At 61.8% G+C, this 57,464-nt stretch carries 54 protein-coding genes (1 of these 54 running past the window's edge); 21 read left to right on the forward strand and 33 right to left on the reverse strand.

Annotation, left to right across the window (positions count from 1 at the left end; all coding sequences use genetic code 11):
- Positions 1-53: 53 nt before the first annotated feature.
- Positions 54-341 (reverse strand): co-chaperone GroES, encoded by a 288-nt coding sequence (gene groES / locus L2D14_00005; GenBank protein WNJ99825.1) that lies wholly within the window; start codon positions 339-341, stop codon positions 54-56.
- A gap of 909 nt (positions 342-1,250) precedes the next feature.
- Positions 1,251-1,688 (reverse strand): hypothetical protein, encoded by a 438-nt coding sequence (locus tag L2D14_00010; GenBank protein WNJ99826.1) that lies wholly within the window; start codon positions 1,686-1,688, stop codon positions 1,251-1,253.
- Between the two features lie 441 nt (positions 1,689-2,129).
- On the opposite strand from L2D14_00010, the gene L2D14_00015 reads away from it, so the two are divergent.
- Together L2D14_00015 and L2D14_00020 are read left to right on the forward strand one after the other, a co-directional pair.
- Positions 2,130-3,481, forward strand: a protein-coding gene (locus tag L2D14_00015; GenBank protein WNJ99827.1) for an IS3 family transposase whose coding sequence is annotated in 2 segments (ribosomal slippage) — positions 2,130-2,466 and positions 2,466-3,481 — 1,353 coding nt in all. Because the reading frame shifts where the segments join, the coding sequence is not laid out codon by codon here.
- A gap of 72 nt (positions 3,482-3,553) precedes the next feature.
- Positions 3,554-4,792 carry a PLP-dependent aminotransferase family protein gene (locus L2D14_00020; GenBank protein ID WNJ99828.1) on the forward strand — a complete coding sequence of 413 codons (1,239 nt, stop codon included), beginning with the start codon at positions 3,554-3,556 and terminating at the stop codon, positions 4,790-4,792.
- A 153-nt stretch (positions 4,793-4,945) separates the two neighbouring features.
- On the opposite strand, the gene L2D14_00025 is transcribed toward L2D14_00020, so the two are convergent.
- The 5 genes from L2D14_00025 to L2D14_00045 form a co-directional block, all read right to left on the reverse strand.
- Positions 4,946-6,598, reverse strand: coding sequence for a glycosyltransferase family 39 protein (locus L2D14_00025; GenBank protein ID WNJ99829.1), 1,653 nt, complete (start codon positions 6,596-6,598; stop codon positions 4,946-4,948).
- On the reverse strand, positions 6,595-7,305 hold the full coding sequence (locus L2D14_00030; protein ID WNJ99830.1) for a VTT domain-containing protein: 711 nt from the start codon (positions 7,303-7,305) through the stop codon (positions 6,595-6,597). The genes L2D14_00025 and L2D14_00030 overlap by 4 nt, the downstream gene beginning before the upstream one ends.
- Complete coding sequence (locus L2D14_00035) at positions 7,302-8,072, reverse strand: glycosyltransferase family 2 protein (GenBank protein WNJ99831.1); 771 nt, start codon at positions 8,070-8,072, stop codon at positions 7,302-7,304. The genes L2D14_00030 and L2D14_00035 overlap by 4 nt, the downstream gene beginning before the upstream one ends.
- 114 nt (positions 8,073-8,186) lie before the next feature.
- On the reverse strand, positions 8,187-8,984 hold the full coding sequence (gene fetB / locus L2D14_00040; protein ID WNJ99832.1) for an iron export ABC transporter permease subunit FetB: 798 nt from the start codon (positions 8,982-8,984) through the stop codon (positions 8,187-8,189).
- Positions 8,981-9,583 carry an ABC transporter ATP-binding protein gene (locus L2D14_00045; protein WNJ99833.1) on the reverse strand — a complete coding sequence of 201 codons (603 nt, stop codon included), beginning with the start codon at positions 9,581-9,583 and terminating at the stop codon, positions 8,981-8,983. The genes fetB and L2D14_00045 overlap by 4 nt, the downstream gene beginning before the upstream one ends.
- Before the next feature lie 83 nt (positions 9,584-9,666).
- Here L2D14_00045 and L2D14_00050 point away from each other — a divergent pair, with 83 nt between their 5' ends.
- From L2D14_00050 to L2D14_00105, 12 genes are all read left to right on the forward strand, one after another.
- Positions 9,667-10,161, forward strand: coding sequence for a thioesterase family protein (locus L2D14_00050; GenBank protein WNJ99834.1), 495 nt, complete (start codon positions 9,667-9,669; stop codon positions 10,159-10,161).
- A gap of 15 nt (positions 10,162-10,176) precedes the next feature.
- Positions 10,177-11,256 carry an ATP-binding protein gene (locus L2D14_00055; GenBank protein ID WNJ99835.1) on the forward strand — a complete coding sequence of 360 codons (1,080 nt, stop codon included), beginning with the start codon at positions 10,177-10,179 and terminating at the stop codon, positions 11,254-11,256.
- 175 nt (positions 11,257-11,431) lie between these two features.
- Positions 11,432-12,469, forward strand: coding sequence for a substrate-binding domain-containing protein (locus L2D14_00060; protein ID WNJ99836.1), 1,038 nt, complete (start codon positions 11,432-11,434; stop codon positions 12,467-12,469).
- Positions 12,470-12,574: 105 nt separating this feature from the next.
- The gene (gene pstC / locus L2D14_00065; protein ID WNJ99837.1) at positions 12,575-13,957 is read left to right on the forward strand and encodes a phosphate ABC transporter permease subunit PstC; all 1,383 of its coding nucleotides are present in this window, start codon (positions 12,575-12,577) and stop codon (positions 13,955-13,957) included.
- Positions 13,958-13,964: 7 nt separating this feature from the next.
- Entirely contained in the window at positions 13,965-15,296 is a 1,332-nt protein-coding gene (gene pstA / locus L2D14_00070; GenBank protein ID WNJ99838.1) for a phosphate ABC transporter permease PstA, read from the forward strand.
- A gap of 11 nt (positions 15,297-15,307) precedes the next feature.
- On the forward strand, positions 15,308-16,135 hold the full coding sequence (gene pstB, locus L2D14_00075) for a phosphate ABC transporter ATP-binding protein PstB (protein WNJ99839.1): 828 nt from the start codon (positions 15,308-15,310) through the stop codon (positions 16,133-16,135).
- Between the two features lie 16 nt (positions 16,136-16,151).
- Positions 16,152-16,871 carry a phosphate signaling complex protein PhoU gene (gene phoU / locus L2D14_00080; protein ID WNJ99840.1) on the forward strand — a complete coding sequence of 240 codons (720 nt, stop codon included), beginning with the start codon at positions 16,152-16,154 and terminating at the stop codon, positions 16,869-16,871.
- A gap of 14 nt (positions 16,872-16,885) precedes the next feature.
- Entirely contained in the window at positions 16,886-17,584 is a 699-nt protein-coding gene (phoB, locus tag L2D14_00085; protein ID WNJ99841.1) for a phosphate regulon transcriptional regulator PhoB, read from the forward strand.
- A gap of 100 nt (positions 17,585-17,684) precedes the next feature.
- Positions 17,685-19,472 (forward strand): chloride channel protein, encoded by a 1,788-nt coding sequence (locus tag L2D14_00090; protein ID WNJ99842.1) that lies wholly within the window; start codon positions 17,685-17,687, stop codon positions 19,470-19,472.
- 80 nt (positions 19,473-19,552) lie between these two features.
- Positions 19,553-21,808: a UvrD-helicase domain-containing protein gene (locus tag L2D14_00095; protein WNJ99843.1), complete on the forward strand. Its 2,256-nt coding sequence runs from the start codon at positions 19,553-19,555 to the stop codon at positions 21,806-21,808.
- Positions 21,805-22,713, forward strand: a complete 909-nt coding sequence (locus tag L2D14_00100) for a 50S ribosomal protein L11 methyltransferase (protein ID WNJ99844.1) — start codon at positions 21,805-21,807, stop codon at positions 22,711-22,713. Before L2D14_00095 ends, L2D14_00100 begins: the two co-directional genes overlap by 4 nt.
- The gene (locus tag L2D14_00105; protein ID WNJ99845.1) at positions 22,710-23,126 is read left to right on the forward strand and encodes a hypothetical protein; all 417 of its coding nucleotides are present in this window, start codon (positions 22,710-22,712) and stop codon (positions 23,124-23,126) included. The genes L2D14_00100 and L2D14_00105 overlap by 4 nt, the downstream gene beginning before the upstream one ends.
- 3 nt (positions 23,127-23,129) lie before the next feature.
- Here L2D14_00105 and L2D14_00110 read toward each other — a convergent pair whose 3' ends face one another.
- The 3 genes from L2D14_00110 to L2D14_00120 all read right to left on the reverse strand — a co-directional run bounded on the left by L2D14_00110 (position 23,130) and on the right by L2D14_00120 (position 25,334).
- Positions 23,130-24,590, reverse strand: a complete 1,461-nt coding sequence (locus tag L2D14_00110) for a deoxyribodipyrimidine photo-lyase (GenBank protein ID WNJ99846.1) — start codon at positions 24,588-24,590, stop codon at positions 23,130-23,132.
- A gap of 107 nt (positions 24,591-24,697) precedes the next feature.
- Positions 24,698-24,973, reverse strand: coding sequence for a hypothetical protein (locus L2D14_00115; protein ID WNJ99847.1), 276 nt, complete (start codon positions 24,971-24,973; stop codon positions 24,698-24,700).
- Between the two features lie 43 nt (positions 24,974-25,016).
- The gene (locus tag L2D14_00120; GenBank protein ID WNJ99848.1) at positions 25,017-25,334 is read right to left on the reverse strand and encodes an NIPSNAP family protein; all 318 of its coding nucleotides are present in this window, start codon (positions 25,332-25,334) and stop codon (positions 25,017-25,019) included.
- Positions 25,335-25,468: 134 nt separating this feature from the next.
- Between L2D14_00120 and L2D14_00125 the strand changes: the two genes are divergently transcribed.
- Positions 25,469-26,449, forward strand: a complete 981-nt coding sequence (locus tag L2D14_00125) for a D-2-hydroxyacid dehydrogenase (GenBank protein ID WNJ99849.1) — start codon at positions 25,469-25,471, stop codon at positions 26,447-26,449.
- A gap of 2 nt (positions 26,450-26,451) precedes the next feature.
- On the opposite strand, the gene L2D14_00130 is transcribed toward L2D14_00125, so the two are convergent.
- The 3 genes from L2D14_00130 to L2D14_00140 all read right to left on the reverse strand — a co-directional run bounded on the left by L2D14_00130 (position 26,452) and on the right by L2D14_00140 (position 30,704).
- Complete coding sequence (locus L2D14_00130; GenBank protein ID WNJ99850.1) at positions 26,452-28,008, reverse strand: GNAT family N-acetyltransferase; 1,557 nt, start codon at positions 28,006-28,008, stop codon at positions 26,452-26,454.
- A gap of 216 nt (positions 28,009-28,224) precedes the next feature.
- Complete coding sequence (locus tag L2D14_00135) at positions 28,225-28,926, reverse strand: FecR family protein (protein ID WNJ99851.1); 702 nt, start codon at positions 28,924-28,926, stop codon at positions 28,225-28,227.
- 119 nt (positions 28,927-29,045) lie between these two features.
- Positions 29,046-30,704, reverse strand: coding sequence for a putative 2OG-Fe(II) oxygenase (locus tag L2D14_00140; GenBank protein WNJ99852.1), 1,659 nt, complete (start codon positions 30,702-30,704; stop codon positions 29,046-29,048).
- A gap of 58 nt (positions 30,705-30,762) precedes the next feature.
- On the opposite strand from L2D14_00140, the gene L2D14_00145 reads away from it, so the two are divergent.
- Both L2D14_00145 and L2D14_00150 read left to right on the forward strand, forming a co-directional pair.
- Positions 30,763-32,190: a tetratricopeptide repeat protein gene (locus L2D14_00145; GenBank protein WNJ99853.1), complete on the forward strand. Its 1,428-nt coding sequence runs from the start codon at positions 30,763-30,765 to the stop codon at positions 32,188-32,190.
- 114 nt (positions 32,191-32,304) lie between these two features.
- Positions 32,305-33,081, forward strand: coding sequence for an EAL domain-containing protein (locus L2D14_00150; protein WNJ99854.1), 777 nt, complete (start codon positions 32,305-32,307; stop codon positions 33,079-33,081).
- 6 nt (positions 33,082-33,087) lie between these two features.
- Here L2D14_00150 and L2D14_00155 read toward each other — a convergent pair whose 3' ends face one another.
- Positions 33,088-33,507 (reverse strand): secondary thiamine-phosphate synthase enzyme YjbQ, encoded by a 420-nt coding sequence (locus tag L2D14_00155; GenBank protein ID WNJ99855.1) that lies wholly within the window; start codon positions 33,505-33,507, stop codon positions 33,088-33,090.
- Positions 33,508-33,557: 50 nt separating this feature from the next.
- Between L2D14_00155 and L2D14_00160 the strand changes: the two genes are divergently transcribed.
- A complete protein-coding gene (locus tag L2D14_00160) occupies positions 33,558-34,004 on the forward strand; it encodes an MmcB family DNA repair protein (protein WNJ99856.1) in 447 nt (148 codons plus the stop codon).
- 29 nt (positions 34,005-34,033) lie between these two features.
- On the opposite strand, the gene L2D14_00165 is transcribed toward L2D14_00160, so the two are convergent.
- The 6 genes from L2D14_00165 to L2D14_00190 form a co-directional block, all read right to left on the reverse strand.
- Positions 34,034-34,816 (reverse strand): phytanoyl-CoA dioxygenase family protein, encoded by a 783-nt coding sequence (locus L2D14_00165; GenBank protein ID WNJ99857.1) that lies wholly within the window; start codon positions 34,814-34,816, stop codon positions 34,034-34,036.
- Positions 34,817-34,933: 117 nt separating this feature from the next.
- A complete protein-coding gene (locus L2D14_00170) occupies positions 34,934-35,644 on the reverse strand; it encodes a SprT family zinc-dependent metalloprotease (GenBank protein WNJ99858.1) in 711 nt (236 codons plus the stop codon).
- Positions 35,645-35,653: 9 nt separating this feature from the next.
- Positions 35,654-36,580 (reverse strand): dihydrodipicolinate synthase family protein, encoded by a 927-nt coding sequence (locus L2D14_00175; GenBank protein WNJ99859.1) that lies wholly within the window; start codon positions 36,578-36,580, stop codon positions 35,654-35,656.
- A 69-nt stretch (positions 36,581-36,649) separates the two neighbouring features.
- Complete coding sequence (locus L2D14_00180) at positions 36,650-37,120, reverse strand: YcgN family cysteine cluster protein (GenBank protein ID WNJ99860.1); 471 nt, start codon at positions 37,118-37,120, stop codon at positions 36,650-36,652.
- Positions 37,117-38,484, reverse strand: a complete 1,368-nt coding sequence (locus L2D14_00185; protein ID WNJ99861.1) for a cobyrinate a,c-diamide synthase — start codon at positions 38,482-38,484, stop codon at positions 37,117-37,119. Before L2D14_00185 ends, L2D14_00180 begins: the two co-directional genes overlap by 4 nt.
- Positions 38,481-39,203, reverse strand: a complete 723-nt coding sequence (locus tag L2D14_00190) for an SCO family protein (protein WNJ99862.1) — start codon at positions 39,201-39,203, stop codon at positions 38,481-38,483. Before L2D14_00190 ends, L2D14_00185 begins: the two co-directional genes overlap by 4 nt.
- 118 nt (positions 39,204-39,321) lie before the next feature.
- On the opposite strand from L2D14_00190, the gene L2D14_00195 reads away from it, so the two are divergent.
- Both L2D14_00195 and L2D14_00200 read left to right on the forward strand, forming a co-directional pair.
- Positions 39,322-40,467: a cobalt-precorrin-5B (C(1))-methyltransferase gene (locus L2D14_00195; protein ID WNJ99863.1), complete on the forward strand. Its 1,146-nt coding sequence runs from the start codon at positions 39,322-39,324 to the stop codon at positions 40,465-40,467.
- Complete coding sequence (locus tag L2D14_00200) at positions 40,458-41,213, forward strand: cobalt-precorrin-6A reductase (GenBank protein ID WNJ99864.1); 756 nt, start codon at positions 40,458-40,460, stop codon at positions 41,211-41,213. The genes L2D14_00195 and L2D14_00200 overlap by 10 nt, the downstream gene beginning before the upstream one ends.
- Here L2D14_00200 and L2D14_00205 read toward each other — a convergent pair.
- The 9 genes from L2D14_00205 to L2D14_00245 form a co-directional block, all read right to left on the reverse strand.
- Positions 41,210-42,550, reverse strand: coding sequence for a (Fe-S)-binding protein (locus L2D14_00205; protein WNJ99865.1), 1,341 nt, complete (start codon positions 42,548-42,550; stop codon positions 41,210-41,212). The genes L2D14_00200 and L2D14_00205 overlap by 4 nt on opposite strands.
- A 75-nt stretch (positions 42,551-42,625) precedes the next feature.
- Positions 42,626-43,390, reverse strand: coding sequence for a precorrin-4 C(11)-methyltransferase (cobM, locus tag L2D14_00210; GenBank protein ID WNJ99866.1), 765 nt, complete (start codon positions 43,388-43,390; stop codon positions 42,626-42,628).
- On the reverse strand, positions 43,387-43,917 hold the full coding sequence (locus tag L2D14_00215; GenBank protein ID WNJ99867.1) for a hypothetical protein: 531 nt from the start codon (positions 43,915-43,917) through the stop codon (positions 43,387-43,389). Before L2D14_00215 ends, cobM begins: the two co-directional genes overlap by 4 nt.
- Positions 43,918-43,935: 18 nt before the next feature.
- Positions 43,936-45,744: a precorrin-3B C(17)-methyltransferase gene (gene cobJ, locus L2D14_00220; GenBank protein ID WNJ99868.1), complete on the reverse strand. Its 1,809-nt coding sequence runs from the start codon at positions 45,742-45,744 to the stop codon at positions 43,936-43,938.
- On the reverse strand, positions 45,741-46,448 hold the full coding sequence (cobI, locus tag L2D14_00225) for a precorrin-2 C(20)-methyltransferase (GenBank protein WNJ99869.1): 708 nt from the start codon (positions 46,446-46,448) through the stop codon (positions 45,741-45,743). Before cobI ends, cobJ begins: the two co-directional genes overlap by 4 nt.
- Positions 46,445-47,668, reverse strand: a complete 1,224-nt coding sequence (gene cbiE / locus L2D14_00230; protein ID WNJ99870.1) for a precorrin-6y C5,15-methyltransferase (decarboxylating) subunit CbiE — start codon at positions 47,666-47,668, stop codon at positions 46,445-46,447. Before cbiE ends, cobI begins: the two co-directional genes overlap by 4 nt.
- Entirely contained in the window at positions 47,665-48,288 is a 624-nt protein-coding gene (locus L2D14_00235; GenBank protein WNK01708.1) for a precorrin-8X methylmutase, read from the reverse strand. The genes cbiE and L2D14_00235 overlap by 4 nt, the downstream gene beginning before the upstream one ends.
- Before the next feature lie 21 nt (positions 48,289-48,309).
- Positions 48,310-49,347, reverse strand: coding sequence for a sirohydrochlorin chelatase (locus L2D14_00240; protein WNJ99871.1), 1,038 nt, complete (start codon positions 49,345-49,347; stop codon positions 48,310-48,312).
- A 130-nt stretch (positions 49,348-49,477) separates the two neighbouring features.
- Positions 49,478-50,557, reverse strand: a complete 1,080-nt coding sequence (locus tag L2D14_00245) for a tetratricopeptide repeat protein (GenBank protein WNJ99872.1) — start codon at positions 50,555-50,557, stop codon at positions 49,478-49,480.
- Positions 50,558-50,684: 127 nt separating this feature from the next.
- Between L2D14_00245 and cbiB the strand changes: the two genes are divergently transcribed.
- A complete protein-coding gene (gene cbiB / locus L2D14_00250) occupies positions 50,685-51,689 on the forward strand; it encodes an adenosylcobinamide-phosphate synthase CbiB (protein WNJ99873.1) in 1,005 nt (334 codons plus the stop codon).
- 87 nt (positions 51,690-51,776) lie between these two features.
- On the opposite strand, the gene L2D14_00255 is transcribed toward cbiB, so the two are convergent.
- The 4 genes in view from L2D14_00255 to cobN are tightly spaced (at most 33 nt apart) and all read right to left on the reverse strand, a layout consistent with a single transcriptional unit that may run on beyond the window.
- Entirely contained in the window at positions 51,777-53,225 is a 1,449-nt protein-coding gene (locus L2D14_00255; GenBank protein ID WNJ99874.1) for a cobyric acid synthase, read from the reverse strand.
- A gap of 32 nt (positions 53,226-53,257) precedes the next feature.
- On the reverse strand, positions 53,258-53,962 hold the full coding sequence (locus L2D14_00260) for a lipid-binding SYLF domain-containing protein (GenBank protein WNJ99875.1): 705 nt from the start codon (positions 53,960-53,962) through the stop codon (positions 53,258-53,260).
- 10 nt (positions 53,963-53,972) lie between these two features.
- Positions 53,973-54,599: a cob(I)yrinic acid a,c-diamide adenosyltransferase gene (cobO, locus tag L2D14_00265; GenBank protein WNJ99876.1), complete on the reverse strand. Its 627-nt coding sequence runs from the start codon at positions 54,597-54,599 to the stop codon at positions 53,973-53,975.
- 33 nt (positions 54,600-54,632) lie between these two features.
- A protein-coding gene (gene cobN / locus L2D14_00270) for a cobaltochelatase subunit CobN (protein ID WNJ99877.1) crosses the window boundary here: on the reverse strand, positions 54,633-57,464 show its 3' portion. 933 nt of this gene lie beyond the right edge of the window; only the last 2,832 of its 3,765 coding nucleotides appear in the window; its start codon lies beyond the right edge, outside the window; it ends in the stop codon at positions 54,633-54,635.

Genomic DNA, 57,464 nt, shown 5'->3' on the forward strand with positions numbered 1-57,464 from the left:
AATAATCCCCTTTTGGGTTTGTCTGTAACGTGTCGTCTATTCCGGGGATCGAATTATTCGATCACGCCAAGAATGTCGGACTCTTTCATGATGATGAGGTCTTCGCCGTCGACTTTGACTTCGGTGCCTGACCATTTGCCGAACAGGATCTTGTCGCCTTTTTTGACGTCAAGCTTGGTCACTTTGCCGTCGTCGGCTTTGTGGCCAGTGCCGACAGCGATGACCTTGCCTTCCATCGGTTTTTCCTGCGCGGTATCGGGAATGATGATGCCGCCGGCAGTCTTTTGTTCGCTTTCGACGCGGCGAACCAGAACGCGGTCATGTAAAGGCCGGAATTTCATAGAATTCGTCTCCGTAACGGTTTGAAAAATCTCAAATTTCACTGAAGTGTTAGCACTCATCGTGAATGAGTGCCAGATATGTAAAGAAGATGCCCGGTAGTGTCAAGCACGGCAACTTGCGTGGGATTCTGTTAAGAATTTCAATTACCAGCTTAAAATTTCAATTCACGAGCTAAGAGTTTTAGTGATCTTGCAAGAAATCATATTAATTCATGGGATTAGTGGAACTCGGCCTGTAAGGCCAACTCGCTGGCAACCGAACCCATTGTAACGTGTGGCAGATATCAGACCGGCGGGATCGGATCGAAAAGCCAGACAGGGTTTGGCGATTGAGTGGACGAATGCAACGTGGAACCCGGTTGCCGGGTGTAGCATCGTCTCGTCTGGTTGCAGTAACTGTTACGCGATGCGGATGGCATCGCGCCTACAGGCAATGGGAATGGAAAAGCATGAAGGCCTGACCCGCAAATCGGGACGTCGCCATGTATGGACCGGAAAGACGAGGTTCGATAGAAAAGCCTTGGAGGTCCCGCTGAAATGGAGGTCACCACGCCAAATCTTCGTAAACTCAATGTCTGAACTTTTTCATGAAAACTTGTCAGATAGCGAGATCGACCAGGTATTGGACGTGATGACTGTCTGACGTCTCATAGTCCGCTCCAATTGAACCGACCAGCGGAGTGTATCAATTCAACAAGCTTCGTATATCAGACAGCTTTGGTCACATATAAGCGTCCAAATTGGAGGCCTAGCGAGGCGACCGCCCGAATGGTTGGTATGTCTAGGTTCGATTTCCAACTAATGAATTGCTAACACCTCCAGCGGATATCCTGATCACCGAGCAATACGATCAAAAATATCGGAATGGGTGATTGATTCTCATTTGCCACCTTCCTGCTGTTGGCAATGCTAGTTGCGCGTCATTCTCCCATGCATGATATAACCGTTATATTCAATTTTTCCGTTGTAGACCCCGTCCTCCACGACTCCTTTCATCACAAGGGTTTTGGCGTCAGACGGGCGGGCGACTTTAAACAGTATGTCGTTACCATCCACGTCCACATAGTGCGCTTTCTTCGGCTCATGGAAATTCTTCCAATACGCCGGTGGACTGAATACGGCCATCCACTCTTCGTCCTCTTGCCATAACTTCAATGCGATGTCGTTCCGCTTCTCCGGCGGACGATTCTTAGTGCGGACAAAATCCTCTTCCGTACACGGATACGCACCTTTGCAGTACGCATAAATACCGTGATACTCTCCGGCAACGGTTTGGTCAGCCGTCGCCGAAGACAAGCTTGCCCAAAACACCAACGCTGAGCCGACTACGCCAAGGACGGTGTTCATACCTCTAACCTCGCTCTTTCAACTGTCTGCCGATCTTCCGGCCACACCCATCATTGAACCGAAACGGTTACTCGTATGTCACCATCCCCTTTAAGACGAGCGAGTCATTCATCCCCGCACCGGAGCATGGTTTCTCGACGATGCTTACGCTATTCTCCGCGCGAAGCTGAATAGGAATCGAAGTTTTCGTTAGCTTCCGATATCCGACGTCGCCTTCTGCATCGCGCAGATCAAAAGCTTCCCCATTGACGTGCAGCATTGTTGGACAGTCGTACTTGCTGCCCTTGTGGTTGAGGCTGAAAACTTCAAGGTATAAAGCGCCACTCGGAGGCGGGTTGCCGAGACTAAATGCTGTCTGACGTCAGGGCCCATGGGACAGATTGAGGTGTTTTCATAAGGGAGGGTTTTTGGTTCATCGTAGAGACCCGTAGGGGAACGAAGATGAGACAAAAACCGATGACGACGAAAGACCCCGCCGAGAAGGCGGTCCGCGATATCCGTCGCAAGACGCGCAAGCAGTATTCAGCCGAAGAGAAGATCCGTATCGTCCTTGAGGGCCTGCGAGGAGAGGAAAGCATTGCCGCACTGTGCCGTCGCGAGGGCATTGCCGAGAGCCTGTATTATTCATGGTCCAAGGAATTCCTTGAGGCGGGCAAGAAACGCCTGGCTGGAGACACGTCGCGCCAAGCGACCTCGGTCGAGGTTAAGGGGCTGCGCCGCGAGATGCGGGATATGAAGGAGCTTGTCGCTGACCTGACGCTGGAGAACCGTCTTCTCAAAAAAAGCATGCTCGGGGATGGGGGAGACGAAGAATGAGATATCCCGCCTCGGAGAAGTTGGAGATCATCCGGCTGGTCGAGCGCTCCCACCTGCCTGTTCGCCAGACGCTGGGCAAGCTGGGAATCGCCAAGACGACGTTCTATCGATGGTGCGACCGATATCAGGCGTTTGGTATCTCCGGGCTGGAAGACCGCAATCTCGGCCCGGGTCGGGTGTGGAACCGGATTCCGGACGACATTCGTAACCGAATTGTCGATCTGGCCCTGGAAGAGCCGGAGCTCAGCCCACGGGAACTGGCCGTCACATTCACGGACACCAAAGGCTACTTCGTCTCCGAAGCCTCTGTTTACAGGCTTCTCAAGGCCCAGGACCTGATCACCAGCCCCGCGTTCGTCGTCATCAAGGCGGCAAGCGAGTTCAAGGACAAGACGACGGCACCCAATCAGCTTTGGCAAACGGACTTCACCTACTTCAAGGTCACGGGCTGGGGCTGGTTCTATCTGTCGACCATCCTCGACGATTACTCCCGCTACGTCATCGCCTGGAAGCTATGCACGACGATGAAGGCGGCAGATGTCACGGAGACACTGGAACAGGCATTGAGATCATCCGGTTGTGACCGGGCCGAGGTCGTCCACAAGCCGCGCCTCCTCTCGGACAACGGCTCATCCTACATCGCAGGCGATCTCGCCGATTGGCTCGAGGGGCAAGGCATGGATCATGTCCGTGGCGCGCCGAATCATCCTCAGACACAGGGCAAGATCGAACGTTGGCATCAGACCCTGAAGAACAGGGTTCTGCTTGAGAACTATTACCTGCCCGGCGATCTCGAAAACCAGATCGGTCAGTTCATCGAGCATTACAACAATCACCGCTATCACGAGAGCCTTGGCAATCTGACACCGGCCGACGTTTACCTCGGTAGGGCAACATCGATCATCAAACGAAGGGAGAAGATAAAAAGAAAGACATTCGAACAACGACGGCTGGCGCATCGGCGCCATGCCGCTTAACATCAACCAGCGATGAGCCAGAGCCTCCGTTAATATAAACGCTCAAGTGGCCCAATTATCCTGACGACGGACATGAGCCACGCCGGCGCCATGAGCGATCTTGAGAGTACGGCACCCGCAACCGCTTTTCCGGGCGAACTCGCGCCGTTCGTGCCCAACACCTTACCTGCCGACATGAATGTCCAGCACCCGGTCGATTGGAACACCTACCCCTATCCGTTCATCTTCAATCAGGTCGACCCCCAGTTGTTTCCGCTCGACGCATGGCGTGAATGCTCACGCATCGCGCTCAGCCGCAAGACCATGCCCGAGTGGATGGCCGATGTAACCGAGATCGACAGCCCGCATCTCGTGAAACAGCTCCGCCAGCGATTGCTGTCCTACCGCGGCATCCTCGCCCTTGAAGACGAAATCCTGATTACGATGGGCGCACAGAACGCCTTGAGCATTCTCGGGCTCATGTTTGCGAAAGACCCTCGGAAAATCGGCATTGAAGACCCGGGCTTCCATGAAGCCCGAAATGCATTCCTGATGACGGGGAACGACCTGTCGCCCATCCCCGTCGACGAGGACGGACTTGATCCGTCGGGCATCGAAAAGAATTGCAAGCTGGTGTTCACGACGCCGAGCCACCACTTCCCGACGATGGTGACGCTGCCGATGCAGCGCCGCCACGACCTGTTGGCCAAAGCCCGCTCGGAAGGTTTTTATGTGATCGAAGATGATTATGAGATGGAACTCGCCGGCACCAACAATGCATTGCCGACATTGCAGTCCCTCGACCGGCAAGGGTGCGTGATTTACATCGGCAGCCTTGCCAAATCGATCACGCCCAGCCTTCGCCTCGGATTTATCGTCGCCAACCGGGACATCATCCAAAAGGCACGTGAAATCCGCCGCCTCCTCATTCGCCAACCGCCCAGCATGATGCAGGACACGGCAGCGCTGTTTCTTGCTCTTGGCCACCATGACGCCCACATCAAACGCCTGCGACGCCGCTACACGCGGCGCTGGCAGCACATGCACGACGCCATCGGCACGCACCTGCCGTTCTTCAAGCGGACCAAGGCGACCGGCGGCACAAGTATATGGCTAACCGGCGAGAAAGACTTTGATGCGTCGTCGTTCTGCGATGAGCTCAAGCGACGCGGCATCCTTGCCGACAAGGGGCGGACTTTCTTTCTGCGCGGCGACAATAATGAGAGCCTGAGGCTCGGCTTCTCCTGCATCCCCGTCGACAGGATCGATGCCGGTATCCAGGCGATCTCCGCCGCATATCAGGACCACTACCCACGCCATCATGGCCGCTGACTCATCCCTCCTACTTTCGGCATAACCCAAGAAACTTTCCCGTACTCACCGGAGCATGCAAGACGCCGGACCCGGCAATACGTGTCGTGTCGTGCTCGGGCGAAACGATACTGGTCTTGCGAGAACCGTCCAGGTGATTACGCGGCCGCCGTCTCAGGACCGGTTTGCGAGGTCCGGGTATTGAACAAGTAATCCGGCACGCCAAAGCACAACCTGATAACTGCGGAAGCGGTATGTCGCCAGGGGCGTGACGCCGACGGGAAATTCCGGCATTTCGTCGACATAGTAATACGCGACGATGACACCGTCCGGATGCGTGGCAGCGAAAGTTTCGGTGTCGCCGGTTACCAGGCCTATTTCCCAAACCGGTTTGTTTAGGCGGCCGAGAAACTGATATTGACCGTGATAGGTGCTGAAATTCCCGATCTCCAGGCCTTTGTCTTCGTAAGACTTGAGGTCGCGGGCAATCGGCCTGAGATCATAAGCGAAATCGAGCGCGTCACGCGCCGTCAGGTGCACCACGAAAACCAGCACCGTCATCGACAGCGCCAGGGCGCAAACGCCCCGGAAGACACCTGCTTTGGCAAAGTGCCAGCACAACAGGCCCGAAATGACGATCAGCACACCCCAGTGATTATCGAGTTTATGGAACCATTCCGGAGCCTCGAAAAACGTCGGGTCATCGGGCAGTAACATCGCCGCCAATCCGAGCACGATAAAGAACAGCGCCGTCATGATGCCGTCCAGCCGGCACCCGGCGCTGACCTGCGGACGCGCCAGCAGTCGCGCGAACAACAGCGCAAACGCCGGGAATTCCGGCAGCAGGTAGTGCAATTGCTTGCCCGAGATCAGCGAGAACGTAATGAACGCCGGTGCCACCCAGGCCATCAGCAAGCGCAGTCCGCCATCGGAGAAAGCCCCTTCGACCCGTGCCGCACGCCACAGTCTGGGCCATATCAGCCATGGCAAAAGCAGGGGCGCCAGCAACATCGCGTACCACCAGAACGGCCGCGCATGGTCGAAGCTTTCGACGATACGCCCGGCCGACTGACCCCAGAAAATCATGTTGCGGTATTCTTCGCCGCCGCGAATTCCGGCCGGGACCGCCCATGCCAGCGCAATTGCGGCGCCGATCAGAACGCTGAACAGAAACCGGAAATACCAGACCCGCCAAGACACCAGCGGGCGGTCCGGACCGCCCGGCAGGGTGCGCCCCCACCAAGGCGCAAGAAGGGCCACCGGCGCGATATGCAACAAGATCGCCGGCCCCTTCGCCAGCACGCCGACGCCGATCGCCAGCGCCGTCACCAGCCATCCGCCAAGCCCGCCGGATCGCCACGCACTGACAATCCCGCCGATCCCCGCCAGCGTGCACGCCGCCAGCATCATGTCGAACATGGTCAGGGTCTGAAACACGGCCCAGAAAGCGGCGCCGGCGAGGATCACCGGCGCCAGCCGGGCTGCCATGCCGTCGTCCGGCCAGATGCGCAGCGCCAGACGGCCGGTCCACAGCAACGCCACCAACGCGAACAACGGCGCCACCAGGCGCGGCCACCAGTCGTTGACTCCGAACACGGACCAGCCCGCCGTCATCAGCCAGAACAGCAGCGGCGGTTTGTGGTGATACGGCGCACCATTCAGATGCGGTACGAGAAAGTCGTCGCGCAGCCACATTTCCCAGGCAACCGCCAGATAGCGGGTTTCATCGACCGGCAGCGGCGGGCGTAGCAATACCGCGGAGACCACCACAATCAGCCAGCATACTGCCCACACCGGCATCTTGAAGGCGCTTAAATCCTGTTTCATTTTTCCGCCGCCTCGCTGGCGCCCACATCCTCGGCATCGACGACGCCGGCATTCAGAAGCCGGTGGCTGTCACGGTAGCGCCGATACAGCCAGACCCCGAGAACCCCCGACGCCGCGAACAGGATGATGCTGATGACAAGCCGGACCCCCGGCTCAACCGCGAAACCGGATCCGACCAAAGCGAAAATCAGCATCTGCGGAATATAACCGATCGCCGAACCGGCGACGAATGGCACCGCATGCGCGCGGGAAACCCCGGCCAGCATATTCGTCAGCACATTCGAGCCGACCGGCAGGAAACGGATCAGCAGCGTCGTTGTGAACGTGTTCTCGCTGAGGAACGCATCCATGCGCATCAGCTTGTCGGGAAATTTGTGCGCCACCAGATCGCGGGCCAGAAAGCGTGCCACGACAAACGTCAGAATGCAGCCGAGCGCGGCAGCGATGACGCTGATCAGCGTGCCCCAGGCAATCCCGAACGCATATCCGGCCATGAAGGCCACGGCCTGACGCGGCAGTCCGGCGGCGGTAAACAACGCCCCGGCGCCGAGGAATATCAGCTCGCCGCGAATGCCTTCGCCACGCACATAGGTATCGATCCAGCCTTCATCGAGAACGCTGCCGAGCGGCGTCAGCTTGATCGCCGCACCGACGCCGATCAGCAATGCGAATAAAAGTATGGAACGGAAAACGATACGCGGCGTCATTGCGGCTCGCTGTGATCTTCGCTGTGGACCCTGACGCGGTTGGCACGGCGTTTCAGCCACATCACCCCGAACAGGTCGACGATGCCGACCCATAGCCTGTTAAACAGCCCGTACTTGGACAGACCGCGCTCACGCGGGCGGTGATTGACCTCGACCGAGACGACACGTCCACCGGCGCGGATGGTCAGCGCCGGCATGAAGCGGTGCATGTGATTGAAACCGGGAAAAGCCAGGAACATGGTGCGCGGAAAAACCTTGAGCCCGCATCCCGTATCCGGCGTCGCGTCGCCGAGCAGGGAACTACGCACCGCATTGGCGATTTTAGAGGACATGCGCTTCAGCCACGTGTCCTTTCGCTTGGCGCGCCAGCCGGCGATCATCAGCAGGGCGTCGGCGCTGCCGCCTTCGTCGGCGAAGCGCTTCAGCAGCGCCGGAATATCCGCCGGGTCGTTCTGGCCATCACCGTCCAGGGTTGCGATCAACGGCGCGCGGGCATGCCTGACACCGGTCTGAATCGCCTGCGACTGGCCATAACAGCCGTCATGGCGGACAACGCGCAGGAACGGCAAGCCGGCCTTTGCTTCAAGCAGCGCCGCCGCCGTCCCATCCGTCGACCCGTCATCCACATAAACGATCTCGAACGATACGAGGCCATCCAGTGCCGCGGCAATTTCGCCAATCAGCGGGCGTACGTTCTCAAGCTCGTCCTTGACCGGAACGACTACGGAAACATCGACCATGGAAATATCCCGACCGGCATCACCCATCCGAGCGCGGTCTCCTTGAATTTCTCAACGTTAAGGTGCTGCGCTTTTACAACGCCGCCCCCGCATGGGCCAACAAAAACAGGGCTTTTGACGTGTTTTTCCATTAAACGGCGCTCATTCCACCCGAAGCCGGTCCAATCTCAGGCGCTGGCGCGGATCGGTCAGGCGCTTGAGGGCGATCATCGTCGCACAGAAAACACCAAGCGCCGTCCCGCCGGCCAGCAGGAACATAATCAGAAGTTGGTACTTGACCGCCTCGACCGGGTCGACGCCAGCCAGAATCTGACCGGTCATCATACCCGGCAGCGAGACCAGGCCCGCCGCTGCCATGCCGTTAACAGTCGGAATCAATCCGGCCCGCATGGCGCTTTTCAACGGCTGCTGCATGGCTTCGCGAAAACTGTGCCCGAGGGCAAGGCGGGCTTCGATCCGTGCCCGTCCGGAATCGGCTTCGGCCAACAACCGGTCCAACGACAGACTGACCCCGGTCATGGTATTGCCGAGAATCATGCCGAGGATCGGAATTGCATAACGCGGATCGTACCAGGGATCGGCATGCAGTTGCGTCGACAGCGTGAACAGCAAGACTATCCCAGCCGCGATCAGCATGGAGACGGTCCCGAGACCATAGCCCCAGAACCCGATAAAGGTGCGTTCCTGGCGGGCCATCGCTTCGCGCCCGGCAAACGCAACCATGACCAGCGCGGCCAGCAACGTCAGCCAGGGCGAAACCGTTGCGAACAAAGCCTTCAGGACCAGCGCCACCATGGTCAACTGCACGGTCATGCGCGCTGCCGCGATCAACAGGCGTTTTTCGGTGCCGAGCCGGTAATAGATAGACAGTCCGGCATTCACCGTCAGCAATGTCGCCGCCATGGCAATATCCCAATAGCTGAGCTGAATGTAGGTCATGACGCCTGCGCCTCGTCGCTCAGCGATCCGTCCTGCATCCGATAGCGATGTTGCGACATCCGTTCCGCCTGTGCCGGGTCGTGGGTCACAAGGATGACGATAATTCCGCTCGCCAACTTTTCGTGCAACAGGCTTTCGACCTTCGACGTCGCGTCCGGATCAAGCGCCGACGTCGGCTCATCCAGTAAAAGCACGCGCGGCCCCTGCACCATGGCACGCAGCAAGGCCAGACGCTGCCGCTCGCCGGTCGACAAGCGGCTGACGGGCCACGACATCACATCGCCATGAAATCCGAGTCGCGGCAGATAGCCGGCAGCGATGGCCTCGGCCTCGAAATGATCGCCGACCCGGTCCAGCCACCAGCCGCTGTCAGCGGCGACATAGGTAACCTTGCGGCGCCACATATGGGCTGGCATGGCGCTTCTGTCCTCACCGTCCAACTGCACCGTTCCCGTGCAGGGATCAAGATCGGCGATGGCGCGGAGCAGAAGGGATTTCCCGGAGCCGGAAGCACCACGGATGGCAATACATTCCCCGGCCGTCAATTCCAGGTCGACAGGCTGTAATATGGCGCGTGAAAGCTGTTTAACGACCAACATGCCTTATGGTGACCGAGTGGGCGCACGTCGACAAGCGTCCAGTGATCGGCTAACAGAGGGCATGGAAACGGAGGCGCTGAGCGATGCCCGATGAACAACCGGCCCGGCTGTGGGAAGAAACCGTGATCGCCGAGTGGGTCGATTACAATGGTCATATGAATGTTGCGTATTATGTGCTGATTTTCGATCACGCGACGGATGCATTTCAGATGGAAATCGGCCTGGACGAAGGCCTGCGCCGGGAAACCGGCAGTTCCGTCTTCGTCGCCGAAGCACATGTGACCTATGACAATGAAGTCCTCGAAGGCGAACGCGTGTATGTAACGACGCAACTCCTCGACCATGACGAAAAGAGGCTGCATTTGTTCCACCGCATGCATAACTGCAAGGACGACAGCCTGTGCGCGACGAACGAACTGATGATCTTGCATGTCAATCTCGAGACCCGGAAAGTCGGCCCGTTTCCGCTCCATGTGCACACGCGGATCGGCGACATACATAAAGTGCATGAAAATTTAATCGCCCCGACGCAGAAAGGACGCATAATCGGCATCCGCCGCAACAAGGCGCCCACCTGACAGGCAACACCGTTCATGACGCTGATCTCACAGGAAGTATTCGACCGCATCCCGACCGCTGTCATCATCGTTGATGACAGGCGCCGCATTCTGCACGCCAATCAGGCTGCGATCGATCTGGTCGGCGACAATGCCCTCGGGCGCGACCTGTCGTTGAGCCTGCGTCATCCGAATATACTCGATGCACTGGACCGGGTCCTCAAGGGTGCTGCCGATGCGGAGGGGGAAATCTCGTTACCGGTGCCGGTAGCGCGAAGCATGACGTTCCGCATTGAGCGTCTTGCCGATGCCCCGCTGGCCGATGCTTCGGTTGCAACACTGGTGCTCAACGATGTGACGTCGGCGAAGAAAGCCGAACAGATGCGCACCGACTTCGTCGCCAACGTCTCGCACGAGTTGCGCTCGCCGCTGACGGCGCTGATCGGCTTCATCGAGACGCTCCGCGGTCCCGCCAGCGACGATATCGAAGCCCGGACCCGGTTCCTCGACATCATGCACCGGGAATCGCAACGCATGGCGCGGCTGATCGACGACCTGCTGTCGCTGACCCGTGTCGAGATCAACGAACACGTGCCGCCACGCAAGGCCGTCGATGTTTCGCGCTCCATCAATAACGTGATCGAGGCGCTGGAACCGCAGGCCGCAGCGCTCAATATATCCTTCAAGGTCACGTGCCCGCCCGACTTACCGAAAGCCATCGCCGATTCCGATCAACTGCACCAAGTGTTTCGCAACCTGATCGAGAACGCCATCAAGTATGGCCGCGACAACACCTCCATCGATATCGTCCTGAAAGCCGTCGAGCGGATCCCCGATTCCGCACGGCCCGGCGTGTCGATTGCCATAACCGATCACGGCCAGGGGATTCCCAAGGAATTGATCCCGCGTCTGACCGAACGTTTCTTCAGGGTCGACGAGGCCCGCTCAAGCAATGCCGACAGCGGTATCGGCAGCACCGGGCTCGGTCTCGCCATCGTCAAACACATCATCAGCCGCCATCGTGGGCACCTCGCGGCACAAAGCACGCTGGGTGAAGGCAGTACGTTCACGGTGTTCATTCCGACGGATTTACACCCCAGAAATGAACGACTTTGACCCTTATCCACAGCGACACTGCTTCATGTCATAAAAGCGTAGCAATTCCGTCATATAATGTAAGCGCTCAAGGCATAGGTTCCGCCGTGATTGGGTGCTTTGGTCACGTTGGGACGTGAGAGTACCCGCTTTCACGGAGCACTGCTCCGAAACGCATTAAAGGCAGGAGTTAGCCATGTATCGTAAGTTTCTCGGGATCGCAGTCGTTGCCGGCATCGCGATCGCAGGTTCGGCCGCTGAGGCCCGCGACCAAATCCGCATTGTCGGTTCTTCCACAGTTTATCCGTTCGCAACCGTTGTCGCCGAGCAGTTCGGCAAGACCACGAGCTTCAAGACCCCGGTTATCGAAAGCACCGGTTCCGGCGGCGGTCTGAAGCTGTTCTGTGCCGGTGTCGGCGTCGAGCACCCGGACATCACCAATGCCTCGCGCCGCATCAAGAAATCCGAAGTCGAGAAATGCACCAAGAACGGCGTCACCGACGTTACCGAAATCAAGATCGGTTATGACGGCATTGTTTTCGCCAACGCGAAAACCGCGCCGCAGATGAAAGTGACCAAGCAGCAGATCTTCCTGGCGCTCGCCAAGAACATCCCCGACGGCAAGGGCGGCCTCAAAGAGAACGACAACATGAAGTGGTCCGACGTCGATCCGTCGCTCCCCGCCACCAAGATCGAAGTACTCGGCCCGCCGCCGACCTCCGGCACGCGCGATGCGTTCGCCGAACTGGCGCTTGAAGGCGGTTGCAAGACCTTCAAATTCATCAAGGCGATGAAGAAAACCGACAAGAAGAAATACAAAGCGGTTTGCCACGGTATTCGTGAAGACGGCGCCTATGTCGAAGCCGGTGAAAACGACGTTCTGATCGTTCGCAAACTGGAAGCCAATGCCGATGCCTTCGGCGTGTTCGGTTTCTCGTTCCTCGATCAGAACGCCGATAAGGTTCAGGGTTCGCTCATCGGTGGCGTTGCCCCGGAATTCGAAACCATCGCTGACGGTTCCTACCCTGTATCGCGTCCGCTGTTCTTCTACGTGAAGGGCGCGCACGTTGGTAAAGTGCCGGGCATCAAGGAATACGTTGCCGCCTTTACCGCCGAGAAAACCTTCGGTCCGGACGGCATCCTTTCCGACAAGGGTCTGATCCCGATGCCGGATGCGGAACGCAAGAAGTTCCAGAAAGACGGCGAGATGATGGCCAACAACATCTCGATGTAAGGACAATGGGTCCCCGGTCATTTCGCCGGGGGCCCCCTTCGTCGCTTTTATTCGTTTAGTGCATACTCTTTTGACTCTTATCGGGCGCAGCGGGAAATCACTTTAATGTCCTTCACTTTCATCCTCGGCGCACTGATCATCCTGACCGTCGCGGGCTATTATCTCGGCCGCTCCCGTTCTCTCGCCAGCGCCGGCGGATCACCGAACACGCTTCATTCTCGGCCGCATTATTACGGCTATTTCGTTGCGCTGTGGTGCGGCATCCCGACCCTGCTGATCCTCGGCGCCTGGACGATTTTCCAGACGCCGATCGTCGAAATGCTGGTACAGGGCAGCCTGCCCGCCGAGGTCATCGGCGACGACCCGTCGCAGATGTCGTTGATCATGAACGACATCCGCAATCTGGCGTCCGGCAACATTACCTCCGGCGAGATAACCCCGGCCATGCAGGCCGCTGCCGACCAGTACGTGAGCCTGAAACAGACAAGCGTGTTGGCGCAGTTCGTAGTCATCCTCGCTGTCGGCATCGCCGCCGTCGCCTTTGCGCGCAGCAAGGTTTCACCGTCGCTCAGGGCCCGCAATCAGGTCGAAAAAGCGATGATGACGATCCTTGTCGTCAGTTCTATCATCGCCATCCTGACGACCATCGGCATCGTCCTGTCGCTGGTCTTCGAATCCTGGCGTTTCTTCGAAAAGGTTTCACCGGCGGAATTCCTGTTCGGCCTGGAATGGAGCCCGCAGACTGCGCTCCGCTCCGACCAGGTGGGGGCCAGCGGCGCCTTCGGTGCGATCCCTCTGTTCGCCGGGACGATGCTGATTTCCCTCGTCGCCATGTGCGTCGCCGGGCCGATCGGCCTACTGTCGGCAATCTATATGGCGGAATACGCGCCGAACAAGGTGCGCGGTACCGTCAAACCGCTGCTGGAAATTCTCGCCGGCATCCCGACGGTCGTTTACGGCTTCTTCGCGGCGCTGACCGTGGCGCCGTTCCTGCGCGATCAGGGGTCGCTTTTCGGTCTCGACATCTCGTCCGAAAGCGCACTTGCCGCCGGGCTGGTGATGGGCATTATGATCATTCCCTTCGTCTCCTCGCTGTCGGATGACGTCATCAACGCTGTCCCGCAAAGCCTTCGCGAAGGCTCCTACGGCCTTGGCGCGACGAAATCGGAAACCATCAAGCGCGTGATCTTGCCGGCCGCCCTGCCGGGCATCGTCGGCTCGTTCATGCTGGCGGTCTCCAGGGCCATCGGCGAAACCATGATCGTGGTCATGGCCGCCGGTCTCGGCGCCAACCTGACCGCCAATCCGTTCGAAGCCGTGACCACGGTGACGGTGCAGATCGTGACCCTTCTCGTCGGCGACCAGGAATTCGACAGCGCCAAGACACTGGCGGCATTCGCCCTCGGCCTGGTGCTGTTCTGTGTCACCCTTTGCCTCAACATCATCGCCATGGCGGTGGTCAACAAGTACCGTGAGCAGTATGACTGATGCCGTCATGAATGAATTACAAAGCAACGATCAACTCAACAAACAGGCGGCACGCGATCGTGCCAATCATGCCTCCGATGCCGTCAAGCGCGGCCTGAAGAAGCGCTATGCCGCCGAAGCCCGGTTCCGCGCCTATGGTATCGGCGCCATCGCGATTGCGATATGCGCCGTCGTCGTCCTGTTCACGACGATTATCTCCAGCGGTCTGCCGGCGTTCACGGACACCACGATTGCCCTGAAGGTCAACCTGAACGAAGAGGTCATCGATCCCGAAGGCAAACGCGACCCAGCAATCCTGATCAACGCCAACTACCGCAAAGTCATTTTCGACGCGTTGCTCGAAGAATTTCCGGACATCACGGGGCGCCGCGACAAGCGCGCGCTGACAGCCATGCTCAGCCAGGGCGCCAGCTTCCAGGTTCAACAGCGGGTCATCGAAGACCCCTCGCTGATCGGCCAGTCGCTGACTTTCGAGCTGCCGGTGGCGGCCGATTTCGACCTCTACAAGAAGGGCGTGATCAACAAGGACACCGCCGAAGCCGATCGCCGCGTCAACGACAAGCAAATGGCCTGGTTCGATGAACTGGTAAAGCGCGGCATCATCAATTCCGGGTTCAACACCACATTCTTCACCCACGCCGATTCACGCGAGCCCGAGCTTGCCGGCATCTGGGGCGCCACCATGGGCACGCTGTTTACCATGCTGGTGACGCTTTTACTGTCCTTCCCGGTCGGCGTTTCGGCAGCCGTCTATCTTGAGGAATTCGCGCCGAAAAACCGGCTGACGCAGATCATCGAGGTCAACATCAACAACCTCGCCGCGGTACCCTCGATCGTGTTCGGCCTGTTGGGTCTTGCGGTCTTCATCAACTTCTTCGGCCTGCCCCGTTCGGCGCCGCTGGTCGGCGGCATGGTGCTGGCGCTGATGACCTTGCCGACGATCATCATCGCCGGCCGCGCCGCCCTGAAAGCGGTGCCGCCATCGATCCGAGAGGCCGCACTCGGTCTCGGTGCATCGCGTATGCAGGTCGTGACGCACCATGTGCTGCCGCTGGCAATGCCCGGCATCCTGACCGGCACCATCATCGGCATGGCCCAGGCGCTGGGCGAAACCGCGCCGCTTTTGATGATCGGCATGGTCGCCTTCATCGTCGACATTCCCGGCAGCGTCACCGACCCGGCGACGGTTCTGCCGGTTCAGGTCTTCCTCTGGGCGGACAGCCCTGAACGGGCTTTCGTCGCCCGCACCTCGGCGGCGATCATGGTGCTGCTGACCTTCCTTATTTTCATGAACGCTTTGGCCGTTGTGTTGCGTAAGAAATTCGAACGGCGCTGGTAGGAGACACCGACATGGGCGAAATAGATATGAGCAATTCCGTACAGGTCGGGACCCCGGTTGACGGTGCCATCAAGGCGGCACGCGAAACCAAATTCCACACCCGCGACGTGAAGGTTTTCTATGGCGAGAAGCAGGCGTTGTTCGACGTCGACCTCGACATCTATGAGAACGAAGTCACGTCACTGATCGGCCCGTCGGGCTGCGGCAAGTCGACGTACCTGCGCACCCTGAACCGCATGAACGACACGATCGACATCTGCAAGGTCAAGGGCACCATCGAGCTCGATGGCACCGATATCTACTCCAATGCCATCGATGTCGTGCACCTGCGTGCCCGGGTCGGCATGGTTTTCCAGAAACCCAACCCGTTTCCGAAATCGATCTACGAGAACATTGCCTACGGCCCGCGCATTCACGGCATCGCCACCGGCAAGGAAGAAATCGATCAGATCGTCGAAGAAAGCCTGAAGAAGGCCAGCCTGTGGGAAGAGGTCAAAGACCGCCTGGAAGAACCCGGCACCGGCCTTTCCGGCGGCCAGCAACAGCGTCTGTGCATTGCCCGCGCCATCGCCGTGCAGCCCGAAGTGATTCTGATGGACGAGCCCTGCTCGGCGCTCGATCCGATTGCCACGGCACGCATCGAGGAACTGATCGACGAACTCAGGAACAACTTCACCATCGTCATCGTGACCCACTCCATGCAGCAGGCGGCACGGGTTTCGCAGCGCACGGCATTTTTCCATATGGGCGATCTCGTCGAGGTCGGCGAAACCGGAAAGATCTTCACGACGCCCAAAGACCAACGCACCCAGGATTACATCACCGGCAGATTCGGCTGATCAAAAGGATACCGTTATGCCCGAAGAACATGACCACATCGTTTCCAGGTTCGACGAAGACCTGAACCAGCTCGATAATCTGCTCGCCGAAATGGGCGGGCTCGCCGAGCATCAATTCGCGGATGCCATCAAGGCATTGGTGCGCCGAGACAGCGAACTGGCCGAACAGGTCATCGTCAGCGACAAGCGCATCGATGCGATCGAGGAAAGCGTCGATCAGCACACCATTTCCATGCTGGCGCTGCGCCAGCCGATGGCCGACGACCTGCGCGTCGTGATTACCGCGCTCAGGATTGCCAGCGTCATCGAGCGGATCGGCGATTACTCGAAGAACATCGCCAAACGCACGGTCGCGATCACGCAAACCCCACCGGTCGGCCCGAGCCGCACCATCTCGCGCATGGGCAATGTCGTACAGGGCATGATCAAGACGGTGCTCGATGCCTATCTGCAGCGCGACGCCGAACTGGCACAGGATGTCAGGATGCGTGACGAAGAGGTCGATGCGCTGCACACTAGCCTGTTCCGCGAGCTTCTGACCTACATGATGGAAGACCCGCGCAGCATATCGGCATGTGCGCACCTGTTATTCGTTGCCAAGAACATCGAACGGATCGGCGATCATGCAACCAATATCGCCGAACATGTTTATTTCCTCGTCCATGGCTCGCTTCCTGAAGATACGCGCCCGAAGGACGATCAATCGAGCTACACCGTCATCGGCGGTGAAGACTGAGTTTGAGACAAAAGATGACTGAAACATCACGTATACTTATTGTTGAGGACGACCCGTCCCTCGTGGAACTGCTGCGCTATAACCTTGAAAACGAAGGCTTCGACGTCGCCGTTGCCCGCGATGGTGAAGCCGGACTGGAAGCCGTCGATTCCGATATTCCGGATCTCGTCGTGCTGGACTGGATGCTGCCGAACGTATCTGGCATCGAGATCTGCCGACAGCTGCGCCAGAAATCGGAAACCCGCAGCATGCCGGTCATCATGCTGACCGCCAAGGGCGAGGAAAACGACCGCATCCGCGGCCTCGAAACCGGTGCCGACGACTACATCGTCAAACCGTTTTCACCGGCGGAACTTACGGCGCGTATCAAGGCCGTGCTGCGGCGCGCGCACCCGGAACAGGCCGGCGAGATGCTGAGCTATGCCGATATCGAAATGGATCTCACGTCGCACCGCGTGACCCGGGGCGGCAAGGCGATCAAGCTCGGCCCGACCGAGTTTCGTCTGCTGCGCTCGTTCCTGGAAAAGCCCGGCCGTGTATTTTCGCGCGAGCAACTGCTCGACAAGGTCTGGGGCCGCGACATCTTCGTCGAACTCCGGACCGTCGACGTGCATATCCGCAGACTCAGAAAAGCCCTCAATACCGGATCGGATGCGGACCTGATCCGCACCGTGCGCTCGGCCGGCTATTCGCTGGACGCCGCCAAATACTAAGGCCATGCGCCAGCGCGGCATTCATGTGAAACTTCGGCGGCGTTATCCTTTTCTTTAAGGAATTCAGCCCTATGCTTCTATTCGGGAGCCGGGGGCAAGAATGCCGCAGTCGCGTTTCACATACGGACATATCCAGTCCGCCTTACGCAAGACCATCCGTAACGAGCATTTATTGCTGGTCGGGCTGGCACTCGTCGTCGGCTGCGTCTCCGGTGCCGCCGTCATCGCCTTCCGCGAAGCCATTCAGGCCATCGAGCTCACCTCGTTCGGCATCACCACCAGCATGCTCGCCCGCTATGAGGTGACGGTAGAACCGTGGCGGCTGATCCTGGTCCCGGCGGGTCTCGGCCTGCTGATCGGCCTGATCACCTGGAAATTCATGCCCGGCGGCAAAACCCAGGGGGTCGCCGACGTGGTCGAGGCCTCGGCCATGCGTGCCGGGCACATGTCATCCAGGGTCGGCATTGTTTCCGCGGTCTGCAGTGCGCTTTCGATCGGCGCCGGCGCTTCGGTCGGCCGCGAAGGCCCGGCCGTACACCTCGGCGCATCGTTGGCCGGCATGGTCGCGCGCAAGCTGCATCTGTCGCGCTCGCTTTCCAGAACTCTTCTCGGCTGTGGCGTCGCGGCGGCGGTTTCCGCCTCGTTCAACGCGCCGATCGCCGGCGCACTGTTCGCGACCGAAGTCGTGGTCGGGCAGTATGCGCTCAAGACCTTCGCGCCCATCGTCGTCGCCAGCGTCGCCGGAACGGCACTGTCGCACATTCATTTCGGCGAGGTCTCGGCGTTCTTGCTGGGCGACAACCATATTACATCATTCTGGGAGTTTCCGGCCTTTATCGGACTTGGCGTCGTCGCCGCCGTCGCCGCTATCGTCATGATGCAGTCCATCTTCGTGATGCAACAGCTTTCCGAGAAGATCGAGGCCCCGGTCTGGATCAAGCCGGCCATCGCCGGTGCCATCGTCGGTGTCATCGCCATATGGCTGCCGCAGATCCTGAGCGTCGGCTACGGTTTCGTCGAATGGTCGATCCTCGGACAATTCGACGTCCAATTGCTGATCGCCATCGGCATAGCCAAGATTTTCGCGACTGCGCTCTGTCTCGGCTTCGGCTTTTCCGGCGGGGTGTTTTCTCCGGCACTGGTGCTCGGCGCAGCGGTCGGCTCATCGTATGGGCTGATCGCCGCCGATGTCTTTCCCGAGCTGGCGTCGGGCGTCGGTGTCTACACGGTCGTCGGCATGGGTGCGGTGGCCGCCGCCGTACTTGGCGCGCCGATCTCGACGACCCTGATCATTTTCGAGATCACCGGCGACTATAAGCTTTCGCTCGCCGTGATGCTGGCCATCGTCGTCTCGACGGAACTGACGCATAACCTGTTCGGCGCATCTTTCTTCGCCGAGACATTGCGCCGGCGCAATGTCGATCTGCGCGACGGCTTCGAGACCGAGGTGCTGGATACCATTAAGGTCCGCCATATTCTCGATCACGGCACCAACGTCACGGCGGAAACCATCGGCATGGACACCCCGATCTCCAGCATCCGCGAAAAGCTCAGCGCGTCCAGCACCGGCGAATTGTTCGTCGTGCAGCCGACCGGCGAGTTGTACGGCACCATAACCCTGCAAGACTGCGGAGTAACGCTGTTCGATCCCGAATGCAACGACCTGCTGTGCGCCGCCGATGTCGCCCGGCTGCATCCGCCGGTCCTGAATGAGGGCGACAATCTGGGCGCCGCGATGCGCATCATGCGCGACACCGGCGAGGATCACATTGCCGTGCTGCGCGACCCGCACACCAAGGTCTTCACCGGTTGCGTGCATCATCGCGACGTCATGACAGCGTACAACCGCGCGCTCCTTAAAGTCCGTCACGAAGAGCACAATCAGTAAACGCCCAGCAAACACCCTGGCGTGACATTATTCTCCATGCGGGCGGTTTTCAGCCGCCCTTCACGTGATATAAACGGCGTATGTCCAATCCCTTCGAGCTTGATGACGATCCCCGTCCCGCCGCCGCCCCCGCCGTGCAGCGCGCACCGGCCTATCTGGACGGCCTGAATGACAGTCAGCGCGAAGCCGTCGAGGCCGTCGAAGGCCCGGTTCTGGTCCTCGCCGGCGCCGGCACCGGCAAGACCCGGGTGCTGACGACGCGCCTGGCGCACATTCTGATGCAGAACCGCGCCGGCCCCGGCGAAATTCTCGCCGTGACCTTTACCAACAAGGCCGCCGGCGAGATGCGCGAGCGTGTCTCGCATCTGGTCGGCCGCCCGGTCGAAGGCTGGTGGGTCGGCACCTTTCACGCCATCGCCGCGCGCATCCTGCGCGCCAACGCCGAAGCCGTCGGCCTGACGCCACAATTCACCATCCTCGATGCCGACGACCAGGTGCGTCTGATCAAGCAGATGATCGACGTCCACGGCATCGACGAGAAACGCCTGCCGGCGCGCGCCATTTCCGGCATCATCCAGCGCTGGAAGGACCGCGGCTTCATGCCCGACAAGGTCCCCGCGTCGGATGCCGGACACGGCGACGGCAAGGTGCTCGATCTGTACAAGGATTATCAGGATCGCCTGCAGACCCTGAACGCCGCCGACTTCGGCGATCTGCTTTTGTTGTGCCTGAACCTGTTCCGCGACCAGCCCGAGGTTCTGAAAGCTTATCAGCGCCGGTTCCGCTACATCATGGTCGACGAGTATCAGGACACCAACGTCGCACAGTATCTGTGGCTCAGGCTTCTGGCGCAGGAACACCGCAACATCTGCTGCGTTGGCGATGACGATCAGTCGATCTATTCCTGGCGCGGCGCCGAAGTCGGCAACATCCTGCGCTTCGAAGAAGACTTCCCGGGCGCGCGCGTGGTCCGGCTCGAACGCAACTACCGTTCGACGCCGCATATTCTGGCGGCCGCATCGGGCCTGATCACCTTCAACGAAGGCCGGCTCGGCAAGACGCTGTGGACCGACATCAACGATGGTGAGAAAGTCCGCGTGCGCGGGGTCTGGGACGGCGAGGCCGAGGCCCGGCTGGTCGGTGACGAGATCGAGGCCTATCAGAACAAGGGCGAAAAACTGAGCGACATGGCGGTGCTGGTGCGCGCCGGCTTCCAAACCCGCGAGTTCGAGGAACGCCTGATCACGCTCGGCCTGCCCTACAGGGTCATCGGCGGACCCCGGTTCTACGAGCGACAGGAAATCCGCGATGCGGTCGCATACCTGCGTGTCGTTGCCCAACCCAACGACGATCTGGCGTTCGAGCGCATCGTCAACGTGCCGACGCGCGGCATCGGCAAGACCAGCCTGCAGGTGATCCACACCTATGCCCGCGCCGAACGCATCTCGCTGACCCGCGCCATTGCCAAGTTACTTGAAACAGACGAGCTTCGCCCGCAGGCGCGCAAGGCACTCGGCGATCTGCTGGCGACCTTCGACATGTGGCGCAGCCTGGCGCAGACCTACCCGCCGGCGGAACTGTGCAGGCAGATCCTCGAAGACAGCGGTTATGTCGACATGTGGCGCGCCAAAAAGGAACCCGATGCACCGGGCCGGATCGACAACCTGAAGGAACTGGTCGTCGCACTTGAGGATTTCGAGGCTCTGGGATCGTTTCTGGAACATGTCAGCCTTGTGATGGAAAACGAGGAACGCAGCGACATCGACAAGGTCAACATCATGACGCTGCATGGCGCCAAGGGCCTTGAATTCGCCACCGTATTCCTGCCGGGCTGGGAAGAAGGCCTGTTTCCGAACCAGCGCTCGCTCGACGAGGGCGGTCTTGCCTCGCTTGAGGAAGAGCGCCGCCTTGCCTATGTCGGCATCACCCGGGCGCGCAAGCATGCGATGATTTCGTTCGCCGCGAACCGCCGGGTCTACGGACAGTGGCAGAGTGCGACGCCGTCGCGTTTTATCGATGAACTGCCCGCCGACCATATCGATGTGTTTTCCGAAAGCGGCGTATATGCGCGCCGCGATGCGGTGTCGCAAAGCGTCGAGGATCCGTTCAACGGCATCGACGGCATTGGCCGTTCGCGCCGCCGCATGGTCGAGGCCGCCCGCAGTCCGGCCTACAAACCTGCCGGCGACGGCAGCGGTTTCGAGGTCGGCATCCGTGTCTTTCATCAGAAATTCGGCTACGGCAAGATCACCCTTGTCGACGGCGACAAGCTCGATATCGATTTCGAGAAAGCCGGCCCGAAGCGGGTCATGGCCAGCTTCGTGTTGCCCGCATGATCCTCGCGCCCGCCCCGCAGCCGCTTTGGCGGCTTGAAGTCACGGTCCCTAAGCATACCGTGCCGGCGTTCGAAGTCATCTTCGAGGGTATTTCCGTTGCCGTCTCTTCGTTCGGCGATGACGATATTCCCTGGCGGGTCGAGGGCTATACGGATAGCGAACCCGATATCGACGCCATCGAGGCCGGGCTGGCCATGGCCGCCGAAGCGATGCACGTCGAAACGCCGCCGCTCCGCGTCGAGTTCCTGACGCCGCGCGACTGGCTGGCGGAAAACCTCGCCCTGTTCGAACCGCTGCGCATCGGCCGCTTTTTCGTCTACCCGAGTCACTACGAAGGGGCACTGCCCGCCGCCTGCATACCGTTCCGCATCGATGCCGGCACGGCGTTCGGGTCCGGCACGCACCCGACCACCGGCACCTGCCTTACGGCACTGGCCGCGATCGCCCGCACACAGCATGTTGCCAGCGCCCTCGATCTCGGCTGCGGCTCGGGCATTCTGGCGTTCGCCATTGCCCGGCTTTGGCCGGCGCGGGTACTGGCCGTCGACATCGATCCGGAAGCCGTTCGCGTGACCCGGCGTAATACCCGTGACAACAAACTGCGGGGCCGCATCGACGCCCGCCAAAGCACCGGTTACCGCAGCGACGCGGTCCGCGATGGCGCCCCCTATGACCTGATCGTCGCCAATGTCCTGGCCCGGCCCTTGATCGGCATGGCGGCGGACACAGTACGCGCGCTGGTGCCGGGCGGCACCGTCGTGCTGTCAGGATTGCTGGATCGCGATGCCCGTTGGGTGGTGGCACGGCACCGCGCGTACGGGCTGAGGTTTGTTGCGCAGCACAGCCTCGACGGCTGGTCGACGCTGGTGATGCGGAAGCCCGCGGCTGAGGTGAACGGAAAATGATCGACCCGGAACGCCGCCGCCGGCTTGTGCATGTGTTGATCGGCATCAACGGCGTCGGCTTCGTTCTGGTCGGCACATTCCTCAGCGGCGCAGCCAAGCTGGGCTATGTGCCGTGGTACGGGATCGCCGGGGTGATCACGATGTTTTTCGGCATCGTCGTGCCGTTTCACCGCGAGTTCGTGTCGTTGCGCCAGGGCTTCGATGAGGTCGAGCGCGAGACCCTGAAGACCATCCGCCGCAACCGCCATCTCGAAATCGGCCAAGCCTCCGTTCTCGATGCCGGGTCGCGGCCGCAACCGTTCAAGCGGGTCCGCAACCAGCCGCTGATCGCCATCGCCATCACGCTGGCGGCGTGGTCCCTGGTCGGTATTGAAGTCGGGCGCTGGCTGTTCGGCGACTTACCGATCAACTAGGACCTAAGCCCCCTCGTTTCCAGCCCCGTCGTGACGCGGCAGCGACTTGAAGGCGGCGAGTGCGCGTTCGCGGGCCTGTTTGTGCGCCACGACCGGTCGTGGATAGGTCGTGCCGAGCGCGATCCCGGCATCCTTCAGCACATGATCCGGCGCTTCCCAGGGCGCGAACAGGTATTTGTCCGGCAACTGCGCAATCTCCGGCACATAGGTGCGGATGTATGTCCCGTCCGGATCGAACTTCGAGCCCTGCAGAATCGGATTGAAGATGCGGAAATACGGCGCCGCGTCGGCACCGCAGCCGGCAACCCATTGCCAGCTGAACGCATTGACCGCCAGATCGGCGTCGACGAGAGTATCCCAGAACCAGGCTTCCCCGGCCTGCCACGGCAACAACAGATGCTTGACCAGAAACGACGCGGTGACCATGCGCACCCGGTTGTGCATGTGCCCGGTCTGCCATAATTCGCGCATCCCCGCATCGACCATCGGATAACCGGTTCGTCCCTGTTGCCAGCAGGCCAGGTGCGCATCATCGTCGGCCCACGGGAAATCCCGAAAGCGCGCCGACATCGGCTCATCGGGCAGCGTCGGCAGATGATAGAGAACGTGATAGGCGAATTCCCGCCAGGCCACTTCCTTGAGGAACTTCTCCGCGGCCTCGGACCAGCCCGCGGTTTTCAGGGTTTCATGCCAGATCTGGCGCGGACTGATATCGCCTGTGTGCAGGAACGCCGACAGGTTTGACGTCACCGCATCGGCGGGGAAGTCGCGACGGTCCTTGTAGCCTTCCAGCCCGCTTCGCAGGAATGCCCGCAACCGCTTCATCGCCCCTGCCTCGCCGGGCTGCCAGCGCTGGCGCAGCCCGCCGGCCCAGTCCGGTGCCGACGGCAACAGTCCCCAGTCCTCAAGCGCCTCGCTTTTCACAAGCTTGCCGGAGGCTTCTATCCGCAACGGCGCGGGGCCCGGCGGCGGCGGATCGCCCCTATCGCGCAAGGCGTGCCAGAAACGGGTGTAGACCTTGTAGAATCCCCCCTGCCTGGTGGTGATCTCCCACGGTTCGAACAGCAACGATCCGTTGAAACTGGCGGCCTCCAGATTGCCGGCCTTGAGCGCATCCTTGATCCTGCTATCGCGGGCAATGGCAAACGGCTCGTAACAGCGGTTCCAGTAAACACCCTGAGCGCCGGTTTCACCGGCAACGGCGGCGATCACGTCTTCGGCCCGGCCACGGCGCAGCACAAGCGTTGCACCCCGTTCAGCCAACCCCGACTGCAATGCCGCGAGGGTGTGATGCAGCCACCAGCGCGCGGCGCCCCCCGGTTTCCATTTTCCCGGTGTCTCGTCGTCGAGGATATAAAGTGCGATCACCGGCTTGCCACTCGCGGCGGCGGCAATAAGGGCCGGATTGTCGGCAACGCGGAGGTCGTTCCTGAACCAGACAATGATCGGCGCGGGATCGGTCATGAATACTCTGTCTTAAGCCTGCCGCACGTCGCGGCGGTTACCTGACTGGTACGGGCAGTGCGGCGGGACGGATCACCGGGGCGAAACAAGGGAGGAGCGGCGGGACGTCACGGTTTGACGCAATCGTAGCCCCACATGATCTTGTAGCTGACCGACCCCAGCTTCACCTGGCCCTGCGGCACGGCCTTGCGGCCGTATTTGGCGCAGTGTGCTTCGGCGATGGCCGTCGGTTCGGAAAAGCGGATCGTCGTGATGGTGATCGCCGTTTCGGACGCCGCGACGATGGAGCCTGAATCCGATGTTCCGCAGGCACCGAGCGCCAGCAGCGGCGCCGAAAGCGCCGCCACCGACAGAAGTCTTGCGATCGGTGTTTTCCCGGTCATGCGCGGATTGTGCGGAATCTGCGCCGCACACGCAAGCGCCCGCTCAGCCTTCGAAGAACGGCGCCGGGATCAGTAGTTTATTGCTTTGGCTTTCCAGGTATCCGGCCTCGGCATTGACCTTGAGATAATTCTGCCAATCCGGATCGGCCTGCATGGCGGCGCGTTTTTTAGCGCGGTCGGCGGCGTCTTCATAGGCCCAGATATGCACATAGCTGTTGGGATCGCCGGTTTCCGTCATCGCATACAGCACGGGTTTGCCGAGATGCCGGGTCTGCGCCGGGTAGCCGTGCTGCAGGTAAAGCTCGAGGTGCTTCTTGATGGTGCCCGGACGGCAGGTATAGGTGCGGTGGTCGTAAAGCATTTCGGATGTCCTTCATGTAAACGGAAACTGTTTTCAGGAGTGTGACGGTACGACGCGGATAAAAAGAGTCCAATACTGGATTGCCGGCCTTTCGTTCATTACATTTAATCCCGACAAAGGGGGAATTACATCACATGACGAACAACGACACCGGCACATCGAAGCATATTGTATTTCTCGACCGCGAAACTTTCCCGGAACAGGTCACACTGCGGCCGCCGGCATTCGCGCACACCATGGACGACTATCAGCGGACCAAGCCCGAAGAGATCGTTGAGCGGGCCAAGGATGCCGAGATTATCATCACCAACAAGGTTGCCCTGCGCGCCGAGACCCTTGGCGAGCTACCGAAACTGAAAATGATCGCGGTCGCCGCCACCGGCACCGACATCATCGACCTCAAAACCTGCGCCGAACGAGGGATCACCGTTTCCAACATCCGTGAATACGCCACCGCCACGGTGCCGGAACACACCATGGGCCTGATCCTCAGCTTAAGCCGCTCGATACGTCCGTATCACCTGTCGGTCGCCGAAGGGCGCTGGAAGGAAGCGGACCAGTTCTGTTACTTCGACTATCCGATCTTCGATCTCAGAGGCAAGGTAATGGGCATCATCGGCGACGGCGTACTCGGCAAGTCGGTTGCCCGCCTGGCCGAGGCTTTCGGCATGGAAGTCCGCTTCTCGACCTACAAGGGGGTCGACGGCATGGGGCCGCTATATACCCCGTTCGAACGTATTCTGTCGGAAAGCGATGTCATCACCATGCACTGCCCGCTGCTCGACAGCACCCGCAATCTGCTCGGTCCCGACGAGTTCGCGAAGATGACGAAACGCCCGCTGGTGATCAACACCGCGCGTGGCGGGCTGGTCGACGAGCGCGCCCTCGTCGACGCCCTGAAAAGCGGCAAGATCAGGGGCGCGGCGTTCGACGTGGTCACCACGGAGCCGATTCCCGACGATCATCCGTTCATGGAAATCATGGACCGGCCGAATTTCATCCTGACACCGCACGTGGCGTGGGCCAGCCTCGAAGCGATCCAGGGCCTCGCCGATCAGATGGTCGACAACATCGACGCCTTCGTCGCCGGAAAACCGCGCAACGTGGTCGGCTGAATCTAGACCGTGAACTTCTCGGTGCCGTCGTCGTAGTTGATCGTGTAGAGATCCTTGCGCCGGTCGATCCAGTTCTTGACCGTGCCGAAGTGCTTGTGGTGCGGCAGCTTGTCGAGATCGACATCGTGGATCAGCACCATTTCCGCGTTCGGCGTGCACTCGGCGGCGATGGCTTCGCGGTCGAACGAGATATCCGACGGCGTATAGATGCCCGATTGCGCATAGTGAATTTCCGCCGTCGAGGTGGTATGTGGCAGGTTCCCGCAGGCCCCGGCCAGCGCCACATAGACATGGTTCTCAATGGCCCGCGCGTGGGCGCAGTAGCTGACCCTGAGATGCCCCGAGCGCATATCCGTATTGTACGGCACGAAGATGATGTTGGCGCCCTTACCGGCGGCAATGCGTGCCAGCTCGGGAAACTCGACGTCGTAGCAGATCAGGATCGCGATCTTGCCCCTGTCGGTGTCGAAGACGTTCACTTTCTCGCCGCCGCTGACGCCCCACCACTTCGATTCGCTGGGCGTGATATGGATCTTGTACTGTTTTTCCAGCGTGCCGTCGCGGCGGAACAGATAGGCGACATTGTACAGGCGCTCTTCTTCCAGAGTCAGGTGCGAGCCGCCGATGATGTTGACGTTGTAGCGGATCGCCAGCTCATTGAACATTTCCAGATACGGCTCGGTGAACTGATCCAGCGCACGGGCCGCCTCCTGCGGCCGGTCGGCGGGCAGCATGGAAAAAAGCTGTGTCGTCAGCAGTTCCGGGAAGACGCAGAAATCCGATCTGTATTCCGACGCCGTTCCGACGAAGTGTTCACACTGAAGCGCGAAATCCTTGAAGCTGTCGACGCGGTGCATCTGATACTGCACGACGCACAGCCGGGCCGTGCCGGGATGGTTCTGCGCACCCTGCTCCGCCTTGAAATCGGGATTGCGCCAGATCATCAGCACGGCGTTGCCGCAGCTCTCGTCGTCCTCTGCCAGATAGCCCTCGATGACACGGATGATCTCGAAACCGTTTGCCAGCTGAGCCACCAGAACCGGGTCGTCCAGTTCGCGGACGACGACTTTTTCGACGTATTCCTCGGCGCTCATGTCCCCGGCATGTTCGTGATAGCCGGGAATGCGGCCGCCGATGACGATCCCTTTCAGGTTTTTCTCGACCACCAGTTCCTTGCGTGCCTCGTAGAGCCTGCGGGCCAGCTTGTAACCCTGATATTCGCGCGAAACCGCGATATCGATGCCGTACAGGTATTCCCCGTCTTCGCGGTGGTTGCGGATGAAGCCGTCGTCGGTGACGGTATCGAAGTCATGCGCACTGGATGCAACGTGACCGGAAATCAGCAGCGACGATGAAATAGCGACAAGCTCGCCTTCGACCTCGACCCCCAACTGGCCTTCCGGAAAAGACCGCAGCTGACTCAGGTACTGTGCCCGCGACCACGGTTCGATGCTCTTGAAGACATCGGTCTGAACCTTGAGCACGGCGGGATAATCGGAAACCCGCAACGGACGGACTGCCACCTTGCGCTCGTACTTCTCAAGATCTGCTTCTTCCATTGCGGTTCCAAAATCCCGGGGTTTCGCCATTTCCTGCCGGGAAAACAAACCGGCAGCGGCCATGACCCAGACCATACAAAATGGCCCACGCCTTTCCAAGCAACCCCTATGCCGGCAAGACCATGTGGCCCCCTCAAAAAAAACCGAGTGCCGCACGGGGGGAGCGCAGCACTCGGTCAGGGAGATGCCGGCGCACCGGCTATCTAACCTTTCGAATTAATAGGTCACGGTCTTTGCCGCCTCGGCCAGTTCGCCTGGCGTCAGGTTGAACGGCGCCGCCGGGGTCGGCTGGCCGCGTTCGATCACGACGGCCTGAAGCGGCGTATTCAGCGTCACGGTCCGCCCGTCAGCGCCGGTGATTTCGACAATGCCGTCATCGATCAGCGCCATCGTCAGCGTGTTTGCTTCCTGCAACCCCCAGAAATCCGTGCCACGCACGCCAATGGTCGCTATCGGGGTCTTCAATGTCAGAGTGCCGCCGTCATGTTTGTTGATTTTGCCGGACACCATGCGGAACACGCCCTTGGCCAGGGTCAGGACACCGCGCCCTTTTTTGCCGGGCGCGTAGATCATTTCGTCGATGGTCAGTTCCGAATTGTCGCCGAGCGACAGCAGGCTGTCGTCGATCAGCGTGATCTCGGCACGGGTATTTTCCCCCGTCAGGATCGTGTCCAGAAACTTCACATCGCTGCCTGCGCCCAGGGTTCGGGGAAGGCTCTGGAACACACTTGCGATATTGCCGCGCGCGCGGATCACTTCGCCGACATCCATACCGACGTATTGTTCGATCGATGCCAGTTCCGTTGCCTGCTCCGTTGCCTGTTTTTCACCCGCAACGGTCATCCCGGCGGCAAAAACGAGCGCCAGTGCAAGCGTCGTTGCGGCCCAGAAACGCGGTCTGTAACTGTTTGAAGTCATCGTTTTATGCATCACCGTTATTTCGTCTGGTAATCTATACGGTCAAAATGCCGCACTGGATTACTCCACTACGTAAGCACTATCCCTGCGACTTCATACCTGTGGAATGTGCTTAATATTTAAGGGTATTTACGTATCTGCACCGGCCCGCCGCCGGTCCCGGGCATGATGTCGAAAGCGATTGAAATGCGCCGCGATCTGCCTTTCAGCGGCACCGTGCGGTGATAAAAATGGCTCGGAAACAGGATCATCAGGCCCGGCTCGGGCTTGAAAAGGCGCAGCACGGGAGCATGGTGGGCGTGGATATCCTCCGGCGGGCGGCCGAACTCGATCCACCCGGCGCGTTCCGGGTCGTCATCTGTGATGCTGTCCGGCACCTCGGCGTAATACACTCCGGAAAGCCATGCCGCGGGGTGGATATGCGCGACCTGATGGCCGTCCTCGTCCATGACCACCCCCCACGCCGAAATCGCGATGTCGTCTGGGCAGGCGTCGAGAAAAGGGTGCGCCGGCTCGCCCGCGAACTGCCGCCTGTAGGCGCGAAAGGCATCTTCGATTTCACGGCCGAACGCCGCCATCGGTCCCATCGGCGGGGCCAGCAGTTCGCCGGAATGCCGTCCCATGCGCGTGGCGTGTGCTTTCGGTGACGGGGTCAGCGTCGGATGCGCCAAAAGGTATTCGGCGATGGCCGCGTTGAAGGCATCTATGCCGGCATAGCCGTCGGGCGGCTGCACCCGGCGCTGCATAATAAACCGGTCGGGGTCGTCCAGTTCCCGTGCGGCGGCATCCTCGCCCAGATCGCGGAGCGCGAAAGCCCTGAAGGCAAGCGCCGCCGGATGTGCCGGGCGGCGTGACAGAAAGCGTTCGATATCTTCCAGCGCCGCCGCCGCGTCACCCCGGGCAAGGTGCAGATCGGCTAGATTGACCGCCGCCTTGGCGAAGCCCGGGTCGATTTCAAGCGCCCGCGCATAAGCCTTTGCCGCCGCCGCTTCATCGCCGAGCGTCCTGAACGCTTCACCCTGATTAAGGGCCGCCGCCGCATGACCCGGTTCCAGCGCCAGCGCCCGGCGGTAGCTCTGGATCGCGTCTTCATCTTCGCCGAGCGCCTGCTCGGCAACCCCCAGGTTGAAGTGCGCCGCCGCCAGCCCGGGGTCGCATTGTCCGGCTTTCAGTGCCGCCTGGCGGGCCCCGGCATCGTCGCCCGTTTCGCTGAGCACGGCGGCGTGATTGGTGTACGCAACCGCGTCTTCGGGGCGGCGCTGGATAAGCGCTTCCAGCTCTGCCCGCGCACCCTGCAAATCGCCGGTGGCGCGCAAGGCCTCGGCACGGCCGATGGCGGCGGCGGTATGTTCGATATCGCGCTGCAAGGCTTTCCGGAACCAGTCCGCCGCATCCGCATGCCGCCCCATGCCGGCCAGCAATACGCCGGCGTTATATGCCGGTTCCGCATAGCCCGGTGCCAGATCGTGCGCGCTTTCGTAAGCCGCCAGAGCCGCCTGTTTGTCGTCGCCGCCGGCCAGCACATTGCCGAGGTTCATGCGGATTTCCGCATCCTCGGGGGCACGTGTGCAGGCTTCTTCCAGCAGCTTGCGGGCTTCGCCTTCCGCGCCGCACTGAAAGGCGGCGATACCGCCGAGGTTGAGCACCGCCGGATCGCGCAGGCGTGAGGCCAGCAAACGCCGCACCTCAGCCAGCGCCTCCGTCGCATGCCCCGTAGCCAGCGCCTCGCGAACACGCGTCAGCCTCAACTCGGTTTTGCGGTTTCGTGCCTTTGCCATCCCCGAACAATCGGATGTCACGGTGTAACTCGCAAGTCCTGCGATAGCGGCTTATAGTATGCGTATGAACGACAACACCATGCCGCCCGCGCTTGCCGACGCCCTCGCCCTGCATCAGAAGGGCGCGCTCAGCGAGGCCGAAGCCGGATACCGCGCCGTCATCGCTGACGATCCAGACAACGCCGATGCGCTGCATCTGCTGTCGATCCTCTGTCTGCAGCAGGGCCGCGCCGAAGAGGCCCTGCCAATCATCGAACGTGTCATCCATCTCGCGCCGGAGGCCGCAGATGCCTATGGCAACAAAGGCACCGCCCTGCAGGCCATGGAGCAGTACGGCGAAGCCGCGTTCGCCTTTCGCACCGCCATCGCGCACGCACCGGACGCCGCGCATCATCATTATAACCTCGGCAACACACTGCGCGCCGATGGCGACAAGCCGGGCGCGGTCAAGGCTTACCGTGACGCCATCCGCCTGGCGCCCGATCTGGTACAGGCGCATTCCAATCTGGCGACGACCCTGTCCGAACTGGGCCTGTTCGACGAGGCGGTGGCGCACTGCAAGCTGGCGCTCAGCTATCAGCCGGGGTTCACGGATGCGCTGTACAATCTCGGCAACGCGCACCGCGAGGCGGGCCGTCATGCCGATGCCGTCGCGGCCTACACCAAGGCGATCGCCGCCGACGGCGATCATGCCGATGCCTATTGCAACCTCGGCCTGACGGAAATGGTCACCGCCGGTCTCGACGCGGCGATCCGTACCCTGGCGAAGGCGCTCAAGGCCGACCCGGAACACGACATGGCGCGCTTCTATCAGGCGGTGGCCATTGAAATGACCGGCGCCGATGCCACGCAACTGTTTCAGGCCCTGCACGATGACGATACGACCGTGCGCGCGTGGATCGACAGTTGGGACTACGTCAAAAGCCATTCCACCCTTGAGACCGAAATCATCCATTGCCCCTATGCCCTGCTCGATCTCGCACTGGATGCCGCCCGTCTGGAAGGACTTGTACTGGAATTCGGCGTCCGCCACGGCCAGTCGATCCGCCACATCGCGGGCGAAACGGAACAAGGCGTGCACGGCTTCGATTCCTTCCACGGCCTGCCATCGGCGTGGGGTGGCGAGCCGGAAGGTGTTTATTCGACCGACGGCGCGCTGCCCGATGTGCCGGACAACGTGACGCTGCATGCCGGCCTGTTCGAGGACACGCTGGGGCCGTTCCTGGATTCCCATCCGGGCGACGTGCGCTTTTGCAATATCGACTGCGACATCCATGCCTCGACCGCCACGGTGCTGGACGCACTGGCGCCGCGCATCCGGCCCGGCAGCGTACTGGTGTTCGACGAATATCTGATCAACCCGACTTGGCGCGACGACGAATACCGGGCGTTTCAGGATACCGTCGGCACGTACGGCTGGAAGTACCGCTATCTCGCTTTCGGCATCGTCACCAAGCAGGCCGCAGTGATCATCGAGGACACTTAGGTCTCTTGTAATGAACGTGTCCGTCCCCCTATATCTTCATTTAGCTTTAAAACTGCTTATGCTTATGAAGACATTGGCGATCTTCACAATCAGCAAAACGGAATCGTATAAAAAATGACAGACGCCCGTGAAGACAATCCGGAATTTCGCCCACTCGGATGCAAGGAATGCCTCGACGGGAATCCGCTGGGGTTCCCGATCACCATGGCCTATCAGCCGATTGTCGATGTCAGCACCAAGACCGTCTTTGCGTATGAAGCTCTTGTCCGGGGAAAGAATGGCGAGGGTGCCGGCGAAATCCTTTCGCGCGTCGACGAGACAAACCGCTATGTTTTTGACCAAACCTGTCGGGTAACGGCAATAAAGATTGCATCTGATTTGAAGCTCGACTGCGTCTTGAGCATCAATTTTCTGCCGAACGCGGTATATCGCCCTGAAACATGTATCCGTGCAACACTGGAAGCCGCCGATCGGTATGGCCTTTCAGCCACTCAGATCATGTTTGAAGTTACGGAGTCGGAACCGATTCTTGATCCGAAACATCTTCTCGGCATATTCAACGAATACAACAATCGTGGATTCATAACGGCAATCGATGACTTTGGTTCAGGGTATGCGGGCCTCAATCTTTTAAGCAAATTCAAGCCACAGGTCTTGAAGCTGGATATGGAATTGTGCCAGGGAATATCCGACGACGTCATCAAGAAAACCATCACTCAGGGGGCGATTTCCACCTGCCATGCTTTAGGTATAAAAGTCATTGCGGAAGGCGTCGAAACGCAGGCCGATCTCGATACGCTGCTTGAAATGAATATCCAATATTGCCAGGGCTATATATTGGGGAAACCGCAAATCGAAGCATTGCCGATCCCTGACCTTTCAGCACTTTGATCAAAATTAATCGCCGCTCAGATGCAGCACCATGCTGCGGGTATGCGGTCGGGTGCGGTGTTCGAAAAGATATACCCCCTGCCAGGTGCCGAGCACGGGACGTCCGTCGGTAACGGGTATGCTCAGCGACACGTCCGTGAGAGCGCTGCGGATATGCGCCGGCATGTCGTCGGGGCCCTCGGCGGTGTGGCGGTAAAGCGACGGGTCCTCGGCAACCAACCGGGAGAAGAACACGTTCAGGTCATGGATCACATCCGGGTCTGCATTTTCCTGGATCGTCAGCGACGCCGAGGTATGGCGGCAATAAACCGTCAGCAACCCGGTGGCGATGCCGCTCCCGGCACAGAACGCGACCGCATCGCGGGTGAACTCGTACAATCCCTGTCCGGCGGTCGAAATCCTCAGCTGGGTTTGTGCGTGCGCCATGCAATTCTGTTAGCATTCCCCGGACCATTTGCAAACGCGAGGCTTGCCCGATGCGCATCCGACAAGGCCCCCTGCCCGGCACCGCCGCCGACGATATCACACGCGGCGTGCAACGCCTGATGACCGAACTGGGGCTGGCGCCGCTGCTCGAATTCCGCCTCACCAACAAGCGCCGCGTCGATGTCGCGGCGCTCGACCTGAACGGCCGGTTCACCGTGATCGAGATCAAAAGCTCACTTGCCGACTTTCGCTCGGACGGCAAATGGCAGGAATACCTGCCGTTCAGCGATTTTTTTTATTTCGCGGTAAACCCGGATTTTCCGCAGCAGCACCTGCCCGATGACGCCGGCCTGATCGTCGCCGACCCTTACGGCGCAACGATCCTCCGCCCGGCCTTGGAAACCCCAATGAACGGCAACCGTCGGCGCACGCAAACTCTCAGATTTGCACGCACCGCCGCCAGCCGCCTGACCGGGCAGAGCGACCCGGCGGTTTAGCGTTTCTCCGCTTACTCGGCGGCCTGGGTTTACTTTTCGACCAGTTCGCCGAGACAGTCGTCCGACAACGCCTCGATCGGCGTGAAGTCACGGTGCGCGATCCATTCCTCGCGGTTGAAGGCGCGGATGTGATTGTCGACGTGACACAGCGACAGATAAACGATGGTCCGCCCGAACGGCGAAATGTTCGGCGGGCTGGCATGAACCAGCAGCGACGAGAACATCAGCATGCTGCCTGCCGGACCGGTCGGCGCAACGCAGCCGCCCTCGGCGGCAAGTTCCGACACTTTTTCACGGTCCAGCGTCCATAGCGGATAGCTGGTCGTTTCCAGATCGTGCCCGGCGTCGACGACGCCCTGCTTGTGGCTACCCGGAATGAACAGCAGCGGGCCGTTCGCCGCCGTGACGTCGTCCAGGAACACGGCGATGTTCATGGCGCGCGGTTCCGGCATCTCGTCATCGCGCTTCCATGTGCCGTAATCCTGATGCCACTGCCAGACGGCGCCATCGAAGGCCGCCTTGGCATTGACCTTGTACTGATGCATGTAAAGCGGACCATCCAACACCTGCGATACCGGCTCGATCAGGCGCGGATGCGCGCCAAGGCGGCGGAACGCTTCGTTGTACTTGTGCGCGGCAAAGGCGGTCCGCGCGACGCCGTTAGATTCACGCCAGACCTCTTTGCGATCCAGGGCGTAAATGGCCTCGGCCTCGCGTTTCAGCAGCGCCGCTTCCTCGGGCGAGAACATGCCCGGGAAAAACAGATAGCCGTCCTGATCGAACTGCTTCAGTTCCTGTTCCGACAATTGCATTGGATCGTCCTCCTGAAACGGCACTGCGGTGCGGACCGCAAGTCCGGATTGTTCTTTGTTTTTTTACTGCATTTCGAATTCAGAGTTCAAATTATGCTATATCGCATGCGAGTCAAATCAGCCGATCCGGTGCAACCGTTGCCCATAGGCGTTGAGCCACGCTTCCGCCTGTTCCTCGTGCGGGGTCAGCGTGTTGACGAGGGCATGAAAGCGCGGGCCGTGATTGCGTTCGATGATGTGCGCGACTTCGTGCGCGACGATGAAATCGAACACGAAATCGGGCGCCAGTATCATTCGCCATGAAAAATTCAGCGAGCCGTCATGCGCGCACGAACCCCAGCGCGACGTGGTATCGCGCACCGTAACGCGGCCGACCCTGACGCCGAGCGCATCGGCTTTATCCAGCGCCAGGTCGGACAGCCGTTGCTTGGCTTCCTTTTTCAGCCAGTCGCCGAGCCTGCGCGCCAGATGATCGGCATCGCCGGACACACAGACGCGCCCCGCGTCCAGCCACACCCCGCGCCGGGCCTCGGGATGGTGTTCGATAAGATGATCGTCGCCGAGGATCGGGATGGTCCGGCCATGTTCGAACGGAATCCGTTCGGGGAGTTTTTCCAGCCGGCGCAAAAGCCACGCGGTCTGGCTGTGCAGGAAGCCGATCGCCTCGGCTTCCGACGCATGCCATGGCAGCGTCAGTTTGACGCCGTCTGTTTTCGGATCGACGCGCAGGATGATACGCCGCGCCTGACGGTTCCTGCGCATCGTGACCGGCACGGGGCGGCCCTCGAGATCAAAGCTGAATTCCTTGCTTTGTCTGCGGGCCGCCAATGTGCTGGATCAGGCCGCCGCCGGGATCGGCGTGCCGACGGCGTCAAAGGCCTCGAACAGGGCGGCGCGATCCGCGTCCGACAACGGCACGAACGGCGGGCGCAGGTTTTCCCAGCCGGCATTGCCGGTATTGCGTGCCGTCAGGGCCTTCAGGGCCGGCGGCAGTGGATAGCCGGAAACCGCTTTGCGCATGGCGCTCAGGGTTTCATGAGCGGCCAGAACATCGGCGGATTCGCCTTCAGCGACCCAGCCGTTATAAACCGTCCCGTTCAGGAAGGACGACACGTTGGCCGCCGCCGTGATGCACCCGGCACCGCCGCGTTTCAACAGCGGCAGCATCAGATCGTCGGCCCCCGAGAACACGGCGAAGCCCGGGAATTTTTCCGCCGCACCGGCCATGTTCTCGAACACGCCGGAGCTGTCCTTCATACCGACGACGGTCTGCGGGTACGCCTTCAGCAGCATTTCGATCAGGTCATAGGTGATCGGCACACCCGACATCTGCGGGAAGTGATACAGGTAAATTTTCAGCCGGTCGTCGGCGATGGTGTCGATGACCTCGGCAAAGGCATCGAACAGTCCCTGATCGCTCATGTTCTTGTAATAGAACGGCGGCAGCATCAGCACACCCTTGGCACCGGCGTTGATCGCGGCCTGCGTCAGATTGATGGTGTCGATAGCGGCGCAACAGCCGGTCCCCGGCATCAAAACGTCACCCGGAACACCGCGCGCGACGACGCCTTCGATAATCGAGATCCGCTCCTTGAGGCCGAAGGAATTCGCCTCGCCCGTGGTGCCGAGCACGGCAAGCCCGTCGCAACCGTTGGCGAGCAGCCATTTGCAGTGTTCCGCCATGAGATCGAGATCGGGCGAACGGTCTTCCTTGACCGCGGTGACGACGGCGCTGAAAACGCCTTTATAGGGTGACTGGCTCAACGTGGGTTCCTCCAACGGCTTTGATTCTTCAATTCAACAAGATTCATCATCAATGGGCTTTATCTGGCCTCACTTGGGCCAGTCTACAACATAATCTTCCATGTCTTCGACATCTCGCTCGGACACGATCCGCCCGAACACCGAGATTCCGGCTTCGATCACCGTATCGGTGGTCCCGGAAATCAGCGGGTGCCACCATTCCAGGTCCTTGCCTTCGGCAAGACGGCGGTAAGCGCACGACATCGGCAACCACGGTATCGCGCCGACGTTCTGCGGCGTCAGTCGGCGGCAATCGGGCACAAACCGCTGACGATCCTCATAACTCGTACAACGGCAGGTGTCGAGATCAAGCAGGCGGCAGGCGGCATTGGTATAGAGAATCTCGCCGGTATCCTCGTTTTCGAGCTTGTTGAGACAGCATTTGCCGCACCCGTCGCAGAGCGATTCCCATTCCGGTCCGCTCATTTCGTTAAGCGCCTTGCGCTTCCAGAACGGCACTTCATCCGTGCCGGCCTTTTTCTTTCCGCGAAATCCGATCATGCGCCGTCCGCCCGCTCGAGATCGATCAGATGGATGAACGAACCGACGACGCGGCGGTCGGCCAGCCCGGTCTCGCCCAATTCGCGGCCGCTCGCATCCTCGGCGCGGAACAACGGCAGGCCGGGGCCTTCCTCGACGACCGTTGCGAAGTGAAACTCGTGGCCGCGAAAGCGTGTCCTGGCCCCGCCCAGCGGACCGGCCTTGGAAAGCGTGACGCGGCGATAGCCGATATGCAGGCGCCGGGTGGCGAAACTGGTTTCCAGCGGCAGCAACCCGGCCATCGGGTGGCGCCGCCCCTCGGCATCGGTCAGACCGTGGCCCAGCACCATGTACCCGCCGCATTCCCCGAAGATCGGCTTCGAGGCGTCTGCCGCCTGTTGCAGACCGTCCATGAAGTCCCAATTCGCCGAAATCCGCCCGGCGTGCAGTTCCGGATAGCCGCCCGGGAGATAGATCGCATTTGCTTTCGGATCCGGGGCCTGGTTGGTGAGCGGCGAGAAAAAGCTGATTTCCGAGCCTGCCGCACGCCAGCCTTCAAGGACGGCGGGATAGGCAAAGGCAAAGGCATCGTCGCGGGCCACCGAAATACGCTGCCCCAGCGGCGGGATCAGCAGCGGTGCGTCGGATTTCGGGCGCACCGGCCACGGCCGCATGGTGCGGCGCAGGGCGGCAATATCCAGGTGCTCACCGATCCAGTCGGCGGCCTTGTCGAGAAACGCCTCGAGCTGGGTATGTTCGCGCGCCTGTATCAGGCCAAGATGGCGGGATGGCAATTCGAGGCTTTCGTTGCGGGGTAGCGCACCGAAAATTTCCAGATCGGGGGCGATCCGCTTCATGGCGTCCGTCAATATCTCCACGTGCCGGGCGCCGCCGACACGGTTGAAAATGACGCCGGCGATATCGACGCCCTTGCGGTGCGCGGCAAACCCCTTGGCCAGCACGGCGGCGCTCGCCGCCTGCTTCGATGCATCGATCACAAGAATCACCGGCCAGCCGGTGATTTCCGCCAGCGCGGCAGTCGAACCGTCGTGGATATCGTCGCTCGGCACGGCGCCATCGAACAGGCCCATGACCCCTTCACAGACGATGTCGTCGGCCTTTGCCGCCATGTCGCCCGCCAATTCCTCCAGGGTTTCCGCGCGCATCGCCCATGGATCGAGGTTACGGCACGGCCGGTTGGTCGCCGCCGTGTGAAATGCCGGGTCGATATAGTCCGGCCCGGTTTTCGCCGAAATCACGTCGATCCCGGTTTCGCGGAGATGCCGAAGAAGGCCGAGCGTGATCAGGGTCTTGCCCGCGCCAGAAGACGGTGCGGCGATGATCAGGCCGCTGCCGGGAACGCCCGATAATCTGCGGGCTGTCACAGAAGCTTCCCGATCCTCTCGGCCATCGCCTGAGGTTCGGTGCCGTGCGAAAAATGAGTGATCAGTTTCCCGTCCGGCCCCACCAGATAAATAATCGAAGTGTGATCGACGAGGTAATCCTGCGCATCGCTGCTCTCAGGTTCGTTGATCCGGAAATAGACTCTGTATTCACGCGTCACGGTCTTGATCTGCTCTTCGCTGCCGGTCAGGCCGATCGTGCGCGGATGAAAAAAGGATACATATTCGGCCAGATGCTCGGGCGTATCGCGGCCCGGATCGACACTGATGAACACCGGCGTGATCTTGGCGGCCTTTTCCTCGCCCAGCATGTCCAGTGCACTGGCGATGTCGCTGAGCGCCGTCGGGCAGACATCGGGGCAATAGGTATAACCGAAATAAATCAGCAAATAGCGGCCGAGGAAGTCCTTGTCGGTAACGGTTTTGCCGTTCTGATCGACCAGCGTGAAAGGGCCGCCGACCGACGGGCCGCTGCTGCTGAGCAAGCTGCCGGTGCCGCCGCGCTTGTCGAAATATTCCGTGCCGGCAAGCACGATCACAAAGGCGACGACGACAATCCCGACCAGCAGCAGCAAAAGCTTGCCGCCGGACTTCTTTTTCGGCTTTTCCGCTGCCGCTTCGGGCTCTATCGGGTCCAGCACATTGGGCATTTCCGGCGTCTGTCCGGGCCCGGCATCGGGTTCTTTTTTATCGTCGGCCATAATACTTCCAGTCCTTGCGTGCGCGCCCGCCAATCATACGAGGATGCGGCATATCATCAAGTCCGCTTGCGTGCGCCAGACGTTGGCGCAGGCTCCTGTTCGGCCTACACTCGGGCGCATGACAACGCAACCGGCAAACAATGCGCCCGCGCGCAAACCCGCACGCAAACCCGAAGGTGAATTGCGCCGCGGCTGGACCACGGGCACCTGCGCCGCGGCCGGCGCGGCGGCGGCGTTCCGCGCGCTGCTGGAAAACCGGGCGCAAAGCAGCGTCACCGTGCGCCTGCCGAAGGGCGAAGCGCCGACGTTCGCACTCAGCCGTTGCGAACGGACGCAGGAAGGCTGGCGCTGTGGTGTCATCAAGGATGCGGGTGATGACCCCGACGTCACGCACGGCGCCGAAATCATTACCGAAGTCCATCCCCTGAATCCGGGTGACGGGATCGTCTTCAAGGCCGGCGACGGGGTCGGCACGGTGACGCTTGCAGGTTTGCCCGTCCCGGTCGGCGAACCGGCCATCAATCCGGGACCGCGTGCCATCATTACCGACGCAGTTAACGCCGTCGCCGAGGAAATGGATGCGTTATGCGATCTGCAAATCACGATCTCCATTCCGGGCGGCGCGCAAATCGCCGAAAAGACCATGAACCCGCGCCTCGGCATCAAGGGGGGGCTGAGCATTCTCGGCACCACCGGCATCGTCATACCGTTTTCCTGCGCATCGTGGATCAATTCGATCCATCGCGGCATCGACGTCGCCCGCCTGCAGGGGATCGATCACCTGATCGCCGCCACCGGGTCGACATCCGAAGCCGCCGCCATGCGCGACCATCCGGAACTGCCGGAACAGGCCTTCATCGACATGGGCGACTTCGCCGGCGGCCTTTTGAAGTACCTGCGCCGTCACCCCGCGCCGAAACTTTCCATCGTCGGCGGTGCGGCCAAGCTCGCCAAGCTGGCACAGGGCCATCTCGATCTGCACTCCAAACGGTCCTCGGTCGATATGCAGAAGCTCGCCGAAACCGCGCTCGAACACGGCGCCGACGCGCCCCTCGCCAATGCGATATCGAAGGCCAACACCACCATGGAAGCGCTCGAGCTGTGCAACAAGGCCGGCATTCCGCTGGCCGACGCCATCGCCCGGGGTGCGCGGGAAACCGCCATGGCTTCGCTGGCCGGCGAAACGGAAATCCGCGTCGTCGTCTATGACCGTGCCGGCAATCCGGCCGGCACCAGCGAGCGTGGCCACGAAGCATGTCCGTGAAGACCCTCGTCATCCTGGGCGGCACCGCAGAGGCCAGAAAGCTCGCCGACGCGCTGGTCGACAAACACGGCGACGCCTTGCGGGTCATCACCTCGCTGGCCGGGCGCACGAAAAACCCGAAGCACCCGAAAGGCGAGGTCCGCAACGGCGGCTTCGGCGGCGCCCGGGGACTGGCAGATTATCTGCGCGACGTCGGCGCCACGCTGCTGATCGACGCCACGCACCCCTATGCGCAGCAAATCACCCGCCACGCCGCCGAGGCCAGCGACATAGCCGGGGTGGCGCGCCTTGTGCTCGACCGCCCAGCGTGGACGGAACAGCCCGGCGACCGCTGGATCCATGTCCCGAGCCTCGACGCGGCGGTGCGTGAAATTTCCCGGAAATCCGATGCCTGCCTGATCACCACCGGCGTCAACGACCTTGCCGCCTTTGCCCCGATCCGCACGAGCAAACTGTTCGTGCGGCTGATCGAAAAGCCGCAAACGCCGCTGCCCCTCGGCGACGCGGAAATCGTCATCGGCACACCGCCCTATATTAAAGACGACGAGACGGCGCTGATGCGTCTACTCGGAATCGATCTGATGGTCACCAAGAATGCCGGCGGCGCGGCCACCTATGCCAAGATCGAGGCGGCACGCGCACTCGGCATTGAGGTCATTATGATCGACCGCCCACCCTTGCCCGGCGGCGATACCGTCGCCGATGTCGAAGCGGCGCTGGCCCGCGCCGAGGCACTTTTGGGTTAGTCGCCGACGTCGGGATGCCGCGTCCGGTCGATCGGCAGAAACTGCTCACCCAGCATGATCGACGCCACCGCATCCCTTGCCTGTTCCAGATCGAGCCCGTGCGCGGCGATGCTGTCCGCCGCCTCGGCAACGATGGCATCGACATCCTGCATGGCTTTCAGCCGCTTGAAGATATCTTCGTGGCGGATGCCGATGCTGGCACCGATCAGTTCCATGTAGTTGACGATCTCGAACGGCCACGCGGTTTCGTGCGATGAAATTTCACGGTGATCGGCATGGAACACGCTGCACAGTGTCGTCACGCCGGCCTTTTCGGCAGCGTGCAGGACGCGCGCAATGGTTTCCTCGCGATACCCCGGCAGGGTCTCCAGCGACGACATCTGATAACCGGCCCGTTCCAGATCCAGATCGACCAGTTCAAGCCCGGGGATCGCCCGCAGCAGGTTTTGCACCGCGTCACTTACGCCGCGCGCGCCGGGGAACTCGAACAGCGCGACTTTCTTTTCGACCGGCGCCGTCATCAGCGTTTTCATCTCGTCGAGACGGCGCGCCATATAGACCGGGAACATGTTGATGTCGAACATCGGCCCGTCGGCTTTCTCGACCGACGGCAGGGCGATGTCGCCGAACTGGATTTGGCAGGTCGGACACCATGCCAGCACCTCGGCGGCGCCCGTTTCGTGAAACCGCTGAATCGTCGTCAGCGCCTGCCTCGCGGCGTTGTCCGTATCGCCGGGGCGAAACTGCAGCACGCCGCAGCAATTGCCGGGGCCGCCGTAGACCTCGTAGGTCGCGCCCAGCTTGTCGAGCACGTCCAGACACAGAAGGCCGATATGCGGCGTCTTCAATAAATTGCAGCCGGTATAGAAAACCAGATCGGGGGCGCGTTCCGGTGCCGCGCGTTTCGCCGGCGGATTAAGCCGCGCCAGCACGTCCGGCGAAAGCTGCAGGCGTGACAGCAGGCGCACGCCCCGGCTCATCGCCTGGAACATTTCCCGCCCGGTGCCGCGGCGCTCGTCCATCGCGCCCCGCTCGTTGAGGCGGCGGCGCGCCATGGTCAACATGAAGCGCGGATCGATCCCCTCGGCGCAGGCGTCGATGCAATGCGCCGTACCGCAGCACGTTCTGGCCCATACTTCGGCTTCGGAAAGATGCGCGTCCCCCTTGAGGATATCGATAATCCCACCGGCCAGCGCTTGCGCAGGCGTCTCGCCGATCCCGGCCAGTAACGGTGTCGGACAGACCTCGGCGCATTTGCCGCACACCGTGCAGGCATCGACGATGCCGTCGATGCGGCGATCCAGATCGGCGATAAAGCTCTCAACGGTTGTGCGCATGGCGGCCTCCATCGTGAAGCCACGCTATGGGGTCCGCTGAAAAGCGTCAATCAAGCCATTGTTATGGCAACATTTTCAGCTAGCCGTGCGCGGGCGCAGGACGTGATGATGGTCCTCGGCATAGAGCCTGGAATCCTCGAACGTTTCCGGTCCCATGACACGGCCGACCATGATCAGCGCCGTACGGGTGATGCCCGCCGCCTTCACCTTGTCGCGGATATCCGAAAGCGTGCCTTCGATGAACATCTCGTCCGGCCATGTCACACGATAGGCGACGACGACCGGGCAGTCGGCGCCGTAATGCGGGATCAGGCTGCGCTGCACATGCGCCAGGTTATTGACGGAAAGATGGATCGCCAACGTCGCGCCGCTCTTGCCCAGCGTGTCGAGGTCTTCGCCCGTCGGCATCGACGACGAGCGCACGGCGGTCCGGGTCAGGATCACCGTCTGCGCCACGTCGGGCAGTGTCAGTTCCTTTTTCAACGCCGCCGAAACCGCCGCATAGGCGGACACGCCCGGCGTCACGTCGTAATCGATGCCGAGGGCGTCGAGCCTGCGCATCTGCTCGGCAACCGCACCGTACAGCGACGGGTCGCCCGAATGCACTCTGGCCACGTCTTTGCCGGCGGCAGCGGCTTTCTGCATTTCCTCGACGATCTGGTCGAGATGCATCGGCGCCGTGTCCATCACCAGCGCATCCGGATGCGCCTCGGCGATGATCGCTTCGGGCACCAGCGAGCCGGCGTAGAGCACCACGGGGGCGGCCTGAATAAGCTTCAGACCGCGCACCGTGATCAGGTCGGCGGCGCCCGGTCCGGCACCGATGAAATGAACGGTCATTGGCCTCTGATCACCCCTTCGAGGACATCGAGAATGAGGTCCGTGCCCTTTTGCACCAGAAGCACGTCATCGTCGACAACGACCCGCTCGACATTTTTCGGCAGCTTACCGAGCCTGTCTTCAAGATCGGGTGGCAGGTCGCCCTTCATCAGACCCGGCGGCAGCTGATTGCCGCGCTTGGCAAGACCCGGCGGCAACTGGGCGCGCTTGGCCAGACCCGGCGGCAGGCCGTTGCCGCGGCCCTTGCCGCTGGCGCCCTTGCCCTTGTTGCCCTTGTCTTTTTTCTTGGCTTTGTCTTTCTTGCCGTTCTTGTCCTTGTCGTCATCGTCGTCATCACCGGTCCGCTTCGCACCCGGAACCTTGTCGTAATATTCCTTGATGACACGCCTTTCCGCTTCCTTGAAGACGATGTCGGCAAGATCGCCGAGAACGCTTCCGGCGTTCGTTCCCTGCGCCGGCGGTGTCGACTGTGCGTGCACCTGCGTCGCGGCAAAAATACCCAACAGGGCCAAAATCAGAACTCTCATGATGTTTCTCCGGTTATGTCATTCGGCCAGCTTGGCGGCATAGCCACGCGGCGTATAAACCCATTCGTGCATGCCGCGCCGGATATGGCGCGTTGCGCGCGAGCCCACCAGAACCAGTGTCAGCATGTCCACCATATCAACTTCCAGCGCGGATAAAGTGATGACCCGCACATCTTCTTCCTCGCGGCCAAGATTGCGCGCCAACACCACCGGCACATCACCCGGCCGGTGCTGGAGCAGGATTTCCTTCGCCGCCGCCAGTTGCGTCCGGCGCCGCTTCGATACCGGATTATAGAACGCGACCGTGAAATCGCCACGTGCCGCCGCTTCGATACGCTGTTCGATCACCACCCACGGCGTCAGAAGATCGGACAGCGAGATCAGCGCAAAGTCATGGCCGAGCGGCGCACCGATCCGGGCCGCCGCCGCCTGCACGGCCGATATCCCGGGACTGACCCTGACCGCGACCCTGTTGAACGCCGGATCGTCGTCACGGTCCAGCACCTCGAAAGCGAGCGCCGCCATGGCGTAAATGCCGGCGTCGCCGGAGCTGACGAGCACCACTTCGCGGCCTTCGGCGGCCAGTTCGATGGCGCGGCGCACCCGGGCTTCCTCTTCCGACAACTCGGACATGTGCCGCTGCTTGCCGGCAATCGCGCTGCCCAAAAGATCGAGATAGAGACCGTAGCCGACCACGTCCGTCGCCTCCGCCAGCCAGGCGCTGACTTCGGGGGTGCGCCATGCTGCCTGACCGGGGCCGATGCCGACGATCGAAAGCCGGCCCCGGGCGCGGCCGATGGTTTCGGGATCGATCGGTACCGTTGCCCGGGCGACGGCACAGGTGGCGCGGGCCGATTTCCGCTTGGCGACGATCAACACCCCGTCGGCACCGCTTGCAGCCAGCGCCGCCGCTTCGCAAACACCGTGACAGCCGACCTCGGCGAACACCACGTCGGAAGGACTTTCAAGGCGCGGCGTCTCGGCTTCCAGCGTTTCGGCATCGAAAAAGCGCGCCGGCGCGTTCAGTGATTCGGCCAGCGCCAGCACCGCCGGTTCGTCGGCCTTGAGATCGAGCGAGACGACACACGCCACCGCGTCTTTGGCGAGACCGGCATCGGCAAGGGTTTCCATCACCAGTGCCGCCAATTCCCCGGGCGCGCAATTGCGCTCGCAACCGACGCCGACGGCAAGGATCTGCGGATGAATGACGAGGGTCGCGTCATCGGGTGTCAGGGCCGCATCGGTCAGGCAAACCCCGATGGCCGCGGCGGCGTCGATACGCGGCACCTGCAGCCAGTCTGCCTTCGCAACGTGTGCATCGCGCTCGAGCCTGATTGCTTCGCCGTTCAGCATCGCCGCCATGACGGCTTTTGCCGGAGCCGTATCGGCGATGCGCCAGCCGGACGGCGGATCGTCGAGCGCGAAACCGAGGCCAATATCCCCCGCCGTCGTTACCGCGGCGCCGATGCCGAGCATCCCCGCGATGTCACGCGCCATCTTGTTTGCGCCGCGATGCCCACCCAGCACGGGAACCACGCACGAGCCGTCTTCGGCGATCGCGATCAGCGCCGGTTCGACGCGCTTGTCGCTCAGCACCGGGGCCACGGCTCGGACCAGAATGCCCGCCGCGCAGATGCCGATGACGGGACTACCGGCGGCGAACAGTTCGCAAATATGTGCCAGGGTATCCGTGAACGTCCGGTCGGGGCTTTCGGTGCGGTGCGCGAGGCCGTGCACCTCGGCAGCCGAGAACGCCGGGGCCAGCCTGCGCGCCAGCTTTTCACCGGCGCCGGTCAGGACGACGAATATGGGTGCGGATGCGTTCATGCGTCTGCCTTTTCCGCCCGGCGCACGAGGATCATCGAGAAATAGGGCGCGCGCGCCGCATCGAGTTCGCTCAAGGGCATGATCTTTTCATCCGCCAGTGTGGCGCGTTCGATATAAACCGCCGTTTCCAGCCGGCCGAGTCTGGCCAGCACCGTGCGGACCTTTTCCAGGTGCCGCCCGACCTTCATGATCGCCACCGCATCGACCGCGGCAATGCGTGCTTCCAGATCGGCTTCATCGAGCGGTGCCGGAACGATTGCCAGCACCTGATTGCGCGATACCAGCGGCTGACCGGCCCGCGCCGCGCAGGCGCCGAGCGACGAGACACCCGGCACAACCTCGCTTTCGAAGTCGGCGGCCAGACGGCCGAACAGATACATGAACGAGCCATAGAGAAACGGATCGCCCTCGCACAGCACGGCGACGTTGCGCCCGTCGCGCAGATGCCCGGCGATGTCGACGGCGTAGCGGTCATAGACATCGTTGGCCGGGAAGCGGCCGGGGATCATCGGCGTTTCGATGACAATCTCGATCTTGCCCGCCGGGATGTGCGGCGCGGCGATGGCGCGGGCCATGCTTTCGGTACCGTCGGCGGGTGCCGGATAGGCGATGACGTCGGCCTCGGCGATCAGGCGCACGGCCTTCAGGGTCAGAAGTTCGGGATCTCCCGGTCCGACGCCGAGCCCATACAGACGCCCGCTCATGATTTCACCTTCCGCCACTGCAGGACATCGATGGCCGGTTTCAGTGCCGTCATGCTGCCGACCGGCGCCGCCTGGGCGATGCCGATGCGGACCATCTCGCCGCCCATGACCCTTGCCGCTGTCAGCAGATGCGCCTGCGCTTCGAGCGTCACCGCATTGGCGACGATACGTCCCCCCGGCTTCAGCGCATCGTAGGCGGCGACGAGAATGTCGCTGTTACGCGCGATGCCGCCGCCGACGAATATCGCATCCGGCGCAGACAGGTCATCCGGGGTGTCGTCGGGGAAATGTCCTTCGACGGAGATCAGTTCCGGCACGCCCAGTCTCTCCGCGTTGGCGAGAATGCGTTTCAGCCGCTCGGGTTCGTGCTCAAAAGTGACAGCACCGGCCGATGGCTCGGTACGCAGCCATTCGATGGCGACGGTGCCGTTTCCGGCGCCGATATCCCAAAGCATTTCGCCGGGCCTGGGCGCCAGCGCCGCCAGCGTCACGGCGCGCACATCGCGCTTGGTGATGGTGCCGTCATGATCGAAGGCATCGTCGGCAAGGCCGAGCGCACGCGACAGCGCGATCACGTCGGCATCGGCGACACAGTGGACGCAGACCGTATTCAGATTGTCGAAGTCCGTATCGAAGCCGTTGCAGGCGAGGCCTTCGCTCCGGGCTTCCGCATCGCCGCCGATCCGTTCAAGCACGGTGACGGGGCTTTGCCCGTAGCCCATCGATGCCAACACTTCGGCAATTTCGGCCGGCGAGTCGCCGTCGCGGCTGAGAATGATCAGCTTCAGGTTCGGCTGGATATCGCGGCGGAGCGCCGCCAGCGGGCGCGAATGCACGCTCAGCGTCCGCAGCATGGGATCGCTGAGCGGCCAGTTCATGCGCGCCGCCGCCAACGAAAACGCGCTTGGGAAAGGCAGCACCCGCACCGCATCGGCGCCGAGGATTCTGATCATGCGGATCGCGACGCCGTAGTTCAGCGGATCGCCGCTGGCCAGCACGCAAATATTTTCCGCCACCGCCCGTTCGCCGATGGCTTCGATATCGACCGACATGTCCTTGCCCCAGGCTAGACGTTCACACGCCGCGTCATCGTCGAGCATGGCGAGATGGCGTTCACCGCCGCACACCAGCGTCGCCCCTGAAAGTGCTTCGCGTGCCGCAACGGACAGCCCCGAAAGGCCGTCCTCACCGATCCCGATTACGGTGATGGGCAGGCTCATTGCAGACCTCCGGCCAATGCGTTGAGCGCCGCCGAAGCAATGGCGCTGCCGCCGATGCGGCCCTTGAGAGTGATGTATTCAAGCCCTTGTGTATTCATTGCCAGCGCCTCCTTGGATTCCGCCGCGCCAACGAAGCCGACGGGAAAGCCGAGCACGACGGCGGGCTTCGGTGCGTCGTCGTCAATCAGTTCCAGAAGCCGGAACAGTGCCGTCGGTGCATTGCCGATGACGCACACCGCACCGTCCAGTTTCGCGGCCCAGCGGTCGACGGCGGCAGCGGAACGGGTCGTGCCGTCGCGCTTTGCATCTTCCGCAACACCCTCGTCATCGAGCGTGCAGATGACCGCGTTGCCGTTCAGGTGGCGGCGGATGATCCCGGCACCGACCATATTGGCGTCGACCAGGATCGGCGCGCCGGCCTTGAGTGCCCCGCGCCCGGCCGCGATGGCGCCCGGTGTATAAGCGATATCATCGGCGATGGCCGGCATACCGCAGGCATGGATCAGGCGCACCGCGACCTCGGCCATATCCGATGGAAACCGCTCAAGCGGCGCTTCGGCGCGCACCGTTGCAAACGATTGCGCGTAGATCGCCGCCGGGTCCTTGAGGTACTCGCCCATCATCAAGCCTTTCAGACGGCCTCAGGACTTGGCATCGGAGTCGTCATGGCCGTGATCGTGATCATGTTCGTGGCCGTGCGAATGCCCGTGATCATGACCATGATGATGGTGGTGATGATCGTGCTTGTGGCCGTGCCCGCGGCCCAGAAAGACACCGTGATCCTCGGCATTTTCCTCGACCCCGGCGCCCATCACGTGATGGTGGTGGCCGACCTGCGCCATGCCCTGCTCGTCCTCGAAGCCCAGCACCTGTTCGCGGTATTTACAGAGCTGGCAGTTCATGGCGTTCGCTTCGCCGCCTTCGAGCGCCTGGTGAAAGCGTTCGACAAAAGTTTCGATAACGTGGTCCTGATCGTTGAGATAGCCGGCTTTGACGAATTCGACGTCGGGATATTTTTCGGCGGCCTCGTCGACCCACTTGAAGATGCGGCGCACCAGAATCCCGGTGAACAGGAAGTACGGGAACACGACGATACGTTTGTAGCCAAGCCTGATCGCGCGTTCGAGGCCGGCATCGACAAGCGGAAAGGCGACGCCGGAATAGCTCACCTCGGCCCAGCCGAAGCCGATGCCTTCCCACAGCATGCGCGCGATCTTGGAAATGTTGGAATTGGCGTCCGGATCGTTGGTGCCCCGCCCGACGACCATCAGCAGCGTTTCATCGAGCGCGGTCCCGCCCCCGGCTGCCTCGACCGCTTCACGGACGCGCGCCTCGGCGGCCTTCAGCATCTTCGGATCGATCGCCAGATCGCGCCCGAAGACGACATCGATGGCGGGATTTTCGGCGGCGAAGGTATTGATTTCCGACGGCAGGTCGTTCTTCACATGTCCGGCGGCGAACAGCATGCCGGGCAGGCAGATGATCTTTTTCGCGCCCCGTTCCTTGAGCTTTTCCAGTCCGGTCCGAATCACCGGCTCGGCAAACTCGAGGAATCCGCTTTCGATGTCGTGGCCGGGGAGCTTTTGCTTGAGCCGGACGGAGAGTTGGTTGAATTCGTCAACGGCGGCTTTGTCGCGGCTGCCGTGGCCGCAAATCATGACGGCGGCTTGATCTGTCATTGCATGGTCCTTGCCTTCGTGCGTTTAAGGGCTGGTCATGGCCTCCGGCCCCGATTGAGCGCGGACTATGACAGATCAGAACAGATTTCGAAACCCGCGATGCGACAAAATTTGCCGCGCCCGCGCCACCTTAAGCCGCGCTTTCGGTCCGGCTCGGCGGCAACGATGCGGCGCGGTCCTCAAAAGCCTTGGCTTCGTCGGTGCGGCCCAGCGAACGCAGAAGCGAGGCATAGTTCTTGAGCCCCGTCACCAGTGACGGATGGCCGGAATCGAAGGTCCGCTCCTTGATCGACAGGGCGCGCTTCAGCAAAGGCTCGGCGGCATCCAGATTACCCTGCTTCTTGTACAGCAAGGCCAGGTTGTTGAGGTCCGTGGCGACGCCGGGATGATCGTAGCCCAGCACGCGTTCGTCGATCATCAGCGCACGCCGGTATAAAGGTTCCGCCTGATCGTAGCGGCCCTTGGAATAATGGATCAGCGCCAGATTGTTGAGCGACGTGGCGACGTCCGGGTGATCGTTACCCAGCGTCTTTTCAAGCAGCCGCAGTCCGCGCGTGAAAGCCTTCACCGCATTATCCGAATCGCCGCTCTGATAGCACGCAGTCCCGAGCTTGTTGAGCACCTCGGCGCGGCGCTCGTCGGCGGTTGGGGGCAGTTCCTCGACCGCCTGTTCATAAAGCGCGCGGGCGTTTTCGGGCGCCATCAGCACCATGTACAGATCGGCGGCGATGACCTTCGCCGTCGCCCCGGCCTGCAGCATTTTGCCGGCGCGCTCGCGCAGCCTACGGCCTTCCTCGCCTTCGTGCGTGCCGAGTTTTTCGGCCAGGGTGATGGCTTTTTCGAACTCGCCACCCTCAAGCGCGGCCAGCGCCTGTTGCTGGCTGTCGGCCAGCCCCTCGCCGATCGGCAGAAGCTCGCGCAGTTTGCGGTGGATGATGTTGTATTCGCTGGCGAACTCGCGCAGCCGGGTGTCCTGCTCCTTGGCGCCGATGCCGCGCGCCCTGAGAATGCCCTGCAGGCTGACGAAGGCAGGGTTTTCGCGCCCGATCGGCGTATCCACGCGATCTTCGAGATCGGACTCCGCACGCGGCTCGCCGCCTGCGCGGCCACGCGCCACCCACATGCCGACGAAGGCGCCGACGACGGCGGCAATCCCGGCAGCCAGTGCAATGCCTGCCCACTGCGGCAATTCGGCGAATGAAAGGTCCACGTTGCTTCCTTTGGGCCGTTCCGGCTCTGTTTCAGAGAATCGGCTAAAAACGTATAAATATCAACTGTTTCCCGAAATTCGGCGGGCCTCCGTTGACGTTCCGGGGCGGGTGTCGTCAACTTCGGTCATGGTTACACTCGGCCTTGCCGGCGCAACGTCGCCTTTCGATCCGCTGATCCTCCTCATCATTGCGATGGGGATCGAAGCCTATGTCGGCGAGGCCGCCTTCGTCTTCAAGCGCATCAAGCATCCGATTGCGCTGATCGGCGATCTGATCGGGTTTTTCGACGACAAGCTGAACCGCCCGAAACGTCCCCAGCTCGACCGCGCCATCAGGGGGGCCTGCGTCGTCGTCTTCATGGTCGCGCTGAGCGCCGTGATCGGCGCCTGCGTGATGTGGCTGACGCTGCATTTTGCGTGGGGATGGGTTCTGGAATGCGCGCTGCTGGTGACGCTGCTGGCCGGGCGCGGTCTGTACAATGCCGTCGCCCGCGTCGCCAGGGGACTGGAGCTTGAAGGACTGGAAGGCGGGCGCAAGGCAGTCCGCCATATCGTCGGGCGAGACCCGAACAGCCTGGATGCACCGGGCATCGCGCGCGCCGGAATCGAGAGCCTGGCCGAGAATTTCTCCGACGCCGTCGCAGCCCCGGTGTTCTGGTATGTGCTGCTCGGCTTTCCCGGCATCCTCGTCTACAAGACCGTCAACACCATGGACAGCATGATCGGCCACAAGACGCCGCGCCACAGCGCCTTCGGCTTTACAGCCGCCCGCCTCGACGACGCCCTGAACGCGATCCCGGCCCGCCTGTCGGCGCTGATCTTCGCCGCCGCCGCGCTGTTCGTGCCGACCGCCAATCCGAAAGCGGCGATCCGAACCGCGATGCGCGATGCAAGAAAACACCGCTCGTTCAACGCCGGCTGGCCCGAAGCGGCGATGGCCGGCGCGCTCGGCATCGCGCTCGCCGGACCGCGCACCTATGGCGGCGAAACCGTTCACGATGACTGGATGGGCGACGGCCGCGCGCGGACCACGCACAAGGATATCGAACGCGCCCTTTATCTGTATGGCGTCGCGTGCCTGATCACCGGCGGACTGGTCGGGCTGATCGCGGTTGTGCGGCTGCAGTTGTAAAACTATCGCGTCATTCCGGCGAAGGCCGGAATCCAGAGCGCCTGAAAGTCTGGACCCCGGCCTGCGCCGGGGTGACGACCGGAAAAATCACCGCGCCAGCGCCAGCAACCCGTCCAGATCCATGTGCGTTTCCAGATGCGCCGCCAGGCCGTCGAGCGCGGCATCGACGCGGGCCGCGTAATCGGTCTCGCCGGCGCGCCCGTCCCGGAGCCGGGCCAGAAACGCATGGCGGAAATCGTCCGAGGCGAAGATGCCGTGCAGGTAGCCGGCCATGACCCGCCCATCCGCCGACACCGCGCCGTCGCTGCGGCCTGCGTCCAGCGTCAGCCAGGGGCGTTCGGTATCTTTCCCGGTGGTGCGGCCCATGTGCATTTCATAACCCGCAACCGGCGCCCCGGTGAGGCTTTCCGTGCCCGAGACCTCGACCAGCGACTTGTCGCCGCCGATCACCGTTTCGACGTCCAAAAGGCCGAGACCTTCGGCGGTTTCCGGCGCGCCCTCGATGCCGTCGGGATCAGATAACGTGCGGCCCAGCATCTGATAGCCGCCGCACAGCCCGACGACGAGACCGCCACGCCGGTGATGCGCGGCAATGTCGATATCCCAGCCGGTTTCGCGAAGCGCCGCCAGATCGGCCAGCGTCGCCTTCGATCCGGCCAGAAGCACCACATCGGCATTACCCGGCAAGGCGTCGCCGATCTCGACGATTTCGACACGGACATCCGGCTCCGCCGCCAGCGGATCGAGATCGTCGAAGTTGGCGATGCGCGGCAGACGCGGCACGGCGATGACGATCGCTTTATTTTCACTTTCCGCTTCGCGGTTATCCAAGGCCATCGCGTCTTCCTTGGGCAGCACCCGGGCGTCCTTGAAATACGGCACCAGACCGAGCGGCTTCAACCCGGTCCTTTCGGCGATGATCTTCATGCCGTCGTCGAACAGACTGGCATCACCGCGGAACTTGTTGATGACGAAGCCTTTAAGATGCGCCCGGTCGGCGTCCGAGATCACCGCGTGCGTGCCGACGATCTGCGCAATGACGCCGCCCCGGTCGATATCGCCAATCAGAATCACCGGCACGCCGGCGGCTTCGGCAAAGCCCATGTTGGCGATGTCGGCATCGCGCAGGTTGACCTCGGCCGGGCTGCCGGCGCCTTCGACCAGTACCAGATCGGCGCCGTCACCGACGATGGCGAAGCTCTCCAGCACGCGGTCGAGCAGACCCGCCTTCATATCGTAGTAATCGCGCGCCCGGGCATTGCCCGCGACTTTGCCCTGCACCACTACCTGCGCACCGATATCGGATTGCGGCTTCAAAAGCACCGGGTTCATGTGCACCGAAAGCGGCACGCGCGCCGCCAGCGCCTGCAGCGCCTGGGCGCGGCCGATCTCGCCGCCATCCTGAGTCACGGCGGCATTGTTCGACATGTTCTGCGGCTTGAACGGGCGGACCTTGAGCCCGCGATTGGCGAACGCCCGGGCGAGCCCGGCGACCAGCAGGGATTTACCGACATCCGAGCCCGTGCCCTGAAACATCAGGGCCGGGGCGCGCTTTGCCCCGGTGGCGCTCAATATTTGGAAAGGACGGCGGCCAGACGGTCGGCGCGGGCCATGCGGTTCGCCGGATTGGTGACGATATCGCGTGGCGTCTTGCCGGTGCCGTAAACCGCTTCGTTGATGTCCTGACGCCGTGCAATCACCGCGCCCTCGACACTGGCGCCGACATAGCCGCCGACCTTGGCGTTGGCGAAGGCGAGAACATCGGCGCCGAGATTCGTCGTCGTCGAAGCTTCCGCACCGACGCCGTAAATCCCCGCCGTGACGCCCGCGTCGGCACCGATCTTGGCCTGATCCTTGAGGACCGCATCAAGCGCGCCCTGATTGCGGATCACCAGAATGATTTCCGTGTCCTGGGCGCCGATCTGGATGCCGAAGCTGCCCGCGCCCAGGGTATAGAAGGCCGGTGCGCTCCAGCGCCCGGGACCGGTGCGGACCATCATCAGACCGTTACCCGCCTCGCCGCCGATGAAGAAACCGGCCTTGATGACGCTCGGGAAGATGGCGATGGCGACGGAATCGGGCAGGTACTTGGAAAAGTTCTGCAGCCCTTCAAGGGTCTGAAACCGCTCGACGGTGGCGACGGAAGCATCGACCAGATGCTCGGCCTTGAGGACCGGTGATTCATCGAGTTGCGCGCACCCGGAAAGACCGGTGAGCACGGCACAAGCAGCGGTTACGGAAAGAAAACGGCGGCGCGAGAAACCGGAAAGCATGCATATTCTCCTAAAATTCAATACCGACCTGCGCTTTAACGCCGGCCCGGAACGGATGCTTGATCTGCGTCATCTCGGTCACCAAATCGGCGATCTCGATCAGTTCGTCCTTGGCGTTACGGCCCGTCACCGCGACGTGCAGCATCTCGGGCTTGTTCTGCAGGACCTCGATCACTTCATCGAGGGGCAGGTTCTCGTAACGCAGCACGATGTTCAGTTCATCCAGGATGACCATATTGTACGATGGATCGTTAATCATTTCTTTCGCCAGTTCCCAGGCCTGGCGGGCGGCGGCGATATCGCGCGCACGATCCTGCGTTTCCCAGGTAAATCCCTCACCCATGGCCTTGATTACGCATTGCTCTGGAAACTTGTCGAGCACGACGCGTTCGCCGGTTTCCCAGACCCCTTTGACGAACTGCACGATGCCGACCTTCATCCCGTTGCCGATGGCGCGCACGGCCAGCCCCATGGCGGCGGTCGACTTGCCCTTGCCCTTGCCGGTATGAACGATCACGAGACCCTTTTCGATGGTCTTGGTGGCGAGGATCTTGTCGCGCGCGGCTTTCTTCTTGGCCATCTTCTCGGCATGGCGCGCGTTCAGTTCGTCTTCGGTCATATCGTCCTTGCTGCTCATCGTCTCTCTCCGTTCAGGCGTCCCACTATACTATCAAGCGCCTCGGGCGCCCAAGCGCTGTAACACATCGCGCGTCGAATTCAGGCGCGGCGACCACAGGCCGCGATCCTGCGCTTCCATGAGCCGCTGGGCGATATCGCGCAGCGCATCCGGGTTGACGTCTTCCAGAAACCCGCGAACGTCGGCGTCGTCCAGATAGGCCTGGAACACCAGATCGAAATGATGATCTTTGACGGCGCCGGTGGTCGCCGCGAAGGCAAACAGGTAATCGACCGTCGCCGCCATTTCGAAGGCGCCCTTGTAACCGTGCCGCCTGACGCCGTCGATCCACTTCGGATTGACGACGCGGGCGCGGACGACACGCGCGATCTCGTCTTCAAGCGGGCGGACCACCGGGCGCTCGGGCCTGGAATGATCGTTGTGATAGACGGCCGGGCGCTGGCCCCGTTCGGCGTTGACCGCCGCCGTCATACCGCCTTCGAACTGATAATAGTCATCGGAATCCAGAAGATCGTGCTCGCGGTTGTCCTGATTGTGGATCACCGCCTGCACGCGGCCGAGCCGGTCCCTGAAAAGCCCGTGTTCGGCAGCCCCCTCGGCCCCCGCCCCGTAGGCATAGCCGCCCCATGCCACATAGGCGCCGGCGAGGTCGGCTTCGTTCTGCCAGCCCTGCTCGTCGATCATCGCCTGCAGTCCGGCGCCATAGGCCCCCGGTTTCGAGCCGAAGACCCTGAACCCGGCGCGCCGGCCGGCATCCCTTGCATCGACGCCTTCCGAGACGAGCCGCTCGGTCTCGGCCCGCACACGCGCCGCGATCGGATTTTGTGCTTCGGGCTCATCCAGCGCGGCGACGGCGCGCACCGCACTGTCGAACAGATCGATCAGCGCCGGAAAAGCGTCGCGGAAGAACCCGGATATCCTGAGCGTCACATCGACGCGCGGGCGGTCCAGCAAATCGGGCGGCAGAATCTCGAACCCGGTGACGCGCCGGGATGCGCCGTCCCATGTCGGGCGCACACCCATCAGCGCCAGCGCCTGCGCGATGTCGTCGCCGCCGGTGCGCATGTTCGATGTTCCCCATGCCGACAGCGCCATGACTTGTGGCCACTCGCCGTGGTCCTGCAGATAGCGTTCGACCAGCAAAGCCGCCGAGGCCCACCCCAGCGTCCACGCCGCCGGGGTCGGCACGGTGCGGGTATCGACGGAATAGAAGTTGCGTCCGGTCGGCAAAACATCGGGGCGGCCGCGCGTCGGCGCACCGGACGGGCCGGGGGCGACGAAGCGTCCGTCCAGCGCCGTCAGCAGACCGTCCAGTTCGGCATCGCCACTCGCGGCGACACGGTGGCGCAGATCATCGTGGAGCCAGCCCATGACAGCCTGCGCGTTCGCCCATGCCCGATCGCAGTCCCTGTTTCCGGCGACCAGTTCGGCCGCCAGCAATTCCAGCCGCTCCACGCTGTCACCCGTCGAGCGCCACGGATCGTCCGACACGGTTTGCAGCGCCTCCGGCTTCGGGCCGATCCAGGCTTCTGCCATGTCGCAATCCAGCGGATCGAAGCCGAGGCCCAGGTCCGCCGCCAGCGCACGGTGCAGGGACTGATCGGCATCCTTGCCGTTTGCCCGCGGCACCCGCACCAGCGCCACCAGAAGATCGGTGAGCAGCCGCCCTTCGGGGCTTTCGCCGAACACATGCAGGCCGTCACGAATCTGCAGTTCCTTCAGCTCGCACAGATAACCGTCGAGCTTGGCCAGCGCATCGTCTTCACTCTCATCGACGGCAATGCCGATGTCCTCGTCGAGACCGGTAGCGCGGCACAGCGACAGGATATTTTCCGTCAGCACCCTGAGCCGGCGCGGATCGACACCCGCCGCCTCGTAATATTCATCAACGAGCTGTTCCAGGTCCTTCAGCGGGCCATAGCTTTCGGCACGGCTCAGCGGCGGCGTCAGATGATCGATGATGACGGCGGCGGCGCGGCGCTTGGCCTGCGTGCCTTCGCCGGGGTCGTTGACGATAAACGGATAGATATGCGGCATCGGCCCGAGGGCTGCTTCCGGAAAACAGTCTTCGGACAGCGCCAGCGCCTTGCCCGGCAGCCATTCCAGGTTGCCGTGCTTGCCCATGTGGCAGACCGCGTCGGCGCGAAAGCCGCGCTCCAGCCAGGCATAGAACGCGAGGTAGCCGTGCGGCGGCACCAGCGCCGGGTCGTGATAACTCTGCACCGGGTCGATGTTATAGCCGCGCGCCGGCTGCAAACCGATAACGACGTTGCCGCAGCGGTACGCGGAAATCGCAAAGCTGCCGCAGTCGACCTCGCCCGGCATATAGAACGGGTCGGTTTCGGGCGCGCCCCAGCGTTCCAGCACCTGTTCGCGCACGGCGGGCGCCAGCGCGGCGAACCAGATCTGATAGTCGGCAAGCGACAGGGTTTCGGAAATGGCGCGTGTCGCCAGCGCCTTGAAATCGTTGGTCGGTCCGGCCTTGAGACGTTCGATCAGCGCTGCGCCGTCGGCGGGGGCATCGGCAATCCTGTAACCGGCTTCGTCGAGCGCCTTGAGCACGCGGATCGTGCCCGCCGGTGTATCCAGCCCGACGCCGTTGCCGAGTCTGGCGTCCTTGTTCGGATAGTTGGCCAGCACCAGCGCGATGCGGCGCGCATCCGCCGGGGTGCCCCCGAGCTTCGCCCAGTTGGCGGCGAGCCGCGCGACAAAGCGAAGCCGGTCCGGCACCGGTTCGTAGGTGACGATGTCGCTTTCCGTCGCATCGTCACGGCGCGCCCGGCCCTTGAAGGAAACCGCGCGGCTGAAGATGCGCCCGTCGACTTCCGGCAACGCCACGTTCATGGCGATGTCGCGTGCCGACAA

The sequence above is a fragment of the Thalassospiraceae bacterium LMO-JJ14 genome (genome assembly GCA_021555105.2).
Classification (GTDB): domain Bacteria; phylum Pseudomonadota; class Alphaproteobacteria; order Rhodospirillales; family Casp-alpha2; genus UBA4479.

Bases quoted from the DNA above. Each gene is read 5' to 3' on its own strand.
- cobI (WNJ99869.1), bottom strand. From the start codon at position 46,448: ATGAGCGGGCGTCTGTATGGGCTCGGCGTCGGACCGGGAGATCCCGAA.
- L2D14_00240 (WNJ99871.1), bottom strand. From the start codon at position 49,347: ATGACAGATCAAGCCGCCGTCATGATTTGCGGCCACGGCAGCCGCGAC.
- pstB (WNJ99839.1), top strand. From the start codon at position 15,308: ATGGGCGAAATAGATATGAGCAATTCCGTACAGGTCGGGACCCCGGTT.
- L2D14_00145 (WNJ99853.1), top strand. From the start codon at position 30,763: ATGCGTATGAACGACAACACCATGCCGCCCGCGCTTGCCGACGCCCTC.
- L2D14_00110 (WNJ99846.1), bottom strand. From the start codon at position 24,590: ATGACCGATCCCGCGCCGATCATTGTCTGGTTCAGGAACGACCTCCGC.
- cobO (WNJ99876.1), bottom strand. From the start codon at position 54,599: ATGAGCAGCAAGGACGATATGACCGAAGACGAACTGAACGCGCGCCAT.
- L2D14_00190 (WNJ99862.1), bottom strand. From the start codon at position 39,203: ATGGCCGACGATAAAAAAGAACCCGATGCCGGGCCCGGACAGACGCCG.
- groES (WNJ99825.1), bottom strand. From the start codon at position 341: ATGAAATTCCGGCCTTTACATGACCGCGTTCTGGTTCGCCGCGTCGAA.
- L2D14_00155 (WNJ99855.1), bottom strand. From the start codon at position 33,507: ATGGCGCACGCACAAACCCAGCTGAGGATTTCGACCGCCGGACAGGGA.
- L2D14_00125 (WNJ99849.1), top strand. From the start codon at position 25,469: ATGACGAACAACGACACCGGCACATCGAAGCATATTGTATTTCTCGAC.
- L2D14_00090 (WNJ99842.1), top strand. From the start codon at position 17,685: ATGCCGCAGTCGCGTTTCACATACGGACATATCCAGTCCGCCTTACGC.
- cobJ (WNJ99868.1), bottom strand. From the start codon at position 45,744: ATGAACGCATCCGCACCCATATTCGTCGTCCTGACCGGCGCCGGTGAA.
- L2D14_00215 (WNJ99867.1), bottom strand. From the start codon at position 43,917: ATGAGAGTTCTGATTTTGGCCCTGTTGGGTATTTTTGCCGCGACGCAG.
- L2D14_00120 (WNJ99848.1), bottom strand. From the start codon at position 25,334: ATGCTTTACGACCACCGCACCTATACCTGCCGTCCGGGCACCATCAAG.
- phoB (WNJ99841.1), top strand. From the start codon at position 16,886: ATGACTGAAACATCACGTATACTTATTGTTGAGGACGACCCGTCCCTC.
- L2D14_00235 (WNK01708.1), bottom strand. From the start codon at position 48,288: ATGGGCGAGTACCTCAAGGACCCGGCGGCGATCTACGCGCAATCGTTT.
- L2D14_00135 (WNJ99851.1), bottom strand. From the start codon at position 28,926: ATGACTTCAAACAGTTACAGACCGCGTTTCTGGGCCGCAACGACGCTT.
- cbiB (WNJ99873.1), top strand. From the start codon at position 50,685: ATGGTTACACTCGGCCTTGCCGGCGCAACGTCGCCTTTCGATCCGCTG.
- L2D14_00255 (WNJ99874.1), bottom strand. From the start codon at position 53,225: ATGTTTCAGGGCACGGGCTCGGATGTCGGTAAATCCCTGCTGGTCGCC.
- L2D14_00025 (WNJ99829.1), bottom strand. From the start codon at position 6,598: ATGAAACAGGATTTAAGCGCCTTCAAGATGCCGGTGTGGGCAGTATGC.
- L2D14_00010 (WNJ99826.1), bottom strand. From the start codon at position 1,688: ATGAACACCGTCCTTGGCGTAGTCGGCTCAGCGTTGGTGTTTTGGGCA.
- L2D14_00130 (WNJ99850.1), bottom strand. From the start codon at position 28,008: ATGGAAGAAGCAGATCTTGAGAAGTACGAGCGCAAGGTGGCAGTCCGT.
- L2D14_00020 (WNJ99828.1), top strand. From the start codon at position 3,554: ATGAGCCACGCCGGCGCCATGAGCGATCTTGAGAGTACGGCACCCGCA.
- L2D14_00260 (WNJ99875.1), bottom strand. From the start codon at position 53,962: ATGCTTTCCGGTTTCTCGCGCCGCCGTTTTCTTTCCGTAACCGCTGCT.
- L2D14_00140 (WNJ99852.1), bottom strand. From the start codon at position 30,704: ATGGCAAAGGCACGAAACCGCAAAACCGAGTTGAGGCTGACGCGTGTT.
- pstA (WNJ99838.1), top strand. From the start codon at position 13,965: ATGAATGAATTACAAAGCAACGATCAACTCAACAAACAGGCGGCACGC.
- L2D14_00030 (WNJ99830.1), bottom strand. From the start codon at position 7,305: ATGACGCCGCGTATCGTTTTCCGTTCCATACTTTTATTCGCATTGCTG.
- L2D14_00115 (WNJ99847.1), bottom strand. From the start codon at position 24,973: ATGACCGGGAAAACACCGATCGCAAGACTTCTGTCGGTGGCGGCGCTT.
- L2D14_00200 (WNJ99864.1), top strand. From the start codon at position 40,458: ATGTCCGTGAAGACCCTCGTCATCCTGGGCGGCACCGCAGAGGCCAGA.
- cbiE (WNJ99870.1), bottom strand. From the start codon at position 47,668: ATGAGCCTGCCCATCACCGTAATCGGGATCGGTGAGGACGGCCTTTCG.
- cobM (WNJ99866.1), bottom strand. From the start codon at position 43,390: ATGACCGTTCATTTCATCGGTGCCGGACCGGGCGCCGCCGACCTGATC.
- L2D14_00100 (WNJ99844.1), top strand. From the start codon at position 21,805: ATGATCCTCGCGCCCGCCCCGCAGCCGCTTTGGCGGCTTGAAGTCACG.
- phoU (WNJ99840.1), top strand. From the start codon at position 16,152: ATGCCCGAAGAACATGACCACATCGTTTCCAGGTTCGACGAAGACCTG.
- L2D14_00105 (WNJ99845.1), top strand. From the start codon at position 22,710: ATGATCGACCCGGAACGCCGCCGCCGGCTTGTGCATGTGTTGATCGGC.
- L2D14_00095 (WNJ99843.1), top strand. From the start codon at position 19,553: ATGTCCAATCCCTTCGAGCTTGATGACGATCCCCGTCCCGCCGCCGCC.
- L2D14_00045 (WNJ99833.1), bottom strand. From the start codon at position 9,583: ATGTTGGTCGTTAAACAGCTTTCACGCGCCATATTACAGCCTGTCGAC.
- L2D14_00205 (WNJ99865.1), bottom strand. From the start codon at position 42,550: ATGCGCACAACCGTTGAGAGCTTTATCGCCGATCTGGATCGCCGCATC.
- pstC (WNJ99837.1), top strand. From the start codon at position 12,575: ATGTCCTTCACTTTCATCCTCGGCGCACTGATCATCCTGACCGTCGCG.
- L2D14_00050 (WNJ99834.1), top strand. From the start codon at position 9,667: ATGCCCGATGAACAACCGGCCCGGCTGTGGGAAGAAACCGTGATCGCC.
- L2D14_00180 (WNJ99860.1), bottom strand. From the start codon at position 37,120: ATGATCGGATTTCGCGGAAAGAAAAAGGCCGGCACGGATGAAGTGCCG.
- L2D14_00195 (WNJ99863.1), top strand. From the start codon at position 39,322: ATGACAACGCAACCGGCAAACAATGCGCCCGCGCGCAAACCCGCACGC.
- L2D14_00060 (WNJ99836.1), top strand. From the start codon at position 11,432: ATGTATCGTAAGTTTCTCGGGATCGCAGTCGTTGCCGGCATCGCGATC.
- L2D14_00165 (WNJ99857.1), bottom strand. From the start codon at position 34,816: ATGCAATTGTCGGAACAGGAACTGAAGCAGTTCGATCAGGACGGCTAT.
- L2D14_00055 (WNJ99835.1), top strand. From the start codon at position 10,177: ATGACGCTGATCTCACAGGAAGTATTCGACCGCATCCCGACCGCTGTC.
- L2D14_00035 (WNJ99831.1), bottom strand. From the start codon at position 8,072: ATGGGTGATGCCGGTCGGGATATTTCCATGGTCGATGTTTCCGTAGTC.
- L2D14_00150 (WNJ99854.1), top strand. From the start codon at position 32,305: ATGACAGACGCCCGTGAAGACAATCCGGAATTTCGCCCACTCGGATGC.
- fetB (WNJ99832.1), bottom strand. From the start codon at position 8,984: ATGACCTACATTCAGCTCAGCTATTGGGATATTGCCATGGCGGCGACA.
- L2D14_00160 (WNJ99856.1), top strand. From the start codon at position 33,558: ATGCGCATCCGACAAGGCCCCCTGCCCGGCACCGCCGCCGACGATATC.